This is a genomic window from Bradyrhizobium sp. CCBAU 53421 (genome assembly GCF_015291625.1).
Classification (GTDB): Bacteria; Pseudomonadota; Alphaproteobacteria; order Rhizobiales; family Xanthobacteraceae; genus Bradyrhizobium.
Map to the genome: position 1 here is coordinate 3178324 of NZ_CP030047.1, position 55624 is coordinate 3233947.

Consider the following 55624-nt stretch of genomic DNA (forward strand, 5'->3'; position numbering starts at 1 on the left):
ACCTCCTGATAATCATCACTGCTTTGGTCAGCTGGCTCGATACCTCTTCCATCCTGCACTGGACGTTCAGGCCAGACGTTGGGCATCTGATGAGGATATTGCGCGCCATAGGCGGTATCAATTAGCCGCCACCGCCGGGGGGCCTCAATGCCTGGTGGACGCACTGATCCTCCCGACCACTTCCATGTTCTCTTTGCGCACGGTGACGGAGCGTCCGGTTTCGGAGGCAATCTTCGCGGCCACTCTTAGGGCCGCATCCTCGTCGGTCAACTCCAGCGTGATGATGCTGCCGTTTCCGGAAAATGCGCGAGGGTTTGAAACGTTGACGATGAACAAAGGTCGATTTCGAAGGATCATACGCGACCTCGTAAGCAACCACCCTGGCTCCTAGGGGCGGCTAGGAGCAGGGCCGCGTTTCACGCGAACCGCTCCATGCAGGTTGGGCGCTGTCTGGAGCGGGGAAGGTATTTCTCCTCTGTGCCTAGGTTCCCGCTTTTACCTATGATTATCGTCGCGGTTGACCCTAAGGAAGTGTCGTCCCAACCGGTCCAGATTCGTTCGAAGGGGCTGGCGGCGAGGCGGCTTCACTTTGTTGCGGCGTCGGGGAATGGCGGCTGTTTTGTGGCTCTTCCTGCCGTTTGGTCGGCAGCTTTGGTTTCCCAGCGAGCCGTCGCAGCCTCGCATGCGCCCGCTTGGCGGGGGTATTAAGACGCTCGCCTATGGTCCTCTTCTTCGCCATACCTGCATTCCTCTTGCGGGAAGGGCTCCTGCGTCTTGCGGCCGAGGAAGGTGTCGGGCACCGGCAGCTTTAGTAATTCGAGCGCCCGCTGGACGATCTCGCGAATGAACGCGCTTTCATTGGTTATCCGCGTAGCTTCGTTGTGCACGCGATAGACTGGCTCGAACGGCATGGCCGCGCTCCCTCGCTTGATGCAGGCGGGAGCGCTCTCGGTCTCTCAGCCACCGACGCCTACGGGCAGAGCCTCGGCCGATGATGACGATCCAACGCACCAAAGTAACACAGGTTCCCTGCAGGAACTGAAGGCCAGAGCCTAGCGCTCGGGCTGGCGCCTAGACACTTGTCAAGTTGATGTAACCCGCGACCGCCGATGTCGACCGTTCTTCGCTACAATGACATCGGCGCGTTGGGAGCGCTCGCAATCGGGACGGCTTCGGAGCCCCGCCGCCTAGCCCCGGAAGATGCGCCGACGGCCGTCCTGGTTGCGAAATTGGCGGAGCCGCACAACACAACGCCGACCGCTTGAAATGCTTGCGGTCGACGCTGGCTCTAGCCCCAGGAGGAAATGCAAAATCCTGGCTCGGATACGTCTCACATCCATCGCTAAGGTTCATGGCCCAAACTGGCTATCAAGCGAACAGGTCCTTCCCGGCCTGCTCACGAACGTTCCGCTCTCATGGTACTCAGCCACTTCATCACTTCGGCCGCGTATTTTAACCAGCCCAGTATTCGGCCGGCCTTGCCTTGTCCTCGTCGATCATCGGGCGGTTGATCTTCTCGATGTAGGTCCGCCCATTCTGGATCGGCTCGAAGGCCTTGGCGTGCTCCATGATCTGGCGCGCGGTTTCTCGGGCTCGGAATAGGGGCGGTGGCCGACGTATTTCATTGCTCATCTGGCGGTGGACGGAGCAGGGAAGCGATTCTCCATTCGATATAGTCGTAGAGCCCGGCCCAATGATGAACAAGCGTTCCGCATTGCTCGCAATCAAAAGTCCCAGAAGTATTGCTGTGGTTGCCACCGCGCTTTTGGATCGCCGAATAGACGATGCCGCAGCCGGGACAGGTGAAATAAACGGTGACGAGAGGTGTCATAATGGCTGCACAACAATCAAGTTCGATCAGCGTTCCTCAGACCGACCGAAGCGCCGCCTTGGTCGTTGAGCCGCTGCCGATGCCCTCGGGCAATGCCTGTCGTCCACGCCGCGGACGGACCGGCGGCCAGCGTTGTCGTCCCGGTAAAAGTAGTAGCTCTTGTCCGTTAGCTTCGAAGCTGTGGGACCTTTCAGGTCGCGAGCATGCATTCCGTGACGACATCCTCAATCGGAAGACGCCAGCGGCTCAGCGCAGCTGGACGAAGACGCTACCTGCGTGCCGATGACGTAGCGGTCGATCGTGAGCTCACGAACGAAATGTGCACATATCTGGTGCGGCGGCCAAGCTGCGGGCGAGGGCAACCAGGAGCCTGTAAGATATTGATCTGATTGGTGGGCCGCAGACTCGAACCTGCAACCAGCGTTATGAGCGGCAAGAAAGAGATGTGATCGTTGATTTATCCGCGTTTTTTCTAGTATTCGGCCGCTTTCGTCGCTCTTGGAGAGATGAGGTTGGCCAGGAGTGGAAACGTGGATGAGCCGTTGTAGGCGTCGCGGGGCTTCTCACTCATTGCACGGGCCTGCATCACGAACGCTTTGGATCCCGTCCTCGCACGAAGTAAGCAGCGGTTATCGCAGCTAGAAAAATTCGAACATGAACCGGCGACGGCTGCACAGTGAAAACGACCCCGACCCGTTGCGCGCGCCGAGGTCGCTATTCCAACGCTCTCGGGTCGGGAGGAAATGTTTAACTCGGGAGAAGTTGGCTCAGTCGAGTGGTGAAAGCATCGAGGCCGGCACCTTGTTACCCTGCGGGCACTCTGTTCGCTCGGTGGGCCGGAACCGGATTGAGGCATCTGCGGCCAGCCCACCCCGTCTCATGAATTGGGCCAAATTAGCGTCCGATGACCATTCCACGTAGCGAACGCCCGCAAAGGCAAGCGCTGCCACGACGAGAATCCCGGCCACCGAAGTGGCGATTGTTCCCGTCCAGTTCTCGCTGCTGAATAGTGGCATCGCGATTCTCCCGACACCGAAGTCACACCGTCCTTAGGCCGGCTCGCGATTTTAGAATGTGAACGGCCTCACATCTCACGCGCACGTGATGCTTAGGACAGGGCCAGGACTGAAGGGCCCACCTTGGCATGGGCTCTGCGTTTAGTTTGATGGGGGATTTCAGCGTCCCAGTTCAGGAAGAAAACGCCGCGGGCCGTGTATTTTTGAGACCGGCGGCGCATTTTCTTGGGACTATGCACGCGGAGTCTTTAAGCGATTCCAGCACAGCCCGAGCCCGAGCAGGCAAGGGATCCTCGTCGAAAACAGCATGTAGGCGCGCCGCCCGACGGCCGATTAGCGAATCTTCTCAAACTGCTGGTGGTGTTCGTTTGCTTGGGCGCCATTGTGCAACGCCTGCTCGTATGACTTATTGAGCGGTGCCAATATTGAAAAACTTTCCTCCCGGAAGCCAGCTAGGCCGAATTGAGTGGCTCGGGATATTGGAGAGGTAAACCTGTCATCGATAGCGAAAACTTATCCAGCATTTTGATTTCCGCTGGTTGGATGTTGCCATCTGCCTCCATCACTCGAGCGCATGCAGCCAACGTTCCTAGATCGCCACCGGCTGATGCTGGTGATTTCTGCCGGCGGGCGGTTTGCATGCGGTCGTCCCAGCGCTCGGCCGGGGCCTTGTTATCTTGGCTTTGGGACCCGCGGCGCGGTGGCAAAGCGCAGACCTAGAACTGCGGCTCTCAGCCGCGCCGCTGCTTCGCTGCGGCTCATTTCAACGGCCCGGCGACAGTGTAGCAGCCCTTCGCAATGAGCATCTGCAGAGTGTCATCTTCCGCGGGATTCCACGGTCGATTCATTGACCTCGTGATTCAGATCAGGTCTTTGAGGCCAATTGATACTGGTGAGCTTTCTCCGGCAGCGCGTCTCCGACTGGACCAGGCGGAAGAAGAGCAGCCTGCCTTCGCGCTTCCCGTGCACATTCAGTGCTCATTTCTTGTTTTCTCGTCATGGTTCGCCTCCAGCTCCTTGCGGACGACCGCGGCAGAATTCCCGACTTTATCGACGACCTTACGAAGCTCTTCCTTTGAGACACCTAGCGCATGAGCCCAGCATTTCATTTGGTCGCGCGCATCCAGATTGATCTTTGAGCGCTCGAACTGATCTTTCTTCGTGAGTCTGTGCATTTCTCAAACAACACGAGCCTGAGCGCTACGTTCCTAACCAAGAATTGCAGGCCCGATGCGTATGTCAGGATGTGTCTAAATAACAAAGGCGGCATGGAAACGACCGGTTCACGAAAAGCCGACGCCAAGTATAAAACGCCGTTTGCGCCACCCTGGACCGATACGGAAGTCAAGCAGCTTCGGTCGCTGGCGGGGGCCAACACTCCCAAAGGTGTTACCAGCCTTAAGTTGGAGAGACCGAAAGGGTCGATCGCGAGCAAATGCGCAGCGTGAGGGCATCTCGCTGCGACCGATCAACCGCTCACCTATAACCAACGCAGGGAGATTGCGCGGCGCTAGTTCTTGGTTTCGAGGTCGTCGGTCTGTTCGCAGAGATGTCCACCGGGCCTGATCAGAAGCAACTACGGAACGGCCTTCGGCGGGCTTTTTTCCCGCGCTGCCCGCCATTTCTTGCGCCAGCGCCACTCTGATCGAGAAGCACGAAATCCACCGCAAGCGTAAGGCTGGGCTGTCAGGCGAGCGTCGCGGACAAATGGCAGCCGCACTCGACTCCGCCGGCGCCGCGTTAGGATCGGTCGGAAAGATGGCGTTTGCCGGCGTGTTCTGGCTGACGGTGGAGAAGAGCGTGCCCGGCGCTTTCGTCGCCGCCTCGCTTGCTTGGCTGGTTGTCTCGGTTGCGGCCTGGCACGCGTGGCGCGAGATGAGGTCGGTTCGCAGATCAATCACTTGCAAACAACAAGGCGGCCCGCCGTGGTGGAGGCCTTGGCGTTGACTCCTTTGCGTAGCGCCACTCTGTTGAGCTTGATATTCGCGGCCTTCTCCTCGTTCAAGTTTGTCGCGAGGAAGCGCACGATGTTGTCGTGGCCCAGTTCCTCAGCCCGGGCAATCAGCGTCCCGGAGCGGCACATCCCGCCTCGTCAATTTGCTTGGAAAAGCCGGCATGGAGGCCTGGGGAGACATTCCGCGCGATATCCAGGAGGCGCTGTTCGAGAGGGCGAGCGCAGTGGCGGGCGCGAGGAACTTGCGCGATTGCTGCACGATCGTCATCCGTGAGCGGGCATCCGGCGGAGCGCTACGAACGGGGCGGTCCCGCCGGACGTCAACCGGTGGGGCGTGTCAACGATCGGGACGAGTTTGGGCCGCCTGCTTCACCGATCCCGACCGCAAAAGCGAAAAGAAGCCGGCTTGGCTACTAAGGAGACGCTAGGCCTCCATCCGTCAGCTTTCTCACGGCATTGATGAGCTCGTCCGGGTGATAAGGCTTCTGCAACACAAGGCTCCCCGGAACCGGACGCGGCGACACAGGTGAGAAACCGGTCGCGTAGACTACTGGTAGTTGAGGGTCAAGTTCCCGACAGAGTTCGGCAACCTGCCATCCATCGAAGGGGCCGGAAAGTTTGACGTCGGTGATCAGCAGGTTGGCGATCCGCTGGCGGCACCACTTCAGGGCTTCTTCGCCGTCGGCGGCCGGGATTACGTGATAGCTTTCCTCGCGCAATGTCTCGACGACGAATTCACGGACCAACGGATCGTCTTCCACGACCAGAATGATCACTTGCGGCATAGTTCGAGCTCGTTGATTTAATACGATTCTCGAACCGCCCAGGCGTTAGGCAGTTCCGAACTTTGACTCGGAAAATCCTTCAACCTCGATACCGGTAGCATCTCCTCAGCCGAGGTCGTCCCGCAGGCCTTTGAAAAGCGCTCGAACTAGCCTTTGCCGTTGCGGTTGGCGAATCTGGCTTTTCCGAAGCCCGTGCCGATCGTTGACGCGCCCCAGCGTTTCACGTCCTTGATGAAGGGGACTTGCGAGAGGCCCTGCACGACGCCGTCACTATGCATGACGATGACGGTGTCATGCTTGCCGATATTCGGAATGGCCACCATGAGGCTGGCTGGCAGGTTGAACTTGTGGCTTTCCCAGTCGCCAGGCGAGTTCTGGGCGCCTTTCTCGAGCGACCCGTGGCGCGCGACGCCCTGGGTGGATAGGGCGGCGCTTCATCGACTATGCGGACGCGCTAGAGGGGATCTTGGTTTATTGGCGGCTGTGAGTTTTGTACAAAGGTCGCCTAGCCACAGGCGATCGCGGAAGATCCCCAAATTCGGATGAGGCGTAGTCTCGACCTTCCGGTGTTACGATGTGAATGTCGTAACACGATCCCGAAAGCTCCTTGGCCTTCCTCAGAGCTGCCTCGGGAGTAGCTCGTCGGTAGACGATCTCACCGAACTTGCACCTAGCCTTTACGGTGAAGCTCATCTTTCTTCTTCTTCTTATTCCGTTTGACGACTTCTGCCTGCGCTCTGAAGGCTTCAGCCAGAGTTTTCATTTGATTTGCCGCGAACTCGTCGACCGTCCGCCCCGCCGCTCGCTCAGCAGTCTCGGCCTGCTTCTTGAGGTCCTTGGCAACACCCATAACCACTAACTTTCGAGGCTATGACGGAGTTCCTTCCGGACTTTTCATTCCCGGTTTTGCTATAAATATCGTCACGATTTTCGCGGCTGAGAGATGCGGGACATCGGATTGTCCGGGTGAGATCGAGCGCATGTGCGTCCAGGTCAGGCGGCAGACGAAGGAGATCCTGACGCTGCAGCGGGCAGCGATCTTGATCGCTTCGGACGAAGCACTGCTCCAGCGCATGCTCAGCTAAGTGGACGTGCTCTGCGCTGCTCGGGATGAGACGGCGTTGCCCAAGCCCAAGGGGGGTGCTCGGTGGGAAAACGTGTCGACAGAGCCGCTTCGGTACTTCCAGGCGCAGACGATCAATGGACAAAGGCTCTGGCCGAAGTCTGCGCCAGGGCGTATCGAGGGCGGTACTATCACCATCCAGGTGCTAATCGGGAATTCTTCTCGAACCTGCCGCAGAGCGATCAGAAGGGACGATGTCCCCTGATTCTGGCTCCCTCGTCACGAGCAACTGCTTTTGAATTCTCCAGTCGGAATAGCTGTAGAGTCCCGCCCAATGGTGAAGGGGCTTGCCGCATCCCTCGCATCGGAAGGTACCAGAGTCGAGCGCAGGAGCAGGGCCACGCTCTTGGGCAACAGCATAAACGGTGACGCACTCGGGACAAGAAAAGTAGACGATCATCGAACTCCCTTCGAGCATCCGATCCGATCTAGCGCGTTAGCCGTGGGATTCAGGAACTCGCTGCTCTTCGATGTCGCCGGCGATGACGGTGGGTGCAAAAGAAGTCTATCTCTCCGATGCGACCGCGGGATGTTGAAAGCAGGTTAAAGCGAATGCCCACCGGGCGGTCCCGGCGGGCATCGTTTCACATCGTCGTGTGCTTGCGGTGCTTATGGGACCGGCCTGATGTCCTCATGCCGGATCCGCCGCGTTCCTTGGTGTCGTTGAGAGTGGCGCCAGGATTCGCGGATCTTGAACTACTGCTCGCGCCTTGGCCGCTCTTGGCTGCCGGAGAATCGCCGCCTCCACCACCGGCGCCGCCACCACCGCCTCCGCCCTGCGCGGATGCCGCTGCAATCGATCCAAAAACAAAAGCTGAAGCCAAAACGACTTTCGCGATTTTCATCGAGCGCTCCTCCGATTAAGCCCCGAAGGCAAACCGGCCGCCACAGAGTCGTTCCTAAAGGGCCTTTCGAAAAGACTCCGGTCCGCAACGTTGAGGTATTCGTTTCGGAGGATGGCGAGCCAGGCGCGTGTTGAGAGGAGCAACAAGAAGGAGGAGAGGCGAACGAGAACCTAACTGGTGACGTGCCCCACGGCGATGAACGTGCCCCGGCTCTTGCCCCCGCAAGACCCGGGCACTTTCGCGATCAGTGCTGGAATTCCGGATGACGCGTGATGAGATCCGACATCTGATCGGATTCACGACCTTGACCTTCGGCACGACCGCGGCTCTCGTCTGGGGCGCCGGCTAGACTTTCGGTCTGCGGCGCCTCGCTCTAGAACGCGACGAAGAAGAAGCCCAAAAGCAGGAGGGTAAGCAAAACAGATACCCCTGCTGCCATCTTCAGTACGGCACTTGGCTCCGCTGGTTGGTTCATGTTGGAGGCTGTATCCCGGGAGACCGAAGCCGCTCACTCATGTGGGCGCCGGTCTCGGCTTGGCGCGCTAGCTTTAGCCGCGTTTCCTTTTCGACAGCCGGCGGCATCGTCTTGGCCCGCTGGCGCATCTCTTCTGCTCGGTGAGCGAGCCGCTGTTCTAGCTTCTCCGTCTGCTTGATCCCGCATCTGATGGATCCCACGCGTTTCCCTCGTTAGTCCCTGCCCGGAACGAGGAAGCCAATATATTGGCCGGTGCAAGGTTCCTTATTTTCGCGACAGAGGCGGAAAAAGCGCCATCTATGCCGTAGAACTAACGTGGGTTATTTTCGAAACCGGACGACTTTTGGGATAATCCGCGCAACGGGCAGGTGATTTTCATTACTTGTTTTTTCAGCCCTAGTAACGGCGACCCGCTGCTGCTCGGTGGATAGCGGTTCGGTGATCCAGCTTTGGCCCCAGCATGATCCGGATGCTGGGGCCCTTTTTTTGGTCTGGAACAGTCGGCACGGAGCCGGATTGGTCCACTCCGCGAGGATTTGTCGAAGCGCATCTCAAAATCTCGGGCGACGTCATTGCGCACCTTCCCACCAGCAAAGCTGCCCGGAATTGCACGATAGCGCTCCGCCGAACCCTTGCGCCCCGGCAGAGCTTATTTCTCGGATGAATGCCAAAGCAAAAAGACCCATAGGACCGCTGTCCCAAGTCCGTGACGGCTTCGTCCGCGTCAGAGGGGCGCGCGAGCACAATCTCAAGGATGTCTCGCTCGACATTCCCCGCAACGAACTCGTGGTGTTTACCGGTGTCTCCGGATCCGGCAAGTCCTCGCTGGCGTTCGGAACTTTATATGCGGAGGCGCAGCGGCGGTATCTTGAATCCGTGTCCCCATATGCGCGTAGGCTGTTTCACCAAATGCAGGTTCCCGACGTCGACGTCGTCGAAGGATTGCCGCCGGCCGTCGCGCTGCAGCAGCAGCGCGGATCGCCGACCACCAGGTCCTCGGTTGGCAGCGTCACCACATTGTCCAACTTGCTGAGGATGCTGTACTCACGCGCCGGCGATTATCCGCGCGGCCAACCATTGCTCTACGCGGAATCATTCTCGCCCAACACGCCGGAAGGCGCCTGTCCAAATTGCCACGGCATCGGGCGTGTCCATCGGGTCGACGAACAGACGTTGGTGCCCGACGACGCATTGAGCGTTCGGGAGCGGGCGATCGCAGCGTGGCCGACGGCATGGCAGGGCCAGAACCTCAGGGACATCCTGGTGACGCTCGGCTATGACGTCGACAGGCCGTGGCGCGAGTTGCCGAAGAAGGACCGTGACTGGATTCTGTTCACAGAGGAGCAGCCGACGGTTCCGGTCTACGCAGGATACACACCTGCCGAAACGCGCAGAGCTCTGAAGAGAAAAGAGGAACCAAGCTACATGGGCACCTTCACCGGCGCCCGCAAATACGTCCTGCAGACGTATGCCACGACGCAAAGTGCGATGATGAAGCGGCGCGTGGCGCAGTTTCTGTCGAGCGGCGACTGCCCGGTCTGCAAGGGAAAACGGCTTAAGCCGGAAGCGCTCACCGTCAAGTTTGCCGGACTGGATATTGCCGAGATGTCGCGCCTGCCGTTGAAGAAGCTGTACGCGCTCGTCAAGCCGTATATCGGTCGTGCCGATCAGGAGGAGGCGCATCCCGAGAAGGCGCTTGTCGTGCGAAGAATCGTCGAAGACCTCGCGGGACGTCTCGAGGTCCTGCTGGACCTCGGCCTTGGGTATCTCACGCTCGAGCGAAGCACGCCGACCTTGTCTCCGGGCGAACTGCAGCGCCTTCGGCTCGCGACGCAGGTCAGGTCGAACCTGTTCGGCGTCGTCTACGTGCTGGATGAGCCGTCGGCCGGCTTGCACCCGGCGGACACCGAAGCGTTGCTGCGGGCGCTGGATCGTCTAAAAGCCTCGGGTAACTCGCTCTTCGTCGTCGAACACGATCTCGACGTGGTGCGCAAGGCCGACTGGATCGTCGATGTCGGGCCCGCCGCGGGTGAGCGGGGCGGCGAGATACTCTATAGCGGACGACTTGCGGGACTAGCCGAAGTGGAATCATCGCAGACGCGGCGCTTCCTTTTCGGCGAAACGGCCGAGCCGACACGAAAGGTTCGTGAGCCGACCGGCTGGCTCAAGCTGCGGGGGGTCACGCGCAACAACCTCGATGGCCTGGATGCCGATCTCCCTCTCGGCCTCCTCGCCTGCGTGACTGGCGTCTCGGGCTCAGGCAAGTCCACCCTGGTCAGCCAGTTTCTCGTCGAGGCCGTCGCCGAGCGGCTTGGCCAACGCCGGGAGGCGGATCCGGACGAAGGCGAACTCGAGGAGACGGTGCGCACGCTAGGCGGCGAGATCGTCGGAGGTCTCGATCGGGTCAAGCGACTCGTCGTCGTCGATCAGAAACCGATCGGGCGAACGCCCCGATCCAATCTGGCGACCTACACCGGACTGCTCGATCACGTGCGCAAGCTTTTCGCCGCGACGAAGCAGGCGCGCGTCCGGCGATACGACGCCGGCCGGTTCTCGTTCAACACTGCCAAGGGCCGCTGCGAGACGTGCGAGGGTGAGGGATACGTGTGCGTCGAGCTTCTTTTCCTTCCCAGCGTCTACACGCCGTGCCCCACCTGCAAGGGCGCTCGCTACAACGCGAAGACGCTCGAGATCAAAATCCGCGACAAGTCGATCGCGGACGTGTTGGCGATGACGGTCGACGCGGCATTTGGGTTCTTCGGAGATGACGATACGCTTTCCCGGTCGCTGGGCGTTCTGCGTGAGGTAGGGCTCGGCTACATCAGGCTCGGTCAGTCGGCGACCGAACTCTCCGGCGGTGAAGCGCAGCGGGTCAAGCTCGCGACCGAACTCCAACGAGCGCAGCGCGGCGGGACTCTCTACGTTCTCGATGAACCGACGACCGGACTGCACCCGTCCGACGTCCGGAAGCTCAGCGGGCAACTTCAAGGCCTCGTCGATGCCGGTAATACGGTCATACTGGTCGAACACGACATGTCGCTTGCGGCCCACAGCGATTGGATCGTCGATGTCGGCCCCGGAGCAGGTGACGAAGGCGGCCGCATCGTGGCGACCGGGTCACCGAAGCGGGTTGCTGCATCCGGAAGCCGGACGGCGACCTATTTGACGAAGGCACTCTAACGTCGGCGGAGACGGAGATGAAGCCGATCGGCCTCGAAGAACATTTCTCGGCGGAACCCGACAGCGATTAGCCTGCGGCGCAAATCTCGGTGATCCCGCGAGAAGCGCATAGCCAAGCCCGTGGTCAGCATTCGAGCACGTGCGAGTAGCCGAACAAGCCGGCCGGAAAGTGTCCGCAGATCTTCACGGCCATTCTGGCGCTCGGGTTTGGCCGATGACCCGCGAGATTACCACATGAAGGGATGATCAGATCGACGTCCGACTTCAATAGGCATCGCTGGCGCCGGATCAGCCGATCGAAGCAAGCCACCAGTCACAGATCGCTTGGGTCAGATCGCTCCAAAGACTCGAGGGAAGATCCGGAACGGCTACGCGGACGCTATAGCGATCGACCGTCAAGTCGCGAAACCACTCCGTTGCCGCAAAATCGAATCCGAAGCTTCCGGCATGACGAATGGGAAATCCGATTTCGCCCAGCTCCTGGCTCATGCCGGCGGCCGCTTGGCGCGCTGCCGCCTCGTCGAGAGGTACGCCCCAAGGTGACGTATAGTCCGTGGACCGATTGCAACTGCGACGCCAAGCCCTGCAGCGCCGCCGCGAAATATCGGGAGGCAAAGCGACCGTTACACAGAATTGATGCCGCACGCCTCCTTGTCAAACGGTGGTAAGACAATGTGCCAACATAAGGCGGAAAGTGTGCCGGCAAGGCCGCGTTGCCCAACAGCCTTATAGCGTTGCTCGTCTCATTGATAAGCTCTTCGAAGCAAGACTCGGAAAACCCATCCGTCGCGAATTCATTTCGCATGAACGTAACAGAGCCAAGCCGCCCGTACTCCGCACCCAACGAATCCAGCTTGTTGTGACTTCTGACCAAAATCAAGGGGATCCCCCAGCGACGCGACCACCGGACGACCTGCTCAATGCGTCCTGAACTGCTGGTAAAGCAGGTCGTATCGAAGATGATGAGGTCGAAAAGCGGCTTTATGCAATTGACGGTATCGTGGAAATCGCGGGATCCGATGCACGAATCCAGCAGCAGGATCCTGCGATAGTCACCCTTGATGCAGAAATCGTCGATCGAGCCGACGACGAGTTGCAGTTGACGAGCATAGCCGTCGATCAGCTCCAGTGTCTCCCCGTAGGATCCCTTTAGCGCAATGACCTCCGCGCTTCCGATCGAGTTGCAGAATGCAAACAGGAGCGAAGCAATCGCCGCCATGCCAGACGCCGTATAAATCGATTGCCGAATAAGCCGCTCATCGAGCGCATAGAATGATGGTCCTTCTACGGAGAGGTCCGCGCGTTGATAGTCGTACTGAAATCTGAAGGGCCCGCTGGTTGGACGGGCGCTACCGGACCAGGCGGTCTCTGTAGCGTTCCAGTCTTGGATTTCATGAGCGGCTCTAAGAGCCGCGGTCAGTTCGAATTTGTTGCGGATGACGTCGGCGACCGAATCCGGGCGATCGATGGATAACGGATCGGCCAGACAACTGTTCAAAAGCTTCAGTTCCTCAAATTTTCGATCGAAATACGCTTCTGCGCTCTCCATTGTAATCTTGCTCAGATAGCCGCGAGTCGTCAGGCTCCGAAGGACTTCATGCCCCTGATGCAACCGTCCTTCTTGTCCCGGAAAGTCTTGTAAGGCTCCCGTCCCTCCTCGAGCGTTGCGCGATGAGTGATGACGAAGGACGCATCAATCTGGCCCCTTCTGAATGCGCTCCACCGGCTTCGGCATGTAGTGCTGAACCGGGGGGCCGGGCCGTAACTGCGGTCCCTGCTTATCGCTGCCGATCAAGTTGCCGGCTTCCTTAGCTTCGAGTGACACGACCGTCCTCCGTCTAAGAATACGAGGGCCCAATTATTGTGACCGAGGAACGTTCCTATCCGAGAGCGCGCGCTTCAATGTCAACCCGCAACCGGGAAAAAGTAGAAACCTTTCGCCGTGACAGGGAATTAGAAGATCATGATGCCTCCGCTCGGAGTTTGCGAATGGCAGATGCAATCACATTGCGGACAGCGATCGATACCGCATGGTGCGTATTCAGCGCTACTCACTCGAGGGCTGACGTTTCGGATAGGCGTCGTTGCCTGCTTGAGCGTCATCTGCACGGAAGATGGGAAAATCGCGAAGCCGATGCCGAAGTGCTGGCGAGCTTCGGATTAGCCTATCTCAGGCGGCTTTCCGAAGACGAATGTTGACCGGAGCGAAAAAGTTGCTAGAGCGCGTCGTCGCCGGCGGCGCGCGACCTGCATGGACGCGCCTGGCCGTTTCATATTTGGTGTCTGGGATCGTCGTGATGGCGATGCGATCGGCGCTAGGGGCGGGGCAATAGGCTATGCGAATTGCCCAGCTTGCTCCTCTGGCTGAAAGCGTGCCTCCGAAGCTGTACGGCGGTACTGAACGGGTCGTTGCCTGGTTGGTGGACGAATTGGTCCACTTTGGACATCACGTCACGCTGTTCGCAAGCGGTGATTCCCGAACCGGGGGCCATCTGCATCCGGTATGGCCTCGCGCATTGCGTCTTGGTCGAAAGGCGGTGGATCCGAGCGCAGCTTGTTCGCTCCTGCTTGAAGCTATCGCGGCGCGAGCTACCGACTTCGACGTCATCCACTCGCATGTCGATTGGCTGCCGCTTCCGTTGCTCAGCAGGATCGGCGTACCATTTCTCACTACCATGCACGGTAGGCTCGACTTGCCGGGACTTTCCGATGTTGTTCGGGTGTTTCCGAGCGCGCCGTTTGTTTCGATCTCCGATAGTCAACGCCTGCCGCTTCCGCAGGCGAATTGGATCAAGACAATTCATCACGGGCTACCCTTGGATTTGTTTCAGCCGAGGCTTGGGCAAGGCAGCTATCTTGCGTTTCTCGGTCGCTTTGCGGCGGAGAAGGGACCGGATGAGGCCATTCACATCGCGCGCGCAGCTGGATTGCCGTTGCGCATCGCAGCTAAGCTGCCGAGAGGGGAGACTGTCTACTTCAAACGCAACATCGAACCGCACATCGATGGGGGTGCGGTCCGACTCGTGGGGGAGGTGGACGACTCGAGAAAGCAGTCCTTTCTGGGTGAGGCCGCCGCTCTGCTGTTTCCGATCAACTGGCCGGAGCCATTCGGCCTCGTCATGATCGAGGCGCTCGCCTGCGGAACGCCTGTGATCGCATATGGCGCGGGGGCGGTTCCCGAGGTGATCGAGGATGGTGTCACAGGCTTTATCGTGAAGAATGTGGAAGAAGCTGTTTGTGCGGTACGGAATCTACCACATCTACACAGGGGCGAAATCCGCGCGCGGTTCGAGGAACGCTTTTCGGCGGGACGGATGTCGAAAGACTACCAGAACTGTTACCAAATGTTGTTGACGGGTGCGCAGCGCTCTCGTCAAGCACCCGGCATTTAATTGGCGTGAGGTCTGGCGTCCGCAGACACGGTAGCCACGTTGCCTGCGGCTGCATCTGACCAACAGCTATCCGGCGCCGTGGCACGCTGGGCGCGCATTGACGCATGCGGGCCGCGGCGAGAAGGCTGCCACCCGAATTGTTCATCGACTTGCCGCCGGATACTTGAAGGCGGAGTTCCGGTGGATCGGCGCTGACCAGAAGTGTCTTCGGCCGGAAACAGCATGAAACGTTATCGGCGAGATGCAAGAGACGGATTTGGTGCCGCCGGTTGATCGATTCGACCACCGTGCAGGACTGCTCGCCTTTCGGCAATTGCATGATCGAAGAGTTCAAGCGCCAGTCCGAATGCGGTCAAATCCTCCTGCTCGATTGTCCCGTCATCGTAACACGAAAGCGTCTCGTCGATGATCGCGTCGACTTCGCGCTGCGAAGCTAACAATTCCTCTTCGGATTGAGCTGCGCGAATCTGGGAAGCCACGGCAATTATGCGGTTGCGATGGCTCGTGGTCTCATGCCGCTCGTCACGGTTGACATAACGGCGTAGCCAAGCGGCGGCAGATCCGACCCCGGAGAGGAGGAGAAGGGCGAACCAGAAGTAGTCGCCGTATTTGTCCAGAAACGTTCGCTCGGTGCCGTTGATGACGGCCGCTGCGCCCCGATGTACGGACGGCTCAGTCTCCTTTTCGGTTTCTGGCTTAGCGATGTGCGCTGCGCCGGCTACGCGCTGCCTAATTGTATCGCGGACAGCGAAGAGTTGTCGGTAAAAGGCTGCCACCTTGGACTCGGACAACGCTTTTTTGGCCAAGATGAGATGGTTGACGCTGATCGTGTCGACCTTGTCCTCCGGCCAGGCTGGGTTCGCGCTGAAAACACTTGCCGGGATCTCCTCGGCCTCGTAGCGCGGGTGCTTCAAAGCAATGGCCTCTGACGCTTCGACGGGAAGAAATTTCGGCGGGCCGCGCGATCGGGCGGTAGCGGCGATAGCATTAGCGGTAATCTTGCTGTCGAGCGGGCCGACGGATAGATATGCGTCGAGGGTCGGGTCCTGCGCAAGCTTCTCGATCTCCTCGGTGCCGAACTGTGCCATCGCAACTCTGTCCGGGTTGACGCCAGAACCGTTAAGGATCGCCCGTAACAGCGCCGCGTTGGCTCCCGTCCTGCCGATGATGCCGACCTTGCGCCCGTCCAGATTGGCAACTTCTCGAATTTTGGCCGGCGCCTTCTTTCCGGAGCCCTTTAATGTGCGACCCGACGGCGCCCATAGAACCGTATAGTTTTTTCGCAGAATAGCGAGGGTCTGCGCGTCGGCAGGCGTGCTCAGGTCGGCGCGACCAACGGCGAGATCAGTTTCGTTGAGATCCAGTAGCGCGAGCGATTCTGCCGCTCCAGCTGTTGCGATCGGTGAGAGCCTCACGGTCCTGCTTTCGTTATCGAAAGCCTCGGCCATGGCTCGAACCACCCCTTCGTCTTCACTGCCCGGTGGTCCCACCGCGATCCGGAGAGTCGACGGCTCCAGAACGTAATAGAGGGTGCCCGTGGCCGCACAGAAGGCAGCAAATCCCAAGGCCAAGACGATCAGCAATGATCTTCGTCCACGGAGCCGATCGGGGCTTCCCTTGCCTTTGGATGGGAACATGCTCGATCCATGTGAGTAAAAGGTCGTGCTGTATCGGCGCGACGAAACATGAATGTGTGCCTTGCGGAACTTGTCTGCGCTCGTCCCGCCCGGCGTTCTCCAGAGTATGTGAGCAGACTCGCGGCGCGACCAGAATAATTCATGCGCTGGATCAGGCGCTCCCGCAGCGAAGACACCGCGTTGCCGAGAACGGCGAAGATGCGGATGATCGGCGAAATCGGCTCAGTTTTCGCCGTTAGCTCCGCGAGAGACACGCCGGCCAGCGAGCATATTCGGATTGAGCGACCGCATTGATCGCGGGTTTCTCAACTCCCATAGTGGCAGAATTCATCGCCGTTTTCGTACTCCCTGCAAATCTTTACGCGAACGCGTGGACGATCATCGTCGTAGTACGGTCTTTCATCGTCGCCTTGCATTGGGTAGTTGCGACCGACCGTATAGTGGCTCCGGTCACCTTGGTCTTCGGTCCGTCCCATACGTCTCTAGCCCCATGCGATCAATTGCGCTCGACGCACGGCAGCGGGTGTTAAACTGGCTGGGCCATGGCATGCGAAGGCGCTCGCAAGTCTGCGCAACGCGATATTGGGGCATGTCGCCCCATGGGGAGACCGCAATTCCCCAAGTTCGGCAATCTGGTCATCGCACAAAGGTTCCTATTGGCGCTTTGTCAAAGATCACCCGGATCATCGATGTGACGCTGCGGTTGTCGAACCTACCCAGTACCGCGACCGCTTTCCTGGCGGGTGTCTCGCTTTCCGACGACGCGGGCAGTCAATGCTCTAGACGCGGGCGGGACCTTAGCTGCCTTGCGGCGCGACTTGGCAACGGCCGCTTTCTTCGACTTCGTCTTGGCCGGCGGCTCCGCCTTGCTCGACCCCTTGATGCTCTGTTTCAGCGCTTTCATAAGATTGAAGACATTGCTCGGGGCCGCCCTGCGCGGTGCGGAAATTGGTTGGCCCTTTGCTTTTTGTCGAGCAGCTCTTGCAAGGCCTGCTCGTAGTGATCTTCGAACTTGTCCGGTTCCAAGTGCCCGGACTTCTGCTCGACGATATGCGTTGCGAAGGTGATCTTCACGTCCTGAATATCGTCGAAATAGTCGGCCGGATCGCGCACCTCATAGGGATAGCGAAGCAGCATGCCCATTACCCCCTTGTCGCGGGTTTCCAGCGCGATGACGTGCTCGCGATTGGTCAGCACCACGCGGGCGCGAGCAACCTCGTCGCTGAGCCAGCACTTATGCCGGCTATGCAGGTTAGGAACCGACGCGGGTGAGAGGTTATTCCGATCTTGCCGCCAGGCGTCGCGGAGTGAGTGGGGGCCTGAATGGCAAGAAATCGAAGAAGCAAACCGCGCGTGGGCGCAGCCAGGACCGGGCGCGCATCGCCGGCGGGGAGACTTACGAGCTGAGCCACGAGTCGGGGAAAACGGGCAAGTCAGCCTCTGAGGCTGTCAAAAAGGTCGGTACCAGCCGAAAGCGAGTCGAGCGTCGGCTCGGAGCGGCAAAAGTCGTTAGGAATACGCTCGCGGTGAGGCCTGCGTGGCCGGGTTGCCGAAAACTCTAAAATAGGAACAAGTCGTAAGGTGGGCCGGTTATCGGCTGCCTAGCGCCCTCCGGCGCTGGGACGATCGAAGGGAAATAAACTTGGCCTCAGCTGATGCCTCACTGAGGCCAATTCTCTTAGCATCAATCTCGTCCGGTGATCTCGCGCGCCATCAACGTCAGCCGCAGAAGGTGAGATTGGCTTCTGAGAGGCAGCCTCAACTCACCATGAAATTGTTCGACACGATCAACGACACTGCCTAATGGTCATGGCGTTGCTCCCGGCCGGTGTTAGGCGGGAGCGCGGTGCGCTCTCATTACCGATAGATACCAATGGCCGGGCGATGATGATGCCTAAACTACCCGAACCCGAAGGTTCTTGCGTCGGGTCCGCCATTATGCCCAGCCCGATGGACGGCCGGGCGGCCCCGAGGAATAAGCCTATCGGTACGTCAGTTGACGTACCGCCTGGAGCTGCACGGCGCTGCGATGACAATGCGGTCAATTGGCCTCAACCTCCCCTCTCGCTGAGGTCATTGCTTTGAGTAAGTTGCGGGCAATCGTTATCTAAGTATCGAACGAGGCGGCCTCAATCGTCCCATGTTCGTTCGCCGCAGGCGCGGCACTCAAACATGCGAACATGTTTGCCGGTTCTAATATTCAACATGGTCCGAACCAGATCAAGCGGTTTGCCGCACCGACAGATCTTGATCGGTAGGTCTTCGATCTCTTGGATTTCTTGATTGGCCGCGCTCATCGATTTCACCCCTGGGAGGCGAGTCCTTAAGTTACAAAGTGAGCACTCGTTCCTGCGCCGCAGCAGTAATTCGTAATAGGCATGGAACATTTTCAAGAAGAACCGATCCCCCGACCTCCCCGCCTGGGGTGATCGGTCTCGAAAATGAAGGCGGCCTTAAACACCAGGCCACGCTCGGTCCGTACTTCAATTGCGACATCCGGCCAGGTGACTTGCGTCGTCAAGTCTCTTGCCAGTTCGCCCAAGGTGCGAGCTGCCTTTGCTTCCGCTGTCCGAAGATCGGGAAAATCCAGACCCTCTTCATCCTGGTAGAGGCCCGTTCCGTCTCTGATGTCGAAAAAATAATGCGGCATCGATTGCCTCCACACCGCGTGGCGGTAATGAGAAAAAACAGAATTGAGGAGGAGTTCGTTCCTAGTCCGGGTGGCGAAGCCGCCTGAAAGGGTGTGCTAACGGTCTACGCTCGTCGTCGGATGGCGCTTGGAAACGAGGGCCGAAACCTTCAGCCGATCCGGGTCGGACGGAAGTCAGCGGGCTGGGGCGTGGTCATTGCGGTAGCGGCAGGCTCACCGAGCCTGTGTAAGGCCTTTGGGCCAATCGATCAGCTGAGGATACCTGTGTCATACTGGAGGGTATCTGTGTTATTACCGCTCACGCGGCCCGCTCCAGCTTGGCAGGCGTCCCAGCGAAGGCCATCCAGACGGGTTTCGCGCGTTCCCCGGTGCAAATCTGATTGCCTGAAGGAGATAGGGCATCGTTCGCAAACTTGAAGGCGATTTTCCGTCAGGTGGGAGCGACATCGCCGCATTAATTCGCGGGTTCGATTGGTCCGCCACCAGCTTGGGGCCAATCATGGAGTGGCCTGCGCACCTCAAGAGCGCAGTGAGCCTTATGCTGCCGGCCAAAGCACAGATCGTGCTGTTCTGGGGGCCGGAGTTTGTGGCGCTATACAATGACGCCTATGCACCGACCATAGGTCAAAAGCATCCAAGGGCCCTTGGACGACCGGCCCGCGAGAACTGGGCTGAGCTGTGGGACGATTTGGAACCCCTGCTTCAACGCGTCCTTGATACTGGCGAAACAGTTTTCGCCAAGGATCGTCCCTTCTACATCGAGCGCCATGGCTACCCCGAGACAGTTTATTTCGACATCTCCTATTCTCCTGTTCAAAACGAAGCGGGTGAAATTGGCGGTGTTCTTTGCATCGTCAGTGAGACGACCGAACGTGTAGTTGCGCAAGAGCGCCAACGGTTGCTCGCGCGCGAGGCGAACCACCGCGCAAGAATATGTTTGCCGTCTTCCACGGCATCATCAATCTGAGTGCTCGGTCAGCTCGAACGCCTCAGGAAATGGCTCAATCGCTGCGAGGTCGTCTGAACGCTCTCATGCAGGCCAAGGATCTAATCCGTCCTGGGATCATGGGTACGGAAGCGCATGCCGAACGAACAACGGTGGGAGACGTAGTGCGAACGGTGTTGCGGCCGTACGAAGACGACACGTCTCGCGAACGGATCATGTTAAGGGCACCTACTGTGCCCGTAGGTGCGATGGCCGTGACAAGTCTCGCTCTAGCCCTGCATGAAACAACGACGAATGCGGCCAAATACGGCGCGCTATCGGAGCCGACTGGTTCGGTCAGCATCACATGGGAGACGCATGGTGGGGATTTCCATCTTGAATGGGAGGAGGCAGGCGGACCCGTGATTGTCGCCCGACCGTCAGCTAAAGGCTTTGGTAGCGTGCTTGCAGAGCGCAGCATTGCTGACCAACTCGGCGGCAAGGTTGAGCATGATTGGCCTCGCCGACCTACATCATCCTTGGCAAGACCACGGTGCTGATAGCCCGTATGGCGCCGACGGCGTCGGGATCATGGGCGATGTAACTGCCTATCAATCGAACGGCAACGCGGCGACCGGGTTCGGCGCCGGCGGCAAGCAGCGGTCTCTCCGCCCAGTCGGCCGCGTCCAAATATCGCCGGTGGCGCGGCTTCGGTTGGCTGAATCAACATCTGGGAGTTTCGCAGCGAAGCATCGTCATCGCTCTAGCGGCGATTGCCGTGATTTGCTGCGCGCGTGCGAAATGAAAGACGAACTTGGCGAAGGCGACGACAATTGGTTAAGTTTCGGAAATCGTGCGCGCCATCGACACCGCACGTCAATTGTGAGTAGCTGCGCGATGCCTGCATGTAGTACTCGGCATAGAAGGCAACAACAATTGCGGCCGCTATCGCGAAAATTGTCACGAGGGGACCGTAAAGCGAGAGCCATGATGCCTGCCGGTGCAGCACACGATCGCGGTCGCCGGCCTTTCCGACGAGCAGTCGACCGACTGCTGATACGTGCAACCACCCTTTGGCTCGCAGTACCAGAGACTAATTTGGCGGAAGTGCCTTGATTTACTCACCGCATCAATATGATTGACACGCTTGGCTCCGAAGCGCGAAACTTCCTATGATGGCTTGAGTGAGGCTGATTTTAGTCATGAAGATGCTTACAGAATATTTGGAGCGCGCGGTTGAGTTTGAGAAGTTAGCGGCCTCCGAGCTGAATGAAGCGTTCAAAACAGAGCTATTAAAGCAGGCTGCGGCGTACCGACATCTGGCAGAGAAGCGCGCCGAGCAATATGGTATGCCGAAGCCCAGTCCGCCGGAAATCTGAAGCAAACTCGTTTGCGGCGCGTTGCTCTGGTCGCCGCTAAGGATGAAGAAGGAATAGCAGACGCTGCCGCTCTTGTTCACGCTGGCGCTGGTAGCTGCGCAACGTCTCGAGTTCGGCTTGCGCAGCGTCCGTATCCTGATTCTGTCGCTTCAATTCAATGAGACGCGCCTCGCATTCCGCCAACTGACGCTCTCCTTCAACTACCTGACGTTCGATCTCCCTTAGTTGATCAGAGATGCCTTCTCTATACATCGACGGTTCACGCTGCCATAGGTGCGCCCCTGAAACGATATGCATGCAGCAGATCAAAAGTTCCTAGCGCCCGCTAGACCACGCGACTGATCCGACGTGACCGGGGTTGTCGTCTCGTTTCACTCGCAGGTCGACCAAATTCCCATTCGCGCAAAGGCCGTTCTGCGAGCACTATCGATTTGCATGGGATCTCGCGTACGACCTTCGATTTGATCGTCGCCGCCGAGGTCACAAGCGAAGCCTGGTATTCAAGCATCTGCGCTGGCCGACCTGACCGGAAGAACGGTCCGGCGTCACGATCGGCTGTGGCTATGACGTCGGCCAGACGATCCGGCAGCGGTTTGTGGCCGATTGGTCCGGCAAGATCCCGGATGCGATGCTCAAGGCGCTGATGAAGTGCTGCGGCGTCATGGGCCAGGCCGCGGCTCCGTTGGGTAGCAAGCTGCGCGGCTGGCCCAGCGCAGCCTTGGCGCAGACGGGACGACCTATAGTAATCGCCCCGCCGAGCGCAGGGCCGCCTCGACGCGCTGCATCAGCCGCTCCCGCATGTCAGGCATGGCCTTGCCGAGCAGCAGGAAGACGCGGACGATCGGCAAATAGGGCTGCATCGCAGCCGTCGGCGGCGCAGGGGCTATGCCAGCCAGCCGCGCATACTCCGCCTACAGATCCGAATTGACCGTAGCCCGCTCCGGATCGTCGGCGTGTTCCGGGTCAAGCTCGGCAATCAGGACATGGCACTGTGCAATCGCGTAGGCGGCGGGCGCACGAGCCGCGCCGAGCTAGTCGATCAGTCCAGGACCCTGCGCCGTCATGATCACGTTGCCGGAGTGAAGATCGGAATGGCATAGCACGTCGTCGGGCGCGAGGTGCTCGATCAGCGCAGGACACCGGTGGTGATCCGCTCCGGAAGCACGCTGCTGCCGCCGAACCGCAATCAGGCGTCCATCGCCTCGCGCGGCGAGAGTGCGCCCGGCGGCGGTCGCGTCTTGTAAACGCAAGGCAGAGCGTCGCAAGAATTGCGACCGCTTGTTTCACGCGTGATCGCGCCGGTGCGCGTAGCCTGCGGTCGGCCCATCGAACCGCGGCAACAAGATGCCATAGCGGCCGTCCAGGGTCACTTCGCCGAGCACCTCCGGCGCTGGGCCGCCTGCGGCGAAGACTGCGCGGGTCATTTGCGCCTCGTGCTGGATGACCCACGGCGGGATACCTGGCTTGACAACTTGACGACCTGACCGGGCGCCCAGGCGTGGACATCAGCGAAGACGCCCTTGGCCAATCTTTTCTCCCAGCGATCCCTGCATACCCGCTTTCCGCCGTGCAGAGCAAACACCGGGACGGGGAAAACGAAACCCCCTCCGTCGCGGAGCCGCCGGACACTTTGATCACCCTTCGTCCACTCCGCTAATGGGCGGGAGCGGGCTTGTCATCAGCTAGGACGGCAAGCCTGCTGCCGCCCGAGCTGAAGCCGAGCGGCAACCTTGGCAACGAAGCCGAACCAAGCAGCTCATCCAAATGCTCGCCAAATTCGCAGAGAGAGAGATGGCCGGCTCGCAAGGGCTCCTTCATCTAGATTGGCGGCCTAAAGCCACGGCCTCAGCGCCGTGGAGACCAGGGGCCGGGAAGCACCGAAAATAGGCTCATGCCAAATGGCACGAGGATTCCGTTCCCGAGCGCGATTTCTGTTAAGCGAGTTGGAACGCCCCGCCAAGCAATTGATTGAGCGAAAATGGTTGAAGGGCTCAGACCGTATGTTGCTTTCGCCGTCGATGCCTTAGGCGTTGCTCGGGCTACCTACGAGTTCACTAGCTACAGTGACGACGAGGCGAAGAAGCGGGCTGAGGGATTTCTGGATGCCCACGAATTCATAGAGCTTTGGACCGACCATCGGTTAGTCATTCGCATGAAACGTGGATCCGAGTAAACTAAACGGCCGAGATCCTTGGTCTGGTTGGCTCTTGGACTTTGGCGGAGGCAATCCCATTGCCCAAGCCGCTCGCCGCGAGCTCCTAGTGGGCCTCGGCTGTCGTTCAAAATATCAGCCTTCAGCTTGGGATTACTCTCGTGCGTGGCCATGCGCTTACTCAGCAGTCATCTTCATTTGACGGCATCCTTGCGAGCCGCAAACGCCGAAGTAGCGCCTTCCCATTCGTGAGGCATTGGAAATTGCAAGGACGTGACCACCGGCAAGCCAATTGGCGGGACTGCCTGGCGGAGACCGACCGAACCATTTCATGCAGCGTTGGGGCATCGCCGGATGGTCGCGCCGATTGCGAGGGAAGTGAAGCCGCCTGGACTTAGAATGCGGTACGCGGCAAATCACACCAATTCGAGCGCATTAGTTCGGATCGCATCCGAAATGAAGGCCAGGACGGACTGTGGGGTGGTCTCGTCCGGCAACAAGGCTCTCAACGAACTATTTTGGCGGCTCGACCGTCGTTTTGGTCGACCCGTCTGGCGCTGCCTGCATTCCGGGCGGACTTTGCCCTTGGGGGCTTTCCGAAGGTGCGCCACCTGAACCCGTATTAATCGGTCCAGTCCAACCTTGCGGTTGCAACTGACCTTTTTCTTCGGGGACCGAACGACCTTCTGACGTCTTGATATCATCCTTTGGCTGCGCTGCTGCCAATCCGCAGGAGATTACAAAGCAAATGGACGCTAGTCCGGCTCGCATATTTGAACCTTCCATTTGGCTCGTGGACTGGGGTTGCGATGATCTGCCAAGGATTGGCATCGGTGATTAACGGAAATAGGTGAGCCCTCCCGCCACGATCGCTAAGACGAACGCCAAAGTGGCGGCCGCAATAATCCAGGGCATATCTCGGCGTTCTCTGGGCGTCATGGGCTGTACGCGAACCAAATCAATGTCCGAAGAACAACCACAGTAGGATGATCACAGGAATCGGCACGCCCAAAAGCCAAAGCAAAACTCCTCGTCCCATCTTCTTTCCTCCGTCGTTTATTTCGCCAACGGCAACGTCGGAGGACTTGCCGATGTTCCTCGCCCGCTAGTCGCGTCCTCACTGCCGCGGCGGAATGGTGGAGGGCGGACAGCTGAAAGTCATCCCTTAATGACGAGGCGACCAAGGAACGCATTGCACGCTCGTTCGGCTTCAGCGAACGTACTGAAGGGAGATCCGGACACATGAGCTGCGGGCATATTCAGAAAGTTGGGGCGATATGACGCAACAAAGCCCGGCTCTCCATGCAATCCAGGTCCACTCCGGCTCTCGTTACTGATGACGAATGAATAGTCGTCGCCGCTCGCGATCCATATCTCCAGTTCGGTATCGACTCGGCGGAAGTGCAGGGCCATATCACCCTCCACAAACTTTAGGCCTCCGTGATCATCCAGATGGGACGCATATCATGCCTTTGTGCGGTTGGCAGCTTCAGCCTCCCGCGCGTTCGGCCTTAACGAGGTGAGGCCGCCGGTTCGCTGCTAATAGCACGTATATTCCTGCTGACTGGCTGTTGCGACGCAGTAGCCATAACTTGCACGGTACGGATAGCCGTAGCCATAGGGGTAACCGTAGCCATAGCCGTAGTCGGAACCATATCCGTAGGGGTAGCCGTATCCGTAGGGGTAGGCGGCGTAGGCACCTGCCAAGCCGAGGCCTATTCCAAGTCCAACGGCGGCTGCTCCAAACCCGCCTCCACGCCAGCCGCCGCCGCCAAACCCGCCGTGGAAACCGCCGCCATGAAAGCCACCGCCAAAGCCTGCGCGCGCCGAAGCAGCAGTCCGCGCAAACGCCACGGTGATAACCGCGATTAGCGTGACTAGGGTTTTCCTAAGCATCGGACTCTCCCAGCTCTTAGAAAGTCGCCCGATTTGGAAAACACCTCATGTCCGTTTTAGTTGCTGACTAAGCGGCTTCCCGGCGCACCCGCCATGGTCCATGACCTCATTTCTTGGCTTTTTGCTCGATCGCGACCAGCCGACTTGCCTCGGGCCGGATGAATTCACCTCCTTGTTCCTCGCGGTAGCCGCCGGGCAACCCTGGCTAGCGCGCCGCGGATCGCCTGTAGCAGATCGCGCTCGCGTCGGTAGCGATCAGATATTTGGAATCTCCATTCCACCAAGGTCATCGCCCAAGCGCATGCCTGCGCCGGACGTTAAACGTTACCGCCAGAAGGCTGCTGAGAACGAGGAGGCTGCGACTGCGAGCGCGAAGGCGGCTTGGCTGCAGGCGGTTGAGGAATAGAGGAACTCGCGCAAGCGGCAGAGGAAAAGCCGGACGGTCCTGGAAGCCACGTCGAAGTCTCCTGTGCAAAGCACATTAATCGCGAACCGTATTCTGCTCGCCGCGCCGCATATTTTTGCTTGCGTTCGCCGGGCCGAGTTTGACGGGGGCGCCCGCCAGACCGACGATATGTGCCGCCGGTCTAGGCAAGCCGCCAAAATCCAAATCGTCTTTTACGCTTAGGTGCTTTGCTTGCGGGGACGCCCTCCAACGCGGCAAACCTAACTAACAATTTTCGCAAATGCGGTGGAACCGGAGTGATATTGCGGGCGAGATGCTGGCGGAGTCGATCCCCGATCTCGTCGCAAATCGCGCGGGAATGGTTCGGTTCCAATGGAGTTGGATCGGACGCGTTGGCGCGGCGAGGTTCGGCCATGGCTGCCACCATTAGCTGATGTGCACAGCTTCTTTGCGTGTGCACGGCTTCCCCTGCCGCCACCGATAGCAACGCGGACCAGGCTTGCTTCGATCCACCGGAACCGAGCTTTTTATCATATGTGAATTGCAATGGACTTCGCAAATGCGGGGCGCAGAATTACAAATCTGTCTGCCTGCGACGTATTTCTGACGGTCACCACCATGAGAGTCGCTTTCCTGCCCGAAGTCGCTGGTTTCTCCCTTGTTGGGCTGTTCTAAATCGATCCGGTCAAGGCTGCGGAGCGTCCAACTCCTCGCGCTCCGCATCCGGTCCGCCGACAGCGAGTTCTTCAACACCAAATACACCGACGTGTTCGCCAACGCCGCGATGGGCTGGCCCGCGATCATCTCGCTTGATCTGCCGAGCGTGCGGACCATCGCCGCCGCGATGGGAGCCCGGCTTCTCGTCAACCTCACCGACCAGTTGTTTGTTCTTGGGGGCATCTTCGACGGCGACCAGCCGGGGCCCGGCCCCGGCTGCCGCAAGAGCGCAATCGCTATGGAGTTAACTTCCGCGTCAATGATCCGTCCCTGCTGCTCGGCTTGGCCCACACGAAGTTTCGAAGGGCTCCCGACAGCTGTGATCGATATCAGATTAGGGAAGGTTGGACCCTGCACTCCAATTTTCAGTACATCATCCATCCGGGCGGAGGTGCCACCAGCCCGTCGAGCGCTACGCCTCATAATGCAACCGTGGTTGGCCTACGATCGACTTTGAAGTTCTAGCTTGAGTTGCGACACAAGAGCCCAACTCAGCGTGCCAGCCGTTTGATGGTCTTGGTCGCACGGTTGGGGCCATGCCATCCGAGGAATTTTAGCTCCTTGTTCTCCAGCGCATTCGTCGCCCGAAAGAACTGTTCGAGATCATCGCGCGCATGGGAAGGGAGATTACGGATATCCTTCAGGTTCGTTTCGAGCGGTGACCGGTCAGGCACTGCAAAAATGCGGTCGTTTCGCTCACTCTTGCCCTTTGTCTTCTGCTCGACTTCGAGAATGCCGACCGGCCGACAGCGTAGCACGACACCTGGATAGGTTTGCGCGTCATGCAGTATCAGCACGTCCAGCGGATCGCCATCCTCAGCCTTGGTGGAGGGAATGAAGCCCCAATCGTAAGGATAGGTCAGGCCCGCCATCAGTGGCTTTGCCAGAGCGAAGACGCGGAGCTTGGGATCGAAATCGAGCTTGCACGAACTGCCGCGCGGCGTCTCGACGACAGCAAAGATATTGTCGTCGTCAGCCCAGCTTGGCAGCTTTGTCAGATTGGTCATGGCGGAGGTCGATACGCATTTTGCAACGAAAAGTGGGTCTAGCGGAATCATCCGCCGGCCCCCGAGGTGGCAATCAAGCGGCGGTGGAGGCCTTCCTGTTGATGCCCTTGCGCAGTGCAACGGAATTGAGTTTGGTGTTCGCGGCCTTCTCTTCGTTCAGGTTCGTGTTCAGGAAACGCACGATATCGTCATGGCCGAGCTCCTCGGCCCAGGCGATTAGCGCGCCATAGCGGCAGATCTCGTAATGCTCGACGGCTTGCGCGTTGGCCACGATCGCTGCATCGAGCACGGCCTTGTCTTCGATCTCGCCAGCAGTCTCGTCCGCTTCCTTGATGATGCCATCGATGGCCGGACACTGCGTGCCGCTCGGCGACTGGGCCAGTTTCTCAAAAGCCTTTTCGAGGCGCTCGACCTGCTTGTTCGTCTCTTCGAGATGGTTCTTCAGGCCCGTGACTAGATCCCGGTTGGTGGCCTTGTCGATCATCTTTGGCAACGCTTTGAGGATTTGCTGTTCGGCATAATAGATGTCCTGCAACCCATGTAGCAGCAGATCATCCATCGTCTTGATGTCTTTTGTGAATAGTCCCATGACGTCACTCCCTGATCCTAAAGCGATGGAACGACACGGGTCAGGCTTTGTTCCTCGCCCTTTTTGCCGCAGCCGGCCGCGTAGGTCGGCTCGCCGAGCGACCCTCCATCCGAAAAAAGGCGCGCGGAGACTCGCTTTCCGTCGGAGGAACTGCGGTGCCGAGCGGGCGGTTCGCCTTTTTGCGCGGAGTTCAGGATGATCAGCGCCGGAGCTTTTGCCGGAGGCGGGGGAGTTCAAAGGCGGTGCGCATTGCGACACCTACACCTTCGACGTCCACCTGCAGGGCGACAACGAGACGGTGTTCTTCGACGTCTAGCAGCAATCGTTCGTGGAGACGCGAAACCATTGCGTTGTCTCTCGCGCTGATCGTTCGCGGCCACGAAAGCGCAGGTTTTTTAGTGACAATTCGCGGATAGACGTTGCACCGATCATCGCCGCCATCCATCATCACGTCGGCAGCCGGAGCCGTCCGAATAATGCGGATGATTGCCGCAGTGATCGAACGGTTCTGCAAAGAGCAGAATGCGCTTCAATCTATGGCGACAAGGAGCAGGGTCGGGGTCGATGCCGCTGATGCAGTTGCCATCGGTGATACGCCGTATGATGCGGAAGCTGCACAGAAGGCGGCTGTTTGCACCATCGGCGTGCTGTCAACCGGATTCTGGAAAAGCTGGGCTGGCCGAACTGGGTGTGTCGAAGTCTGTCCGGGATCGGCCGCTTTGTTCGCTTGGCCGGGCTATGGGACGAGAGCAGGGCGCCGATCCGCTTGCAACTTGCGGAGCTGAAGCCGGGTCCGGTTCTTGACGGAGGCGAATTCATCGTCGGCTGCTTCCCCGTCCACCATCCCGACACCGACAGCTACGCGTTCGTCTTCGACAGTCCTGCTCGTCGCCATATTCGTCCTGATCGCCTGGCAGCACTCAAGGTGCCTGACGGGCCGATCCGAAGGGACTTGGCCGAGGGCCGCCCGATTAGTTTGGCCGATGGTCGAGTCATCGTTCCCGAGAACGTTCTTGGGCCGCCCGAAGGAGGCACGAAGCTGGTCGTCATTGGCGATGCCGAGACGACCGATGGGTTGGCGGAGCACGTACGCGCTGCCGACCTGCTGGTCATGGAAGCCACTTTCCTTGCACGTGACACTGCCATGGCGCGCGACTCTGGGCATCTCACCGCGACGGAGGCGGCGTCGCTGGCCGCAGCAAGTGGCGTGAAGCAGCTGGTCCTCACGCACATCTCGGGCCGTTATCCAGACAAAGAAATCCTGGAGGAGGCGACGAGAATCTTCCCGAACAGCCGGGTAGCCATCGACCTCGACCGTATTGCACTTTAGGCGCTACCAGCCTCCATGATCGCGGCGGCGCACCATTGGCGGCCAGGCGTCTCTGAACGAGGGCTACAATCTCTCATATGCCAACGTGGGAACCAGCTCTCGAATTGCCCTTGGGAAACCCATCCGGCGCAAAAACGTTAATTCCGCAATCATCCGCGAAGATCAACTAGCAGGGTTACTGGTATGCATACGATCTTGATCGTGGAGGACGAGTATTTCATTGCAGACGACTGTGCCGCGCTGGCACGGCAGGCCGGTTATCACGTTGTCGGCCCGTTTGCCTCAGTCGATGAAGCGCGACCGCACGCGTCGGGTGCCTGCGGCGCGTTGATCGACATCAACGTCAATGGAACCGCGTCCTACAAGTTGGTCGATGCCCTCCTCGAGATGGGCATACCTGTCACGCTATATACTGGATACGACGCAAGCAATCTGCCCGAGAAGTATGCGCACGTTCCGCTGGTGACCAAGCCACGCGGCTGTGCTGAGGCCCTCGGGATCCTGCGCAAGCAGATGGGCGCCATAGGATGGGACCGGTCGGCGGCAGCACAGGGTCAATCCTGTTCGGATGGCGGCGCCGTTCAGGGCTGCCCTGATCCGCCAGCGGATCCGTAAACCTGACCCGTGGCGTAGCTGGCATCGGCAGCGGCAAGCTGAACATAGATCGATGCGAGCTCGGCGGGCTGGCCGGGTCGGCCAAGCGGCGTCTGGCTGCCGAACTTCTCGAGCTTTTCCATCGACGCGCCGCCGGAGACTTGCAGGGGGGTCCAGATCGGGCCCGGCGCGACGCCGTTGACCCGTATACCTTTCGGGCCGAGCTGTTTGGCCAGCGACTTCACGTAGTTCATGGTCGCAGCCTTGGTCTGGGCATAGTCGTAGAGCTCGGGCGAAGGATCGTAGGCTTGCTCCGAGGTCGTCCCGATGATGCATGCGCCGGGCTTGAGATGCGGCAGTGCGGCCTTGATGATCCAGAACGGCGCGTACACGTTGGTCTTCATCGTCGCATCGAAGTCGTCCGATGAGACGTCGAGGATGGACTCCCGCGACTGCTGGCGCGCAGCGTTACAGACGACAATGTCGAGACCGCCCAAGCCCTCCACGGCGCGCGCAACCAGCTCCCGGCAGAATGCCTCGCTTCTGAGGTCACCGGGGATCGCGAGACCGCGGTGGCCCGCCGCCTTGATCAGCGCGATCACGTCCTGCGCGTCCGGTTCCTCAGACGGAAAGTAGTTGATCACAACGTCGGCGCCTTCGCGCGCAAACGCGATGGCGGCCGCGCGGCCCATGCCGGAATCGCCGCCCGTAATGAGCGCCCTTCGGCCCGCCAGCCGGCCGGATCCCTTGTAGCTCGTTTCACCGTGGTCAGGAGGCGGCTGCATCTGGCCCGCAAGGCCGGGCCACGGTTGTGACTGCTTCTTGAATGGCGGTTTCGGGTGGAGGCTGGTCGGATCGGTCAAGCTTTCCGGCTTCATCTGTTCGCTTTCCTCCATGCTCGTCGAGACGATCCTTCGAAATCCCTTGGTGATCGTCGGTCTAGACAACATGTAGCGACGGGATTCGTTGCTGCGTCGATGGGGCCTCGAAGGCGGTGCCGTCGGATCAATGCGTCATGATGGCTCGGCGTTCACGTGCTCGGGCAATCGCAGATAGGCCGGATTGAATCCGGCCAAACGAACCAGGCCATTCCAGTCCGTAATCGTGATTGTCCTTGAATGCCATTGCAGCAGGTTGCTGCGGCACAGTTCCTGGATGGTGCGATTGGCATGCATCGCGGACAGGCTGCAGGCCGAGGCAAGGTCGGATTCCGTGAATGGGGAGGGCATTCTGAAATCTTTTGCCAGGCCGACGGCACGAAGGCGCGTGGCGATCTCGCATATCAGATGAGCGACGCGTTCCAACGGATTCCGGCTGCTCAGATTCACAATCCAGTTTCGCGAACCGGCGGCGTCGCCCAGGATCAGAAGCATGAACGCACGCGTGAGCGACGATGACAGGCCGCACAGGTCCCGGAACACCTCGTGAGGAACCGAAGCGATAACGGCCGGTCCAACCGAGACAAGATTATAGTCGAGGCGGGCATCGTGGATCATATGCAAATCCGGCACATCACCGGGGACATGGATCGAAATGATCTTGCCGTCGTGGATCTCAGGATCGAGCCAGCAAAGGTATCCTTGCAGCAGCAAATGACAATGCGTTGATGTCTCTCCGTGCCGCAGGACGTGATCCCGGGAGGCGTAGCAGTCGATACTGCTCGGCAGTCCTGCCAGGAGGTCGAGGTCATTGGACGACAAATCGACAAGATTTGCGAGGCGACCGGCAAATTTCGAGAAGGCGAATTCGGCTTGCATGGCGTCGCCCGCGATTGCCCCAGCGCTGTACGGTAGTGACGACGGACGGGTCATGTCATTAACTTATGACATGTGATGCTAGCGAGCGATGCGGACCGGAAAAGCGAGTTGATTGGTCCCGTAACGGTGGGTTTCCGGTCGCAGTGATCGCCGGCGCGATCGTTGGCGCAGGAACGATCGCCGTCCGCATGCCTTGATTGACCAGCGAAACCGGCTCCAGCGAACTTTCGCGGCAACATGCGCTTGTCGCTGCCGGTGCCAGCCGGAGGACAATGATGGCCAACAAGCGCAGATTGAGTGGCGATCTCGAAGTCGAGCCCTATGACGGACCGTCGGGCGGCTGGGGATCGGTCCGATCGCTGGCAAGGAGCCTGACCCGCGAGCATGTTCCATTCAAGGGCGGTCGTGCTCTGCTCAGTCAGAACAAGACCGGCGGGTTCATGTGCGTCAGCTGCGCCTGGGCAAAGCCGGCCGATCCCCGTGTGTTCGAGTTCTGCGAGAACGGCGCCAAGGCGACGACATGGGAGATCACGCACAAGCGCGTCACGCCCGAGTTCTTTGCAGCGAGGACCGTGACCGAGCTCGAAAGCTGGGATGACCATCATCTGGAGGCCGCCGGCCGCTTGACCCACCCGATGCGCTGGGACGCGGGAATCGACAAATATGTGCCGGTCAGCTGGGAAGCAGCCTTCGCCGAGATCGGTCGTGAGCTGCGGGCGCTGCAGCCGGACAGCGCGGTGTTCTATACATCCGGCCGCGCCTCGCTCGAAGCGTCTTTCATGTATGGGTTGTTCGCGCGCGCCTACGGCACCAACAATCTGCCCGACAGCTCCAACATGTGTCACGAGACCAGCTCGGTTGCGCTGCCCGAAAGCATCGGTGTGCCGGTCGGTACCTGCACGCTCGACGATTTCGACAGGACCGATTGCATCTTCTTCTTTGGCCAGAATGTCGGAACGTCAAGCCCGCGCATGCTGCACCAGCTTCAGGACGCTGCCCGGCGTGGCGTGCCGATCGTCACCTTCAATCCCTTGCGCGAGCGCGGTCTGGAGGAATTCGTCAATCCGCAGGCGCCCGGTGAGATGCTAGCCGATATGCCAACCCGCATCAGCTCGCAATATCATCAAGTAAGAAGCGGCGGCGACACGGCCGCCATCATGGGCATTGTGAAGGCCTTGGTGGCGCACGAGGATCGCGCCGACCCGAAGGATCCGGTGATCGATTGGGCCTTCGTCAACGAACATACGCACGGCTGGGACGATTTCGCTGAAGCCATCAATCTGTGCGAATGGTCCGAGATCGAAAGACGATCCGGTCTGCAGCGTGATGCGCTCGAAGCCGCGGCCGCGGTCTACGCACGGTCCAAGGCGGTGATGTTCATCTACGGCATGGGGCTGACGCAGCACGAGCGGGGCGTCGAGACCGTGCAGACCCTGATCAACCTCGCGCTGATGCGCGGCAATATCGGACGGGCCGGCGCCGGCATCTGTCCGGTGCGCGGGCACTCCAATGTGCAGGGACAGCGAACCGTCGGGATCACCGAGAAGCCCGCGATGGTGCCTGCCGATAAGATCAGGCAGCAGTTCGGCATCGACGTGCCTGAGAAAAAGGGCCTGACGACGGTCGAGGCCTGCGCGAAGATCATCGAGGGTTCAGTCCGGGCGATGGTGCTGCTCGGCGGCAACCTGGTCCGCGCCGTTCCGGAGCATCGGCTGGTCGAACCGGCCTGGCGAAAGCTCCGGCTGACCGTCAACATCCTGACCAAGCTCAACCGCTCGGCGTTGATTCATGGAGAGGTGTCCTACATCCTGCCGTGCCTTGGCCGCATCGAGTTCGACGAGCAGGCGAGCGGACGTCAGGCGGTCGCGATGGAGGATTCGACCGGCTGCATGCACGGCTCCCGGGCGCAGGTGACCCCGGCCAGTCAGCATCTGCTGTCCGAGCCGAAGATCATCGCCGAGCTGGCCAAGGCGGCGGCGCCGGGGCGCTCGACCATTCCGTGGGATGATTGGGTCGCGGACTACAGCCGGATCCGCGATGCGATCGCAGCGACCTATCCGGACATCTTTCATGACTTCAATGCACGGCTCTGGCAGCCCGGCGGTTTCCACCGGCCGCTCGCCGCGCGCAAGCGGCAATGGAAGACGAAGACCGGGAAGGCCAATTTCATCGCGCCGGCCTCCCTTGCCAGCCACCCCAAGACGGAAACGCGCGACCCCGACGTGGTGCAGCTCATCACGTTGCGCAGCAATGGCCAGTTCAACACGACGATCTACAGCTATGATGACCGGTTCCGCGGTGTTTACGGCTCGCGCCATGTGGTACTGATGCATCCGGGGGACATCGCCCGTTTCGCGCTGAAGGAAGGCGCCATGGTGACGCTGGCCACAGCCGCCAGCGACGGCGTCACGCGCGAGGTCGGCGGTCTGCGCATCGTGGCCTATGACATCCCCCAGGGATGCATCGCGGGGTACTATCCCGAGTGCAATCCGCTGCTGCCACTGTGGCATCACGAGATGAAGGCAAAGACGCCGGCGGCCAAGTCGATCCCGGTACGGGTGAGGGCAGAGACGTAGCTTGCCACGCGCCATCCTGCGTACCTGATCTCGGTGTCATGCCCGGCTTGACCGGGCGATGACAGTTGTGGGTTGAGGCACAGCTTCGCCTTCTCGCGACATAATTAGCCCAAACTGTGCTCTTCGTTTCGCGCTCGGCTGAACAGAGGACGGGAAAGCCAGGTGCCGATCGCACCCGTGCGCCCGAGCAACGGGTGGACCGGCGCCCGGGCCTCAAGTCCCGGCACAGCAATTGTACCGGGAGGTTTCCCGAATGAGGTTTACTGTCCCCTTTGTCACCGGCCGAGGCTCTGTAGGTAGGCGTCGGTGGCTGAGAGACCATGCGTGCTCCCGCCCGCAAAGCCGAGGGAGCGCGCCATGGCGCAAGCCAATCCGATTTCTACCGTCAGCAATTTGGCCGCGCGCGATGCGGCTATCGTCGATCACGCCCGACTCGTCCTCGCCCGATCGTTGGAAATCCTCAGAGAGTGCAGCCCGGAATATTCCTTGACGGCCAACGGCGCAACGGGATCTCTTGGGCGAGGCGCAACCTCCGGACCCAGCGGAATTCAAGCCGTGTCCTAACTTGGATTAAATGCACGGACGGCCTCGGCCTCACGGCGCTCTCGACCCGACTCCTGGGCCAGCCTGGCGAGCGTTCTGGTCCCATGGGCGCCATTCGTTCTTGTCATTTAGCGCGTGGTTCTCGGTCAGGCGACGGTGACGAAACCATCAATTAGGAACGGTTGTTCCGTTCACCGGTTGAGGCACATCATCTACACCGAAACGGACCAGCGCATGAACAAGCGCCGCCGGGTCAAGCAGACCCATTCCCTTGAAGAACGTCTTACCGAAGAGGCAAATATACTCCGCGATCAAGCAAGGACGCTTCCGCAGGGCATCGACAGAGAGGCTTTGTTGAAGAAGGCTCGCCAGAACGAAGAGGCGGCGCACATCGCGGCATGGTTGGGCTCACCGACAGCTTAGGTACTCGGCAATGGCAAGCACCCGAGGCCGCAACCACGACACCGCGACCAAGCGAGCGCGAGCGAGGTTACGCCAACTGTTGGCGAAAGCGGAGCGCATCAAGCTGCATCCGCTCCCAAAGAAGAGGCCTGGCGGCGAAGCGCCCAAACAGCAGGACGATCAAGAGAAAGAGTAGGACCGGCCTCACTTCGCTTCCACGCGTATTGCGCGATGGCCCGGAAGGCGAAAGCGGCAGCGATCAAAAGAGACGGCCCCAGCGCGGGGGGACTCAGGCTGAGGCCGATCGTCCAAGTGTCCAAGGGCCACCGAAAGGGACAGTGCTCAATCCGATAACTGGCGCGGCGTATGGCAATTCCTAACCGATAAAGAGGCAGCTCACGCCAACAACGAGCGCGACGAAAGACATTACTGCGACGCTAAGGAAACCGTAATCGATCCCGTCCATCTGATCCAACCTGAACATGCCGCAAGTTTCACTGCGGCTGCGAGCGACCGCATTCAAGTATGCATGTCAGTGTGGGTGCCCTAATCCTTCGGCAACGAAAAGCAACGAAGGAGCGGCCCCGGCGAGCGGGACCGTCCTTCATTCCTATGTTGTGGTCGCACCGCCCGTGCTGATAATCAGGCGGACCCACTGGGCCTTAAAAAATATTGCTAATGAAAAATCCTGCCCAGTCTTTGGATAATCGGAGCGAAACCGAGTTCCCGGAATCACAAGTGTGAATCGAGTCGGAATATATTGCCGTTTTGTCCCGAATCTATCCGTGGCTCTATTTCCAGCCGCGTATGCCTACCGCCCACGAATCCGTGAGAGCAATGTTGTGAAGGGAAGAGGCCACGGCCAAGCCGCCGCCGACAGGGACTGCAGGTCGAGGCCTTTGCTATCGCATCAGCACCATTTGGGGCGAGTTATTCTGCTCTGCCGCTGCGTCGCCCGATCGGACCTGAGGAAGCGCTCGAGATGTGATGAGAACTGGTAGCTCAGCGCCAGTCGTTGCCAGGACTGCGCCAGCAGTTCGTAATCCTTGCGCGCCGTCTCGTGGCCCGACGTCGAGGCCCGCCGGTCGGCTTCATCGGCCAGCTCCCGACACATTGCGATCTGGTCAGTTGAATCGTGCGGCATCTCTGCCCTTCATTGCGAGCACCCGTACAGACGCCGGTTGACGGAGCATCAGCCACCAGCGTTGGGCCTCACCGTCCTGAGCTGCGCGACGACAAGGCGCAATTCGTCCGCCAATTGTGCATTGCGGATCCGGGTTTCGGTGACGGTCGAGAGGTCGGCGATCAGTGCGCGTTCCGCAGCCGTCTGTTCGAGTTGCTCGATGCGCCTTTCGATCTCGGTCATGACGTCCCCCCGTCCGATATCGTGACGGAAGCATCGTGAGCCACCTTGCGACCGCCCGCCTTAACATTTGCGAATCGTTTGGCGGATTATCGATTAGCAGTTCGCGTGGCCGCTCAGGTCTGCAAATTAACCCGCGTCACGATTGGGGTCCGACGCCAATTGCCTTGCGAGCGAGGTCGGGCGGAGGTGGCGTGCGTGGCCGTGTATCGGGTGTACGTGTTAGACATAGACGGGAGCACGTTGAGGCTCCGCATATCCAGGATCGCGCCGACGACGGCAAACGGGCGCAGCAAGGGCGACAATGTGCATGGAAGCGTGGTCGAAGGCCTGGCGGGCTGTGGGCTGGTATCTGTGCCTAAACCGGGCAGCGAGGCTCCGGGATCGAAACCCGGCGTGCGCCCGCAGTGTTCTTACTTGCGCAGGATCATGCCGGCGAGGCCCCGCGCCATCGCGCGATGGTCGAGTGGCTTTTCCCACAGCGGGACGTCCGCAAATTCGGTGCTGATCACGACCTTGTCGTATCCCGAGGTGAACAAGATGGGCACGCCGCGCGCCTTCAGTTCCCGCGCGACAGGATAGATCATCTGCTTACGGATATTCACGTCAAGCACAGCGCCGTCGATCAGACCGCCATCGTTGACGATGCGAAGCGCATCGTCGATGTCGCCGGCGGGACCGGCGATGTCGGCACCGAGTGACCGCAGCGCATTGCCCATGTCGTCTGCAAGGAAATATTCGTCCTCAACGATCAGGACGCGACGTCCGGTCAGAAGCGAACGCTCGTGCAAACTGGCAACCAAATCAGACATATCGACTCCGGCCACGCTCCAGCGTGCAACCACAGCAAAATTGGAACATAGGACGAAAGCCTGCCTTGTTGCAAACAACGTTGGAAGGGCCGGTTCCATCGCCAATCGCGACATCATCGTCATCGGGGGCTCGGCGGGAGCGACGGCACCGTTGAAGGCCATTCTCGGCCGGCTCCCGCGGGATCTGCCGGCCGCGATCTTCATCGTCTTGCACATACCGGCCCGGGGCATCGGCATTCTCTCGACCGTCGCGAGCGCGGCCGGCAAGCTGCCGGTCCAGCAGGCGGAAAGCGGCATGGTGATCGAGAACGGTCACATCTACCTGGCTGCGCCGGACAACCATCTCCTGATCCAGTACGGCCATCTGATGCTCGGCCGCGGTCCGCGCGAAAACCTCGCGCGGCCTGCTATCGACCCGTTATTTCGCTCGGCCGCTCTGCACTATGGACCTCGTGTGATCGGCGTGGTGCTGAGCGGGCTATTGTCAGACGGGGCGGCTGGCCTGAATGCGGTCAAGCGCTGCGGCGGGATCGCGCTGGTTCAGGACCCGCAGGACGTCATTTCCGACGAGATGCCGCTCCGGGCTCTGGCAGCGACCACGGTCGATCTCTGCATTCCGGGAGCGCGGCTTGGCGACGTGCTGTCGGATCTGGTCCGGGAGCGGCCGGGCGCGGTACTGCCAATCCCGCCGAAGATCGTGCCAGAGGTGAAAATTGCGGCGGGCGAACGCACGACACGCTGGCCGACATGGCGGATCCCGCGCCGCTGACCTGTCCGGGATGCGGTTGCGTCCTTTCGGTCCTGAGGATGGGACATCCTCTGCGGTTTCGCTGTCAGGTCGGCCATGCTGATACCGCCGATGGGCTGGCCAAGGAGCAGGAAAGCCGGGTCCACGAGGCGCTTAGGGTTGCCCTGCGCATCATCGAGGAGCGTGCCGAGCTGGTGCACCGGATGGCCGAGGATGGCCGCCAAAGCGGGCGCCTCGCGGTTGCGCAGATATACGACGCGCGCGCCGTCGAATATCGCGAATACGTCGATATGATCCGCCAGGTCGTGCTACAATCGCTCAATCCGAAGCGACCGGCGCAGAAGGAACGGTGATGGCCAGCGCTGAGCATGCGAGCTGGGCCAAGCAGTTGCAGTCCGAGCGCGCGCTCTTGGCGAAAGCGGAGATCGACATCGAAGAGGGGTGGAGACGCGTCCGCACCCAGCAGGAGCTGCTGGATTGGCTCCAGCGGGCAGGTCACGACACCGAGCAGGCCGAACGCCTGGTCAACTTGCTCAAGCGAACCCTGGTCGAGTGGGAGCGGCATCGGACGCTGATCGTGCAGCGGGTCGCCTATCTCGAGGGGCAGTTGACGTCCCACTAGCCGATTTGGACGCAGGGCTGGGCTACGCAAACCGCCCGAGCCGCTCAAGGAACCGTTGTCGCCAAGGATCATTTTCGTTGCCGAGCCGACGTGCGTCGGGGTCGCGCGTTCAGTCCCCGGATCGCGGTTACCGGAGGCGTCCGATCGTCGAAGTTCCCGAGATATTGGAGAATTCCCACTTATTCCATTGGGATAGCAGCAAACTCTGCTATCTACGGGAACTGGCGAGGCGCCAGCGAGAGAGTGAGAGCCGCTGCAATCATGGATGACGTTGGCCAACCCAAGAGCGGAGACGAAGAGCGCCAGTCCAAGCCGCCGATGATCATCGGTGTGGGCGCGTCCGCAGGCGCCCTGGATAGCATCGAGCGGTTTTTCTCCAGGCTTAGGCTCACCCCGGACCAAGCCATCGTTCTTATCATGCAGTATCGGGACGCCATCGAGGACACGCGGTTGCGTGCCGCGCTGCAGCGATCCGAAGGCGCCAAACTGCTCGAGATCACGGACGGTCAGAGCGTCGAGGGCGGCGCGATCCATATTTGCCCCGCCGACATGATCACCACGATCCACGGCGACCGTCTCGCCGTCCGGCGTGCCGAACAGGCGCTGGGCGAGCGGGCGACCATCGACAGCTTCCTGGTGACCCTGGCGGAAGAGCATGCCGAGCAATCGATCGGCGTCGTGCTGGCCGGCACGGGCGGCGACGGTACGCTTGGTGTCGCGACCTTGAAGGACCACGGCGGCCTGGCGATTGCCGAGCGCATCGGGGACGGCCAGTCCGACCCGCATCAGGAAGGCAATTCGGCCGTCGCAATCGCGGACTTTGTGCTGTCGCCCGAGGACATTCCGGAGCATATCGACGTTTATGCCCGCCACCTGCGTCGGCTCGAGGAGAAGCAGGGGTTCGACGAGGTACTGGCAGCGGCCGCCAACTCGCTCGCCCGCATCGCCGACATCCTGCGCAACAAGACCGGCAATGACTTCCACGGCTACAAGCAGAACACCTTCCTGCGCCGCGTCCAGCGCCGGATGCAGGTGGTGCAGATCGACGACATCTCCGCCTATGTCGATTTCCTGAGGAACGACAAGGACGAGGCCCAACATCTCTTCAACGACCTCCTGATCGGCGTCACCGAATTTTTCCGGGACAAGAAGGAGTTCGATGTCCTGGAAACGCAGATCGTCCCGAAGATCTTCGAAGGGAAGGCCGCGGGCCAGCAGGTGCGCGTCTGGGTGCTCGGTTGCGCCACAGGCGAGGAGGCTTATTCGATCGGCATCCTGCTGCGCGAGCACATGGCGAGCCTTGACTCCGTGCCGCAGGTGCAGATCTTCGCGACCGATATCGACGGGCGGGCCCTCGCCACCGCGCGGGTCGGGCGTTATCGCACCAGTATCGAAAACGACATGACGCCGGAACGGTTGGCGCGCTGGTTTGTACGCGAGGGCGACACCTATTGCGTGGTCAAGGAGCTGCGCGAAATGTGCATCTTCTCGCAGCATAACGTGATCAAGGACGCACCGTTCTCCAAGCTCGACCTGGTGTCGTGCCGCAATCTCCTGATCTATCTCAATGCCGAGCTGCAGAATCGCGTCATTCCGCTATTTCATTTTGCGCTGCTGCCGGATCGCTTCCTGTTTCTCGGCAACTCCGAGAACGTCACACGGCATCCGAAGCTGTTCGCGCCGGTCGACCGCCGAGCGCGCATCTTCAAGAAACTTGAGACTGGGACGCGGCTGCCGCCGGAATTTCCGATCACGACGTCGTCCGGGCGAGCTGCGATCGACATTCCGCCGGCGCGCTCCATGGGTCCCGATGTCGGCCTCGAGCGTCGCGCGCAACGGCTCGCCGAGCGCTATGCGCCAGCCTACGTCATCACCGACGAGAATTTCCACATCCTGCATTTCTCCGGCCGCACCGGCCGCTACATCGAGCCGACGGCGGGCGCGGCGACGCTCGACCTGTTGCACTTGTGCATCGCGACCTCAGGCTTGAGCTGCGCACCGCACTGAGCCGAGCTGCGGAAATTAACGAGGCCGCGCATGCCGAGCAGGTCCAGCTCGGCATCAATGGGCATCGCGTGCTGGTCGACATCACGGTCGAGCCGATTCCGGACGCGCCCGCGGGGCATCGCAATTTCGTGGTTCTGTTCAAGGATGGCCCGGTCCGCGCGGTGGACGATCCCGAGAACAATCCCAACGTACTGGTCCGGACGGAGCATGTCGATCGGCTGGAGAGCGAACTGCGGGCCACCCGTGAGCGCCTGCAAGCCACCATCGAGGAACTCGAAAGCACCAATGAGGAGCTGAAGTCCTCCAACGAGGAATACCAGTCGCTCAATGAGGAGCTGCAATCCGCTAACGAGGAGTTGGAGACCTCGCGCGAGGAATTGCAATCGGTCAACGAGGAACTGACTACCGTCAATGGCGAGTTGGCGCACCGCGTGCAGGAACTGACCCGCGCCACCAGCGATCTCAAGAACTTCCTCGAGAGCACCCAGATCGCCACGGTATTTTTGGACAATGATCTAAAGGTGATGAACTTCACCCCGGCCATCACGCAATTGCTACATCTGGTCGAGACCGATGTCGGCCGACCGATCGCGCATATCAAAGCGCGCATACCGATCGAAGAACTCTATGATGATGTCCGGCGGGTGCTGCGAACACTGGCGAGCGCCGAACGCGAGCTGACCGCGCCCGACAGCGGCACCCGCTACATCGTGCGCATCCTGCCTTACCGGAGCATCGACAATTTCATCGCCGGGGTCGTGATCACCTTCATCGACGTCACCGCCATCACGCGGGCCGAGGAGCGGCAGCGGCTGCTGCTTGCCGAACTGCAGCACCGTGTCCGCAACACGCTCGGCGTGGTCCGCTCGATCGCCCGCCGCTCGGCAGAGACCAGCGCGAGCGTCGAGGACTACGCATCCCATCTCGATGGCCGTCTCAACGCCTTTGCGCGAACGCAGTCGCTGGTGACGCGCGATCCGGAAGGCGGCGTCGACCTGGAATTCCTCGTGGTCGAGGAATTGCTGGCCTATAACGCTCGGGAGGGCGAGCAACTGAGGGTCTCGGGCCGCAAGATCCGGCTGCAGCCCAAGGCGGCGGAGACGTTCGCGCTGGCGATTCACGAGCTTGCGACCAACGCCCTGAAATATGGCGCGCTGAGCCAGATGGCGGGACGGATCGAGGTGTCCTGGCGCATCGATGATGCGGCCGACCCGCGGCAGCTGGTGTTCGATTGGCGCGAGCGGGGCGGACCCGCGGTGACGCCGCCGAGCCGCAGGGGATTTGGATCAGAGCTGCTGGAGCGGACGCTGGCGTTCGAGTTCAAGGGCAAGAGCACACTCGATTTCAATCCGTCGGGACTTCACTGCATGATCGCGATACCGATGAGCCCGCAGGCCATCCATACGCCGAGCGTGGGGAGTTGAGATGCATTCCCCGATGCTCGAGGGGAATCTGGCGCAACCGGTGATCCGGCGGCTCAATGCCTTGCGCCAATTGTCCGAGCGAGGGATCGCCCTCCTGCAGCAGGCAATCCAGGAAGGGTTGCAGCGTGCCCGCCCGGGCGAAGACCTCGTCAGCGAGGGCGATCCGATCGACGGCGTCAGGATCATCCTGTCGGGCTGGCTCGCCCGCTACAAGACGCTGGAGGACGGCCGCCGCCAGATCGTCAATTTTGTTTTGCCTGGCGATTGCTGCGATGCCTGCGTCTATCTGTTGTCGGTGATGGATCACTCGATCGGCGCTCTGACCTCCGTAACCTATGCCGCGATCGGACGCGCCGCGTTCGAACAGCTCCTGGCGAGCGATCGCTCGCTGGAGGAAGCCATGTGGTGCGAAACCATGGTGAACAGCGCGATCCAGCGGGAATGGACCGTCAATATCGGCCGGCGCGTGGCGCTTGAGCGGGTCGCACACCTCTTATGCGAGCTCTACGAGCGGCTGCTTCCGGTCGGAATGATCGACGACGATTCCTGTGTGTTCCCGGTCACGCAAATGGATCTGGCCGATGCGACCGGCCTGTCGGTGGTCCACGTCAACAGGACGTTGCAGGAGCTCCGCAGCTCGGGCCTCATCGTGCTGCGCGATCGCACATTGACGATTACTGATCTGAAAGTCCTCAAGGATACCGCGCTGTTCTCGGCCGACTATTTGCACACCAAACGGCGCTGCTAGGCGCTTGCTGCTGCGAATTCCGCGTCCCGCCTTAACATGTTTGAAGTCGCGCCAGGCTCCCTCCCGTTACAGTGCCCGTCCAAGACGAGGTAGGGGAAAGCACGCCATGCTCGACGGTGCGACGGCGGCAGTGCTTCGCGCGGTGCTCGACGAGGTCTGCGGCGATGTTCCACCTTCCGACACGGCGCGGCGGACTGATGTGGCATCGGGCCTGCTACGGGCAGTTCGCGAGGGACATTCGTCGATTGAAGAACTCAGACGGGCCGGCCGCGCCGCGTTGTGCGCCATCCCGGGCATGTGGCCCCGAAGGGACATCGGCTGAACTACGAGAACTCCACTCGTGGGTTCGACCAATAAAGCTTGATCGGTAAAAAGGCCTCCCGAAGCGAGATCCTCGTCGCTGGAAAGCTGCTGATCCGCGTAGGAACCTTGCCTCCTCGGACAGATTGTCAGCACGAAGTGAGCGGAGGAAGCTTGCATGAACCAGCTGATTTATCTGGTGGGACTGATCGTGGTCATTCTCGCGATATTGTCGTTCTTCGGGCTGCGGTAGGCGCGCCATGGATAGCGAGCAAGGGGTTGCCGTATCTGCCGCCAACAGGACCGGCCTTCGGCTGCAGTGGAGCCCGGTGATTGCCGGCGCGCTCACCGCGGCGGCGCTGACGGCGATTTTGATCGGCTTTGGTGCTGCAGTCGGCCTGGGCGTGAGCTCGAGTTCGCCATCATGGCGTGACGCATCGGCCGCGCTTGCGCTGCTGTCCGGGCTGTACTTGATCCTGCAGGCGCTGGTCAGCTTTGGCGCCGGCGGCTACATCGCCGGCCGGGCGCAACGCGTGATCGGCGCGACACCGGCCGATATGATCGAAAGCCGTGACGGGCTTCATGGCCTGACAGCTTGGGCTCTCGCTGTCATCCTGGGAGCAGCAATGGTCGCGCTAGTGGGCATGTCGACCGCGCGCCCGGTGCTGCAGACGCGACCAACAGCGACGGCCGCCGAGCCGCTCTTAAGCGCCGAGCTCGACCGTCTGTATCGCTCCACACGACGCCCTGCCAACATCGATCTTGGTTACGAGCGGGCGGAAGCCGGCCGCATCCTGCTGACCACCTCGAGCCACAGCGGTATCAGCCCCGAGGATCACAGCTATCTGATCCAGCAGGTCGGCGCCGCCACCGGTCTGGCTGCTGCCGAGGCGGAGAAGCGCGTCGACAGTGTGATCAGCGATGCCAGGACCGCCGTCCAGCGCTCGCGGCGCAGCGCGGTGATCCTGGCGTTCTCGGTTGCGGCAGCGTTGTTGTTCGGCGCGGTCGCTGCGTGGGCCGCGGCCTGTGCGGGTGGCCGCCATCGCGACGGTGCCACGCTGCCGGAGTGGATGGGTGGCAGACCGACGACCGCCGTGCCGATCGTCTGAAGCAGTTGAGCGTCCTTCAAGGAGACAATGATGGCCACGATCTTGGTGATGGATTACACCGGCGACACGAGGCAGCAGTTCGACCCGAATGATAGCGAGCAGCTCGCTTGGGCCAATGCACGTTTCGCTGAACTGACGGCGGACGGGTATACCGCCGCTGTGCGGAGGTCCTCCGGCGAAGCCGCACTGGTTCGCGCGCTTGATCCGGCCGCCGAGGAAACCCTGTTCTATCCCAGGCTGGTCGGCGGTTGACGCCGTGACGGCCCTGCCCGAGGTGTCGCTGTCGTCTGTGTTTCGGCGCGCCGGCAGCGCGCTATGGGCGACCGCGGTCGCGATCTGGGAGCGCTGGCAGGCCTATGAGCGGATCGAGGCGCGTGGAATTGCGCTGTTGTCCGCATGGCTCTCACCGGAGCAGCGATCGCAATTCGAGAGGTACAGGCGCTTCGACGTCGTCGGCTCGGACTCGGGCAAGCGCTACCGGATTTGCTACGGGACATCGACCAACGTCTACGAGATGGATGGCCGGGATCGCGTTGTGCTCGGTTGGTGTTTCCGCCCTGTCGGTTCTCTGGTGCCCGGCGACGTGATGCTGGCCCAGAAGATCGCGCTGGAAACCAACGAGCGCGCGACGCTCATGGTGGCGCAGCCATTCCCGAGCACCCTTCCACCCCGCGCAAGTCATCGTCCGGTCCGGTAGAGCATTCGTCCTGTCGCACAAGCGATCGGGAACGCGATTGTCCCTGCGGCCGCTTGGCCCGAGCCGTCGCGCTGGCGGGTAGGGAACGTCGCTGATCCTGCCGGGTTGTCGGTTGCCGACTTGCAATGAATACCACCAAGGATATCGCCATGGGCGCTCCGACCCGATCGCCGTCGCTGAGCCAGATAGTCCACTCCTATCTCGGGGACTTGCGGCGGTGGATCGGGCATCTGGTGACCGGCTACGCGGTGGCGTGTGGGGTCATGCTGGTCGGTGCGATCTCGCTGCTGATTGCGATCGGGATCGGGGTCGGCGCGGCTTTTTACGCCCTTGAGGTGCGTTACGACATCTGGATTGCGTACGCCGTGGTCGGCGGTACGTTTCTTCTCCTCGGGCTCGCGGGACTGGTGGCGGGTCGTGTGCTGCTCACGCGTCCAGCACCGGAAGTGCCGCGCCCAACCCGGCAGGCCGACATGCTCAAGCGATCGATCGCAGTGCCGGTCGCGGCGCGGCTAATCGCGGTTTCCCGGTCGGGAGCGGCGGCGGGCGTCGATCCCAAAACCCAGGCACTGGCCGCAGGCGCTGCCGTCCTGCTGATCGGCTGGTTCGCCGCATCGCGTTTGGGACGTCGGCCGGACGCCGTTCAGGACTAGCGATGGCTCCGCGCTCCAATTGGCCGAACGACCTGATGCTCGCCGGTGCAACGGTGTTGGCGACCCTGGCCGCTTATCGGCATGTGTCTCGATCGGAGACACCGGTCGAAGCTAGGATCGATGCCGAGCCTACGCTAGCCGAAGCGGAGGATCGCGGGCGGCTGGCTGACACACCGCTGCAGATCCCGGCTGCGGGCTGGAAGGACATTCTGCTGCGCACCTATCAGCAGATCGACGAGGACCGGCTGCTGGCAACCGCCGCCGGCGTCGTGTTCTACGGCCTGCTGGCGATCTTTCCAGCCATCACTGCACTGGTTTCGAGCTACGGCCTGTTCGCCGATCCGTCCACGATATCATCCAATCTGCAAAGCCTGGCACTGATGCTGCCGGAAGGCTCGTTTGCCGTCGTCCAGGACCAGATCGGCCGGGTGCTGGCGAAGGGCACCTCGTCACTGGGACTGACCTTTGCCGTCGGTCTGCTGATTGCGATCTGGAGCGCCAATGCCGGCATGAAGGCGATCTTCGATGCGCTCAACGTCGTCTATGAGGAGAAGGAAAAGCGCGGCTTCGTCAAGCTCAACCTGATGTCGCTCGCTTTCACAATCGCAGCCCTCATTTCGATCATGCTGATGGTGGGCGCGGTCGTCGTTGTTCCGTTCCTGCTGCAGCAGGTTGGACTGGGTACACGGGCCGAACTCATTGTCCGGTTCGGGCGGTGGCCGATCCTGTTGCTCCTGCTCCTCACTGCGCTTGCGGTGCTTTACCGCTATGGTCCCAGCCGAACCAAGCCGCGTTGGCAATGGCTCAGCGTCGGTGCCATAGCAGCAGCCACTCTGTGGCTGATCGGTTCCTCGCTGCTATCCTGGTATCTGGCGAATTTCGGCAATTACAACGCGACCTACGGCTCGCTGGGGGCCGCCATCGGCCTGATGACCTGGATGTGGATGTCCGCCATCATCGTGCTGTGCGGAGCCGAACTGAACTCGGAGATCGAGCATCAGACCGTGATCGATTCGACGGAGGGGCGCCGCAAGCCGCTCGGAGCGCGCGGCGCGAGAATGGCGGATACGGTCGGCAAGGTATCATAGCTCGATCTATGCCGCGCAAGTCACCTCAGTACTGCTGCACCGTCGGCCGGAAGACAATCCAGATTGCGACCGACAGCAAGCCCAGTCCGCCGAGCACCAGGAAGGCCGGGCCATAGCCGAGCCATTGCGCGACCCAGCCGCCGAGCGCAGGGCTGAGCGAAGCGCCGATGCCCTGGATCGTAATGACCGCGCCTTGCCCAAGATTGATGCGGCCGGTTCCGTTCAGCGATCGCGCCACCATTCCCGGGACCGCGACGCTTTGCAGTCCGGCTCCGACGCCGTCGAGGATTTGCACCGGCACCACGCCCCACCAGCCGGAAAGAAAGAAGGCAAGCACGCCGCGCGCCGGCAGGGCCAGAAACGACAGCAGCAGGACGATCCAGTAGTTGCGGCGCTCGGCAGCGTGCATGCCGGCGATCGACGCCAGGATCATCACCGCCTGGGCGATCACGATGGTTGTTGCGACGAAGCTCGGACCGTCGGCAAGCCCGCCGGCGACCGCAGCAAGGCCGTAGAGCGGCACGATGGCCGCATTGCCGAGATGGAACGCGGCAAGTGCAAAGGCAAGCACCAGCAGCGGCCTGTGCTTGACCAGCACCGTGAAGCCGCTGGGCTGGCTTTCCGGGTCTTCCTCCTTACCGCGGGCCGCGTGGTAGTCGATGCTGTCGGGCGCGATCATTAGGACGCAGGCGATCGTGATTGCGCCAAACAGCGCGGCGAGCAGGAATACCGCCACGTAGCCGTAGTGCCGCCGAGATAGCCGGATGCCGCCGCGCCGATCATGTTACCGGCATGGTTGAAAGCCTGGTTGCGGCCGTTCTGCCGGTTGAAGCCGCGCTGCTTGACGATGCCGAGGGTGATGCCGGTGACCGCCGGAACGATGGCCGCACCCGCGATCGACGTCGCAACCTGGGACAAGGCCACAGCCCAGAATGTCTGCGACAGCAGGATGATGCTTGATGCCACGACGACCGCGATGCCGGGCGCGATCACCCATGCTCGCTTGTGGTTGGTGGTGTCGATACAGCCGCCGATCGGGGTCGTGATCAGCATGCCGGCGACATTGCCGAGGGTCATCGCAGTCCCGATCAGCCCGCTGCTCCAGCCATGCAGCTGCAGGAATATCCCGACGAACGGTCCGATCCCGGACTGCATGTCCGCCATGAAGAAGTTGACGGCAAGCAGCGGCCACAGGCGTGCCGAAGGAGTGGAAGTTCGGGCTTTGCGGCGGTGCATGTTCCATGAACGCGCGTAGCCGCCGAATGACACACTGCGGATTGATAATTTCCGCAACCGAACATGCGGCAACTTGCGTAGGAACCAACGACAGCACGCACACTTGAGCCAAATGGTTCAGATCACCGTGCTGGAAACACCGATCGCGCGCATCAAGGAAACCTGCGAGCTGACGGGCATCGCAGACAAGTTCGATCGTGCGCTTCCCGAACTCGAGACGTTTCTCGAGGTACAGGTCGCGAAAGGCGAGGTCAGAGAGACCAGGCTGACCTTTGACGGGCTATGCTACTTGCGGCGGTTGCTGACCGGGGCAGTGCTCCAGTCACCAGAGAACGCTGAGTAGCTGCGGCGCGCTTGATCATGAACTGGCAGAAAATCTCAACGGAGCAGCTTATGGATTTGAACGGCAAGAAGATCGCCATCCTCGCAACGCATGGCTTTGAACAGTCGGAGCTCGAAGTGCCGCGGGATCGTCTGATCAAGGCCGGCGCAACGGTCGAAATCGTGTCTATCGCCGCGGGCGAGATCAGGGGATGGGACAAGAAGGATTGGGGGCGTCCGGTCAAGGTCAACAAGACACTCGATCAAGCCGTGGCCGCCGATTACGAGGCGATCGTCCTGCCGGGCGGACAGATCAATCCAGACCTCCTGCGTGTCGAACCCAAGGCGCTGAAGTTCATCAAGGATATCTTCGATGCCAAGAAGATTGTCGCCGCGGTCTGTCACGCCCCTTGGCTGCTGATCGAGACCGGAATCGCCGACGGGCGCAAGATGACCTCCTACAAATCGATCAAGACCGACGTCGTGAATGCCGGCGCGACCTGGCAGGATGCCGAGGTCGTGGTGGATCAAGGCGTCGTGACCTCCCGAAATCCAGGAGATCTCGAGGCCTTCAGCGCCAAGATCATCGAGGAGGTGAAGGAGGGGCGTCATACCCGGCGCAGCGCGGCGTGAGGTGATCATGGCATTCTCGCAGGAAATGAACCGATGCATCGAGAGCTGCTTGTCCTGTTACAAGACCTGTCTCGCCACCGCGATGAACCATTGCCTCGTTAGCGGAGGCAAGCATGTCGAGCCTGCACATTTCCGCCTGATGATGGCGTGCGCGGAGATGTGCCGGACGGCAGCTCACTTCATGCTGATCAACACGCCGCACCACAAGCATACGTGCCGCGAATGCGCCGAGATATGCAGTGAATGTGCCGCGGATTGTGAGCGCCTCGGCGGCATGGACGAATGCGTTGCCACGTGCCGGGCGTGCGCAGAATCCTGCCGGAAAATGGCGGCTTGACCACCGGCCGTTCCTGCCTGGAATCCTGGCAGCTGTCGTCTATCTCATCAGAACGCAGACGAGGGTAACGATCGCCAGCGCGATGATAATCGAGGTGACGATCATGCCGTATGGACGTGCCTGTCTTGCTTGCGTCGTCTCGGCGATGCTCGGCGGCGCCGATTCAGCGGGACCTTCTCTGACCACGTTGGTGTCCTGCGCGGAGAAGCTCTATCCCGACGCTGCCGATGCTGGTTGGTTCCTATAGCAGCCCGGGGGCAGTGCGGCGTACTTAGGAACCTCGTTCCGAACGTGCCGTTGGACCTCTTTCGGAGCTGCGCAAATGCAAGACGTCACAGTGGTCACCGCGCATTCGGTCAATCCGGCCTCGACGGCAAGAATAGGCACCCACCCCATCCATCCGATGCTGGTGCCGTTTCCGATCGCCTGCTTTGTCGGCGCGCTGGTGACCGACATTGCGTACTGGCAAACAGCTGAGATGCAGTGGGCCAACTTTTCGGCGTGGCTGTTGTTCGCGGGGCTGATCATGGGTGGCCTCGCCGCGATCGCCGGCCTGATCGATTTCCTGAGCAATCGGTTGATCCGCCGACTAACCTATGCCTGGTTTCACATGGTCGGCAACGTGGTCGTGATGCTGCTCGCGCTGTTCAACGCGTTCGTCCACAGCCGTGACGCCTGGACCTCGGTGGTGCCGACCGGGCTGGTGCTGTCGGCGCTGACCGTCCTCGTGATGCTGTTCACGGGCTGGCTCGGTTGGGCCATGGTTTATTTTTATCGGGTCGGAGTGGCGGACTGATGCGGATCGATCTGAGGCGGACCACTCACACTAGAATTGCGATGACGCTAATAGCGGGGGCGTGCCTTGCAGGCTGCAGTAAAGAGGCAGCGCCTGACCCGAAGACACAGATCGGCGCGCGTCCGGACCTGCCGGCGCTGGAGCAGTATCTGATGCCACCTATGCACGTGGCATCCGTAGTGGGGTGGAAGCAGGGCGAGAAGCCAAGGGTACCGGACACGTTACAGATCAATGCGCTCGCTACCGGCCTCCAGCATCCGCGTTCGCTCTATGTGCTTCCGAATGGCGACATTCTGGTCGTCGAATCCAAGGCGCCGGGGACCGAGCCGATCAAGCGGCCGAAGGACTTCATCATGAAATGGGTGGAGTCGTGGGCAACGTCCGGCGGCGATACCGGCGAAAGCAATCGCATCACGTTGCTGCGCGGCGCGAGAGGCGATGGCAAGCCGGAGATGCAGAGCGTCTTCCTCGACCACCTTCATTCGCCATTCGGCGTCGCGCTAGTCGGTAACGATCTGTACGTCGCAAATACCGATGCGATCGTCCGGTATCCGTATCACGAAGGCGATACCAAGATCACCGAGCCGGGGCAGATCCTGACACAGCTTCCGGGCGGGCCGATCGATCACCACTGGACCAAGAGCCTGGTGGCAAGCCCGGACGGCGCGTTGCTCTATGTCGGTGTCGGCTCCAACAGCAATGTCACCGAGAACGGGATGGAGGCGGAGAAGAACCGGGCGGCAATCCTCGAGGTCGAGCGTTCAACCGGCCGCTGGCGGATTTTTGCCAGCGGGCTACGCAATCCCAATGGGCTGACCTTCGAACCGCAGAGCCACGCGCTATGGACCGTCGTCAATGAACGCGACGAGATTGGTCCGAATCTCGTGCCCGACTATCTGACGTCGGTGAAGGAGGGCGGCTTCTACGGCTGGCCGTACAGCTATTTCGGTCAGAATGTCGATCCGCGGGTGCAGCCGCAACGGCCGGACCTTGTCGCGAAGGCCACCGTTCCGGACTATGCATTGAGCTCGCACGTCGCGCCGCTGGGGCTTGCCTTCTATACCGGCGACAAGTTGCCGTCGTCCTATCGGGGCGGCGCCTTCATCGGCGAGCACGGTAGCTGGAATCGACCGCAGCTCAACGGCTACAAGGTTGTGTACGTGCCGTTTGCCGACGGCCATCCGAGCGGACCGGCGCAGGATGTCGTGACCGGCTTCCTGAGCGAGGACGAGAAATCCCGCGGCCGGCCGGTGGGTTTGGCGATCGACAAGTCCGGCGGCCTGCTGATTGCCGACGATGTCGGCAACACCGTGTGGCGGGTCAGCGCTTCGGGCAGGCTCTGACGTCCCGCTTGGTCGTGAGGTGGCTGCCGCTGGCACAGGTTCATGGCCGCGACGAGACTCGATCGTGGAGGTTACGGTGTCGAATATGCTCGAGGAAAAGCTGAGAGAAGCGATCATCGGCGAGATGAAGCGGCAAGCCGCCAACCGTCCGGAGTTGCTACGGGTGCATGATGCGGAAGATCTCACCGTGCACGGCAGCATCGATCTCGACGCGCTGGTGATGGTGATCGCGGGCTCGGTCGCGGGTGGGCCGTGATGAACCGTCGGTTTAGGAACTCCTCGCCATATCGGCGCTTCTGGTCTTGAGGAGATCGACATGAACAGAAAACCCGTGACGCCGGATTCCGGCCGCTCCAGCGACTGGGGCTCCCATGCGCAAACCGACAAGCCTTGGAAGGGCAACCCCGAAAAGGAGCAGCGCACCGGACACGAGAAGCGCTCTGGAGGCAACAAGCACTCCGGGGATGAGGAGCTGGATCTGGAAAACTGGCATGAATCGAACACGCACTGATCGGCGGGTATGACAATGCCGGCCTTTCACTGCGCAATCGTCGGCGATCAGCGGGTCATCGACTCGCTGGGGCAGCGGGTCGAGGATCGCGACCAGGAGCGAGACTGATGGATATGGGTCTGGATATCATTTACGGCGTCGGAGCGCTCGTGCTGCTGACCGCCCTGATCTTCGCAGTGCTGCAACATCACTTCCGCAACCGGCGGTCAATTCAGGCCGGCGACAAGGTCGTCCGGGAGAGATACGAGCGGAATGAGACGTAACACAGCGGTTTGACTAAGGAGGGCATCATGGGCTTGGCACAATATGCGGTGATTGCGGCCGGCGAGGAATGGGGCGTTCTGCACGACGGCAATGTCAATGGCGGATACGCAACCAAGGAGGCCGCATTCGAATCTGCGGCTGCCGCTGCGGCACTGGCGATCAGAATGGGACATGAAGTCCATGTCAGCGTGCCAGGACGCGAGGAGGGCGAGGCTGCCCTCACCAAGCGCGCGAGCTGAACGTTGCTTTAGCTCGAGCCCTGTGTGCCCTCGCGCGATCCAGGTCGCATATATGCCGTTAGTCCGAGCTGACATAGTTGGCGCGCCAAAGCAGCGCCATGGCAATCATGGCCACGAATCCCCCGGCGATCAAAATCCACGGAATATAGTCGGCCATTGACCCATCCTGACGGGCTCCGCTCCGCGAGCGAGGGCGCGCGGAGCGGAGCCACGAACATTCAGAGCTGCGCGTGCTGGGTGGTCGGGCGTGAGATCTGGCTCAGCGCCATGCCAACGCCGTCATTCGCTTGCACCTGTGCGATATCGCCGAGCGCAATAATGCCGACGAGGCGCTTGTCCCGGCTCAGTACGGGCAGGCGGCGGACCTGGATCGCTCCCATGTTCTGAGCGATGTCCTCGACCTCCTGATCCTCGAAGCAGTATTTCACCTCTGCGGTCATGATGTCGCCGACCCGCGACTCCGGGCCACGCCCCATCCCGATGCCGCGAACCGCGATGTCGCGATCCGTGATCATGCCAACCAGGCGTTCATTGTCGGCAACAGGCAGCATACCAACGCCCAGCGTGCCCATGGCTTCGGCGACGTCGCGCAGCGTATCGTCGGGGGTACACAGCTGGACCTCAGGTGTCATCGCGTCGCAAATCTTCATGAGCGCCTCTCCATTTGGCTGTTTGCTCGACGGCTCAACGAGGCGGCCCAGAGCGGCGTTCCTAACTTTGCCGGAGGACCATTGCCGGACACGAGGAACGGCGGTCATCGAAGGATAACGGTGGGACGGCGCACTACTTGCCATTCTCGGTGGTCAGCTCGAAAGACTTGATGACGAAATGTTTCTCGACCACTCGCAGAAGGTCGACCGGCGGAGGGGACGTTTCGGGCCGCCGCCACGAGATCTCAAAAAGATAGTCGACGTTAGCGATGCCGTCATGGTGTCGCTGCTCCTGAAATCGGCCGCTGTAGTGCAGCGGCTCGATCAGTTTTGGGAGCGCATCGATCACGCCAAAATCGGCTTCAGAGGTCACGGTCAGGGCCGCGCGGTGGCGCCGCGGGATCGTCTGGTCGACCCACTTGAGGACCGAGAGGGTGACGACCCCAATGACGGTCGCGATGCAGCCCAGCGCAAGCTGACCGCCGCCGAGGCAAAGGCCGATCACCGTTGTCAGCCAGAGTGTCGCCGCCGTCGTCACGCCGGTGACAAGATCACCTTTCTTGAGGATCGTGCCGCCGCCGATGAAGCCGACGCCCGTTAAAATGCCGAGCGGGAGCCGCATCAAGTCCATGACCGCGAATGAGCCCGAGGCCTTTCCATCAAGGCCAAGCAGGAGATTGGCCTGGATCATCGACAGCGAGGCGGCCAGGCCGACCAGAATTGTGGTCCTAAGTCCGGCGGCATGCCCGCGCGCACCGCGGTCAAAGCCGATGATAGCGCTCGCCAGAACGGTCAAGGCGAGGCGGATGGCTATGTCGGTCCAGGTGGGGTGAAGCGGCATATCCCGCTCCGTACCTAGGATACGCCGGGGTAGGAGGTCGACTTCAGCAGGCGTGCGACATGCGCCGCGTTGGCGGCAAGCATATTGGTGGTCTGCACGGTCTTGTCGTAAGGCTTTTCCAGATCCTTGTAGTCGGTGGATCCCATCGCCTCGCCGACCCAATAGGTGCCGCCGCCGGCCGGAATGGTGAAGCCGACATCGTTCAGCGCCTGGAATAGCTCGGCGTGGCAATGATGGGCGCCGTCCTCATTGCCGACCACGGCGATGATTGCGACCTTGCCGAAAGATGGCATGCGGTTCTTGTCGTCGGTCTCCTCCAGGAATGCGTCCATTCGCTCCAGCACCCGCTTGGCGACGCTGGATGGCTGTCCGAGCCAGATCGGGGTGCCTACGATCAGAATGTCGGACGCCAGGATCCTTCTGCGCAGGTCCGGCCAGTCGTCGCCCGCGCCCTCGTCCGAGGCCACGCCTGGCTTGATGTTGAGGTCGACGACGCGAACCAGTTCGCCGGAGACGCTGTACTGACTGAGAGAATCGAGCAGTTCGCGAAGTAGCTTGTCGGTAGAGGAGGACTCCTTGTCGCGCTTGAGTGTGCAATTGAGGGCGATGGCTTTCAGCGTGTCGGAGGGCATCGCATCTGTTCCTTTGCTTTGGGAGCCAATGCAAGGCAGAATTGTTGGTTCCTATGGCGAGGCGGTCGAGGAACGGCGGAGCCAAGCAGTTCGCAAAGCCTCCGGGCGTCGGCCGGCGCCGCGCTTTTCTGATCGTTGTCGAAATAGACGTAGACGTCGCATCCCTGCCGCTTCCAGCCCTGGATGCGCTTTGCCCAGTCGGCGAGCTGGGTTGGCTTGTAATGGCCCCTGTAGCGTCCGCCCGGACCATGGCCGCGCACATAGACGAAATCGGCGGTCCGTTTCCACGGGGCCGGGGCGTCGTGGTGGTCGGAAATGCAGAGCGCGATGTTGCGGGCCGTCAGCAGCTTCAGGATGCGCGGCTCGTACCAGCTGGAATGCCGGAATTCGAACGCGTATCGCCGCTGCCGTTTCAAGAGCCTAAGGAACGAGGCCAGACGATCGGCGTCGATCGTAAAGTTCGGTGGGAGCTGGAACAGGATCGGACCGGCCTTGCCACGCAGCAGCGACAGACGGTCCTCGAGCAGTTCGAGACTGTTCGCCGAGTTGCCGGAGAGACGCTTCCAGTGCGTGATGAATTTCGACGCCTTCCAGGCGAAGACGAAATCCTTGTTGGTCGCATCCCGCCAGCCAGCCACGGCCTTTTCCGTCGGCGTGCGATAGAACACGCCATTCAGCTCCGTGGTCGTGAACTGGGTTGCGTAGTAGCCGAGCTGCCGCTTGAGCGGCAGTTCCTTCGGAAAGAACGGACCGCGCCAGGACGGATAGTGCCAGCCGGACGTGCCAATCAGGATGCGTGCCATGCGATGGTCCGTGCGTCGGTGCGGCAGTGGCGCTCGCCTCACTCCTTGCCCGGAAGGATGGTCTCCAGCACTTGCCGAGCAGCACCGCGGATCACGCCAACCTCGTTGGGATCGCCCTTGGCGAGCGCAATGGAGAAGTTCTTGGCCTGCTCCAGCGTGATGTGCGGCGGAAGCGGAGGCACCTCCGGATCGGTCTTCACTTCCAGCACCACGGGCACATCGCTCGCCAACGCCTGCTCCCAGGCTGGTCCAACCAGATCGGGCCGATCGACATAGATGCCGCGCA

Annotated in this window: 56 protein-coding genes and 11 pseudogenes (1 of these 67 cut by a window edge); 34 read left to right on the forward strand and 33 right to left on the reverse strand. The window is 60.8% G+C overall.

Features of this window, described 5'->3' with window-relative positions; translation table 11 throughout:
* Positions 1–144: 144 nt before the first annotated feature.
* The 5 genes from XH92_RS14975 to XH92_RS14995 all read right to left on the reverse strand — a co-directional run bounded on the left by XH92_RS14975 (position 145) and on the right by XH92_RS14995 (position 4022).
* The gene (locus tag XH92_RS14975) at positions 145–357 is read right to left on the reverse strand and encodes a hypothetical protein (protein ID WP_246788431.1); all 213 of its coding nucleotides are present in this window, start codon (positions 355–357) and stop codon (positions 145–147) included.
* Positions 358–704: 347 nt separating this feature from the next.
* Positions 705–911: a hypothetical protein gene (locus XH92_RS14980; protein WP_194459880.1), complete on the reverse strand. Its 207-nt coding sequence runs from the start codon at positions 909–911 to the stop codon at positions 705–707.
* 710 nt (positions 912–1621) lie between these two features.
* Entirely contained in the window at positions 1622–1831 is a 210-nt protein-coding gene (locus XH92_RS14985; RefSeq protein WP_194459881.1) for a hypothetical protein, read from the reverse strand.
* Between the two features lie 1468 nt (positions 1832–3299).
* The gene (locus XH92_RS14990) at positions 3300–3488 is read right to left on the reverse strand and encodes a hypothetical protein (protein ID WP_194459882.1); all 189 of its coding nucleotides are present in this window, start codon (positions 3486–3488) and stop codon (positions 3300–3302) included.
* A 330-nt stretch (positions 3489–3818) separates the two neighbouring features.
* On the reverse strand, positions 3819–4022 hold the full coding sequence (locus XH92_RS14995) for a DUF3606 domain-containing protein (RefSeq protein WP_194459883.1): 204 nt from the start codon (positions 4020–4022) through the stop codon (positions 3819–3821).
* Between the two features lie 384 nt (positions 4023–4406).
* Here XH92_RS14995 and XH92_RS43000 point away from each other — a divergent pair.
* A pseudogene (locus tag XH92_RS43000) lies at positions 4407–4794 on the forward strand (hypothetical protein); the annotation flags it as partial.
* Here the strand turns inward: XH92_RS43000 and XH92_RS15000 are convergent.
* The 5 genes and pseudogenes from XH92_RS15000 to XH92_RS15020 all read right to left on the reverse strand — a co-directional run.
* Positions 4745–4930: pseudogene (locus XH92_RS15000) on the reverse strand (DUF892 family protein); the annotation flags it as partial. The pseudogenes XH92_RS43000 and XH92_RS15000 overlap by 50 nt on opposite strands.
* Positions 4931–5214: 284 nt before the next feature.
* Complete coding sequence (locus XH92_RS15005) at positions 5215–5586, reverse strand: response regulator (protein WP_194459884.1); 372 nt, start codon at positions 5584–5586, stop codon at positions 5215–5217.
* A 146-nt stretch (positions 5587–5732) separates the two neighbouring features.
* Positions 5733–5984, reverse strand: a pseudogene (locus XH92_RS15010) (ROK family protein); the annotation flags it as partial.
* Positions 5985–6256: 272 nt separating this feature from the next.
* Positions 6257–6436 carry a hypothetical protein gene (locus tag XH92_RS15015; protein ID WP_194459885.1) on the reverse strand — a complete coding sequence of 60 codons (180 nt, stop codon included), beginning with the start codon at positions 6434–6436 and terminating at the stop codon, positions 6257–6259.
* Between the two features lie 857 nt (positions 6437–7293).
* A complete protein-coding gene (locus XH92_RS15020) occupies positions 7294–7554 on the reverse strand; it encodes a hypothetical protein (protein ID WP_194459886.1) in 261 nt (86 codons plus the stop codon).
* Positions 7555–8689: 1135 nt separating this feature from the next.
* Between XH92_RS15020 and XH92_RS15025 the strand changes: the two genes are divergently transcribed.
* Positions 8690–11209, forward strand: a complete 2520-nt coding sequence (locus tag XH92_RS15025; RefSeq protein ID WP_194459887.1) for an excinuclease ABC subunit UvrA — start codon at positions 8690–8692, stop codon at positions 11207–11209.
* A 379-nt stretch (positions 11210–11588) separates the two neighbouring features.
* Here XH92_RS15025 and XH92_RS15030 read toward each other — a convergent pair whose 3' ends face one another.
* Complete coding sequence (locus XH92_RS15030; RefSeq protein WP_371818022.1) at positions 11589–12758, reverse strand: hypothetical protein; 1170 nt, start codon at positions 12756–12758, stop codon at positions 11589–11591.
* 29 nt (positions 12759–12787) lie between these two features.
* Positions 12788–12959, reverse strand: a pseudogene (locus tag XH92_RS43010) (glutathione-dependent formaldehyde dehydrogenase); the annotation flags it as partial.
* Between the two features lie 586 nt (positions 12960–13545).
* On the opposite strand from XH92_RS43010, the gene XH92_RS15035 reads away from it, so the two are divergent.
* Positions 13546–14601, forward strand: a complete 1056-nt coding sequence (locus XH92_RS15035) for a glycosyltransferase family 4 protein (RefSeq protein ID WP_194459888.1) — start codon at positions 13546–13548, stop codon at positions 14599–14601.
* Positions 14602–14831: 230 nt separating this feature from the next.
* Here XH92_RS15035 and XH92_RS15040 read toward each other — a convergent pair whose 3' ends face one another.
* Both XH92_RS15040 and XH92_RS43850 read right to left on the reverse strand, forming a co-directional pair.
* Positions 14832–16238: a TAXI family TRAP transporter solute-binding subunit gene (locus tag XH92_RS15040; RefSeq protein ID WP_194459889.1), complete on the reverse strand. Its 1407-nt coding sequence runs from the start codon at positions 16236–16238 to the stop codon at positions 14832–14834.
* 900 nt (positions 16239–17138) lie between these two features.
* Positions 17139–17438, reverse strand: coding sequence for a hypothetical protein (locus tag XH92_RS43850; RefSeq protein ID WP_371818023.1), 300 nt, complete (start codon positions 17436–17438; stop codon positions 17139–17141).
* A 119-nt stretch (positions 17439–17557) separates the two neighbouring features.
* Here XH92_RS43850 and XH92_RS15050 point away from each other — a divergent pair.
* Positions 17558–17734, forward strand: a pseudogene (locus XH92_RS15050) (DUF3606 domain-containing protein); the annotation flags it as partial.
* Between the two features lie 893 nt (positions 17735–18627).
* Here the strand turns inward: XH92_RS15050 and XH92_RS15055 are convergent.
* Positions 18628–18888, reverse strand: a complete 261-nt coding sequence (locus tag XH92_RS15055; protein ID WP_194459890.1) for a hypothetical protein — start codon at positions 18886–18888, stop codon at positions 18628–18630.
* A 499-nt stretch (positions 18889–19387) separates the two neighbouring features.
* Here XH92_RS15055 and XH92_RS15060 point away from each other — a divergent pair.
* From XH92_RS15060 to XH92_RS15070, 3 genes and pseudogenes are all read left to right on the forward strand, one after another.
* Positions 19388–19852: pseudogene (locus tag XH92_RS15060) on the forward strand (PAS domain-containing protein); the annotation flags it as partial.
* Positions 19822–20373, forward strand: coding sequence for an HWE histidine kinase domain-containing protein (locus XH92_RS43855; RefSeq protein ID WP_194459892.1), 552 nt, complete (start codon positions 19822–19824; stop codon positions 20371–20373). The pseudogene XH92_RS15060 and the gene XH92_RS43855, both read left to right, overlap by 31 nt.
* A gap of 642 nt (positions 20374–21015) precedes the next feature.
* Positions 21016–21192 carry a hypothetical protein gene (locus tag XH92_RS15070; RefSeq protein ID WP_194459893.1) on the forward strand — a complete coding sequence of 59 codons (177 nt, stop codon included), beginning with the start codon at positions 21016–21018 and terminating at the stop codon, positions 21190–21192.
* 36 nt (positions 21193–21228) lie between these two features.
* Here the strand turns inward: XH92_RS15070 and XH92_RS15075 are convergent, their stop codons facing one another.
* The 5 genes from XH92_RS15075 to XH92_RS15090 form a co-directional block, all read right to left on the reverse strand.
* Positions 21229–21489 (reverse strand): hypothetical protein, encoded by a 261-nt coding sequence (locus XH92_RS15075; protein ID WP_246788432.1) that lies wholly within the window; start codon positions 21487–21489, stop codon positions 21229–21231.
* Positions 21490–21929: 440 nt separating this feature from the next.
* Entirely contained in the window at positions 21930–22052 is a 123-nt protein-coding gene (locus XH92_RS43600) for a hypothetical protein (RefSeq protein WP_256437658.1), read from the reverse strand.
* Between the two features lie 171 nt (positions 22053–22223).
* Positions 22224–22457 (reverse strand): phosphotransferase, encoded by a 234-nt coding sequence (locus tag XH92_RS43860; protein ID WP_371818025.1) that lies wholly within the window; start codon positions 22455–22457, stop codon positions 22224–22226.
* An 18-nt stretch (positions 22458–22475) separates the two neighbouring features.
* Entirely contained in the window at positions 22476–22616 is a 141-nt protein-coding gene (locus tag XH92_RS15085; RefSeq protein WP_194459895.1) for a hypothetical protein, read from the reverse strand.
* A gap of 2267 nt (positions 22617–24883) precedes the next feature.
* Positions 24884–25240, reverse strand: a complete 357-nt coding sequence (locus XH92_RS15090; protein ID WP_194459896.1) for a hypothetical protein — start codon at positions 25238–25240, stop codon at positions 24884–24886.
* A 1190-nt stretch (positions 25241–26430) separates the two neighbouring features.
* Here XH92_RS15090 and XH92_RS43020 point away from each other — a divergent pair.
* Positions 26431–26526 (forward strand): annotated as a pseudogene (locus tag XH92_RS43020) (hypothetical protein); the annotation flags it as partial.
* A 119-nt stretch (positions 26527–26645) separates the two neighbouring features.
* Complete coding sequence (locus XH92_RS43025) at positions 26646–26828, forward strand: carbohydrate porin (RefSeq protein WP_246788556.1); 183 nt, start codon at positions 26646–26648, stop codon at positions 26826–26828.
* 26 nt (positions 26829–26854) lie between these two features.
* Here the strand turns inward: XH92_RS43025 and XH92_RS15100 are convergent, their stop codons facing one another.
* Positions 26855–27370 (reverse strand): inorganic diphosphatase, encoded by a 516-nt coding sequence (locus XH92_RS15100; RefSeq protein ID WP_194459897.1) that lies wholly within the window; start codon positions 27368–27370, stop codon positions 26855–26857.
* Positions 27371–27443: 73 nt separating this feature from the next.
* Positions 27444–27959, reverse strand: coding sequence for a ferritin-like domain-containing protein (locus XH92_RS15105; protein WP_194459898.1), 516 nt, complete (start codon positions 27957–27959; stop codon positions 27444–27446).
* 727 nt (positions 27960–28686) lie between these two features.
* Between XH92_RS15105 and XH92_RS15110 the strand changes: the two are divergent.
* A pseudogene (locus XH92_RS15110) lies at positions 28687–29289 on the forward strand (MBL fold metallo-hydrolase); the annotation flags it as partial.
* A 183-nt stretch (positions 29290–29472) separates the two neighbouring features.
* Positions 29473–29904, forward strand: coding sequence for a response regulator (locus XH92_RS15115; RefSeq protein ID WP_246788434.1), 432 nt, complete (start codon positions 29473–29475; stop codon positions 29902–29904).
* Here the strand turns inward: XH92_RS15115 and XH92_RS15120 are convergent.
* Together XH92_RS15120 and XH92_RS15125 are read right to left on the reverse strand one after the other, a co-directional pair.
* Positions 29871–30761 (reverse strand): SDR family oxidoreductase, encoded by an 891-nt coding sequence (locus XH92_RS15120; RefSeq protein WP_371818026.1) that lies wholly within the window; start codon positions 30759–30761, stop codon positions 29871–29873. The two genes, XH92_RS15115 and XH92_RS15120, sit on opposite strands and share 34 nt — an antisense overlap.
* 135 nt (positions 30762–30896) lie before the next feature.
* The gene (locus XH92_RS15125) at positions 30897–31640 is read right to left on the reverse strand and encodes a Crp/Fnr family transcriptional regulator (RefSeq protein ID WP_194459901.1); all 744 of its coding nucleotides are present in this window, start codon (positions 31638–31640) and stop codon (positions 30897–30899) included.
* Between the two features lie 275 nt (positions 31641–31915).
* Here XH92_RS15125 and XH92_RS15130 point away from each other — a divergent pair, with 275 nt between their 5' ends.
* The 3 genes from XH92_RS15130 to XH92_RS15140 all read left to right on the forward strand — a co-directional run bounded on the left by XH92_RS15130 (position 31916) and on the right by XH92_RS15140 (position 35182).
* Positions 31916–34216 (forward strand): FdhF/YdeP family oxidoreductase, encoded by a 2301-nt coding sequence (locus XH92_RS15130; RefSeq protein WP_194459902.1) that lies wholly within the window; start codon positions 31916–31918, stop codon positions 34214–34216.
* Between the two features lie 357 nt (positions 34217–34573).
* Entirely contained in the window at positions 34574–34780 is a 207-nt protein-coding gene (locus tag XH92_RS15135; RefSeq protein ID WP_194459903.1) for a hypothetical protein, read from the forward strand.
* A gap of 213 nt (positions 34781–34993) precedes the next feature.
* Positions 34994–35182 (forward strand): hypothetical protein, encoded by a 189-nt coding sequence (locus XH92_RS15140; protein WP_194459904.1) that lies wholly within the window; start codon positions 34994–34996, stop codon positions 35180–35182.
* Positions 35183–36071: 889 nt separating this feature from the next.
* Here the strand turns inward: XH92_RS15140 and XH92_RS15145 are convergent.
* The 3 genes from XH92_RS15145 to XH92_RS15155 all read right to left on the reverse strand — a co-directional run bounded on the left by XH92_RS15145 (position 36072) and on the right by XH92_RS15155 (position 37498).
* Positions 36072–36305, reverse strand: coding sequence for a hypothetical protein (locus XH92_RS15145; protein ID WP_194459905.1), 234 nt, complete (start codon positions 36303–36305; stop codon positions 36072–36074).
* A gap of 48 nt (positions 36306–36353) precedes the next feature.
* A complete protein-coding gene (locus XH92_RS15150) occupies positions 36354–36527 on the reverse strand; it encodes a hypothetical protein (RefSeq protein ID WP_246788435.1) in 174 nt (57 codons plus the stop codon).
* 410 nt (positions 36528–36937) lie between these two features.
* Positions 36938–37498 (reverse strand): hypothetical protein, encoded by a 561-nt coding sequence (locus XH92_RS15155; RefSeq protein ID WP_371818127.1) that lies wholly within the window; start codon positions 37496–37498, stop codon positions 36938–36940.
* Between XH92_RS15155 and XH92_RS15160 the strand changes: the two are divergent.
* From XH92_RS15160 to XH92_RS15205, 10 genes and pseudogenes are all read left to right on the forward strand, one after another.
* Positions 37434–38437, forward strand: a pseudogene (locus tag XH92_RS15160) (chemotaxis protein CheB). The gene XH92_RS15155 and the pseudogene XH92_RS15160 sit on opposite strands and share 65 nt — an antisense overlap.
* Positions 38437–38706, forward strand: coding sequence for a hypothetical protein (locus XH92_RS15165; RefSeq protein WP_194459906.1), 270 nt, complete (start codon positions 38437–38439; stop codon positions 38704–38706). Before XH92_RS15160 ends, XH92_RS15165 begins: the two are co-directional and overlap by 1 nt.
* Before the next feature lie 261 nt (positions 38707–38967).
* Positions 38968–42137 (forward strand): annotated as a pseudogene (locus tag XH92_RS15170) (CheR family methyltransferase).
* 1 nt (position 42138) lies between these two features.
* Positions 42139–42885 (forward strand): Crp/Fnr family transcriptional regulator, encoded by a 747-nt coding sequence (locus XH92_RS15175; RefSeq protein WP_194459907.1) that lies wholly within the window; start codon positions 42139–42141, stop codon positions 42883–42885.
* A gap of 106 nt (positions 42886–42991) precedes the next feature.
* Positions 42992–43207, forward strand: a complete 216-nt coding sequence (locus XH92_RS15180) for a hypothetical protein (protein WP_194459908.1) — start codon at positions 42992–42994, stop codon at positions 43205–43207.
* 238 nt (positions 43208–43445) lie between these two features.
* A complete protein-coding gene (locus XH92_RS15185) occupies positions 43446–44294 on the forward strand; it encodes a hypothetical protein (protein WP_194459909.1) in 849 nt (282 codons plus the stop codon).
* A gap of 30 nt (positions 44295–44324) precedes the next feature.
* Positions 44325–44546, forward strand: a complete 222-nt coding sequence (locus XH92_RS15190) for a hypothetical protein (RefSeq protein WP_194459910.1) — start codon at positions 44325–44327, stop codon at positions 44544–44546.
* A 4-nt stretch (positions 44547–44550) separates the two neighbouring features.
* Positions 44551–44991 carry a hypothetical protein gene (locus XH92_RS15195; protein WP_371818028.1) on the forward strand — a complete coding sequence of 147 codons (441 nt, stop codon included), beginning with the start codon at positions 44551–44553 and terminating at the stop codon, positions 44989–44991.
* Between the two features lie 125 nt (positions 44992–45116).
* Positions 45117–45644 carry a hypothetical protein gene (locus XH92_RS15200; protein ID WP_246788436.1) on the forward strand — a complete coding sequence of 176 codons (528 nt, stop codon included), beginning with the start codon at positions 45117–45119 and terminating at the stop codon, positions 45642–45644.
* A gap of 2 nt (positions 45645–45646) precedes the next feature.
* The gene (locus XH92_RS15205) at positions 45647–46732 is read left to right on the forward strand and encodes a YihY/virulence factor BrkB family protein (RefSeq protein ID WP_194459911.1); all 1086 of its coding nucleotides are present in this window, start codon (positions 45647–45649) and stop codon (positions 46730–46732) included.
* Positions 46733–46757: 25 nt separating this feature from the next.
* On the opposite strand, the pseudogene XH92_RS43865 reads toward XH92_RS15205, so the two are convergent.
* Positions 46758–47896, reverse strand: a pseudogene (locus tag XH92_RS43865) (MFS transporter).
* Positions 47897–48080: 184 nt separating this feature from the next.
* On the opposite strand from XH92_RS43865, the gene XH92_RS15215 reads away from it, so the two are divergent.
* The 10 genes from XH92_RS15215 to XH92_RS15255 all read left to right on the forward strand — a co-directional run bounded on the left by XH92_RS15215 (position 48081) and on the right by XH92_RS15255 (position 52412).
* Complete coding sequence (locus XH92_RS15215; RefSeq protein WP_194459912.1) at positions 48081–48311, forward strand: hypothetical protein; 231 nt, start codon at positions 48081–48083, stop codon at positions 48309–48311.
* Between the two features lie 50 nt (positions 48312–48361).
* Positions 48362–48922, forward strand: a complete 561-nt coding sequence (locus XH92_RS15220; protein WP_194459913.1) for a type 1 glutamine amidotransferase domain-containing protein — start codon at positions 48362–48364, stop codon at positions 48920–48922.
* A 7-nt stretch (positions 48923–48929) separates the two neighbouring features.
* Positions 48930–49259 carry a four-helix bundle copper-binding protein gene (locus XH92_RS43040; protein WP_246788439.1) on the forward strand — a complete coding sequence of 110 codons (330 nt, stop codon included), beginning with the start codon at positions 48930–48932 and terminating at the stop codon, positions 49257–49259.
* Positions 49162–49506 (forward strand): hypothetical protein, encoded by a 345-nt coding sequence (locus tag XH92_RS15225; protein ID WP_194459914.1) that lies wholly within the window; start codon positions 49162–49164, stop codon positions 49504–49506. The genes XH92_RS43040 and XH92_RS15225 overlap by 98 nt, the downstream gene beginning before the upstream one ends.
* Positions 49507–49581: 75 nt before the next feature.
* Positions 49582–50055, forward strand: a complete 474-nt coding sequence (locus XH92_RS15230) for a DUF2231 domain-containing protein (protein WP_246788440.1) — start codon at positions 49582–49584, stop codon at positions 50053–50055.
* A gap of 41 nt (positions 50056–50096) precedes the next feature.
* Positions 50097–51398, forward strand: a complete 1302-nt coding sequence (locus XH92_RS15235) for a sorbosone dehydrogenase family protein (RefSeq protein WP_194459915.1) — start codon at positions 50097–50099, stop codon at positions 51396–51398.
* A 76-nt stretch (positions 51399–51474) separates the two neighbouring features.
* Positions 51475–51654 carry a hypothetical protein gene (locus tag XH92_RS15240; RefSeq protein ID WP_194461728.1) on the forward strand — a complete coding sequence of 60 codons (180 nt, stop codon included), beginning with the start codon at positions 51475–51477 and terminating at the stop codon, positions 51652–51654.
* 60 nt (positions 51655–51714) lie between these two features.
* The gene (locus XH92_RS15245) at positions 51715–51909 is read left to right on the forward strand and encodes a hypothetical protein (RefSeq protein WP_194459916.1); all 195 of its coding nucleotides are present in this window, start codon (positions 51715–51717) and stop codon (positions 51907–51909) included.
* 107 nt (positions 51910–52016) lie between these two features.
* Positions 52017–52172: a hypothetical protein gene (locus XH92_RS15250; protein ID WP_194459917.1), complete on the forward strand. Its 156-nt coding sequence runs from the start codon at positions 52017–52019 to the stop codon at positions 52170–52172.
* A gap of 27 nt (positions 52173–52199) precedes the next feature.
* A complete protein-coding gene (locus XH92_RS15255; protein WP_050405321.1) occupies positions 52200–52412 on the forward strand; it encodes a hypothetical protein in 213 nt (70 codons plus the stop codon).
* 218 nt (positions 52413–52630) lie between these two features.
* Here the strand turns inward: XH92_RS15255 and XH92_RS15260 are convergent, their stop codons facing one another.
* The 5 genes from XH92_RS15260 to XH92_RS15280 form a co-directional block, all read right to left on the reverse strand.
* Entirely contained in the window at positions 52631–53062 is a 432-nt protein-coding gene (locus XH92_RS15260; RefSeq protein ID WP_194459918.1) for a CBS domain-containing protein, read from the reverse strand.
* Positions 53063–53195: 133 nt separating this feature from the next.
* Complete coding sequence (locus XH92_RS15265) at positions 53196–53903, reverse strand: MgtC/SapB family protein (RefSeq protein WP_194459919.1); 708 nt, start codon at positions 53901–53903, stop codon at positions 53196–53198.
* 14 nt (positions 53904–53917) lie between these two features.
* Positions 53918–54535 carry a flavodoxin family protein gene (locus tag XH92_RS15270; RefSeq protein ID WP_194459920.1) on the reverse strand — a complete coding sequence of 206 codons (618 nt, stop codon included), beginning with the start codon at positions 54533–54535 and terminating at the stop codon, positions 53918–53920.
* On the reverse strand, positions 54517–55338 hold the full coding sequence (locus XH92_RS15275; RefSeq protein WP_194459921.1) for a DUF72 domain-containing protein: 822 nt from the start codon (positions 55336–55338) through the stop codon (positions 54517–54519). Before XH92_RS15275 ends, XH92_RS15270 begins: the two co-directional genes overlap by 19 nt.
* A 38-nt stretch (positions 55339–55376) precedes the next feature.
* A protein-coding gene (locus XH92_RS15280; protein WP_194459922.1) for a thiamine pyrophosphate-requiring protein crosses the window boundary here: on the reverse strand, positions 55377–55624 show its 3' portion. It continues 1540 nt past the right edge of the window; the window shows 248 of its 1788 coding nt (coding positions 1541–1788); its start codon lies off the right edge, out of view — the gene reads right to left on this strand; its stop codon occupies positions 55377–55379.

Bases quoted from the DNA above. Each gene is read 5' to 3' on its own strand.
- XH92_RS14975 (WP_246788431.1), bottom strand. From the start codon at position 357: ATGATCCTTCGAAATCGACCTTTGTTCATCGTCAACGTTTCAAACCCT.
- XH92_RS14980 (WP_194459880.1), bottom strand. From the start codon at position 911: ATGCCGTTCGAGCCAGTCTATCGCGTGCACAACGAAGCTACGCGGATA.
- XH92_RS14985 (WP_194459881.1), bottom strand. From the start codon at position 1,831: ATGACACCTCTCGTCACCGTTTATTTCACCTGTCCCGGCTGCGGCATC.
- XH92_RS14990 (WP_194459882.1), bottom strand. From the start codon at position 3,488: ATGCAAACCGCCCGCCGGCAGAAATCACCAGCATCAGCCGGTGGCGAT.
- XH92_RS14995 (WP_194459883.1), bottom strand. From the start codon at position 4,022: ATGCACAGACTCACGAAGAAAGATCAGTTCGAGCGCTCAAAGATCAAT.
- XH92_RS15005 (WP_194459884.1), bottom strand. From the start codon at position 5,586: ATGCCGCAAGTGATCATTCTGGTCGTGGAAGACGATCCGTTGGTCCGT.
- XH92_RS15015 (WP_194459885.1), bottom strand. From the start codon at position 6,436: ATGGGTGTTGCCAAGGACCTCAAGAAGCAGGCCGAGACTGCTGAGCGA.
- XH92_RS15020 (WP_194459886.1), bottom strand. From the start codon at position 7,554: ATGAAAATCGCGAAAGTCGTTTTGGCTTCAGCTTTTGTTTTTGGATCG.
- XH92_RS15025 (WP_194459887.1), top strand. From the start codon at position 8,690: ATGAATGCCAAAGCAAAAAGACCCATAGGACCGCTGTCCCAAGTCCGT.
- XH92_RS15030 (WP_371818022.1), bottom strand. From the start codon at position 12,758: ATGGAGAGCGCAGAAGCGTATTTCGATCGAAAATTTGAGGAACTGAAG.
- XH92_RS15035 (WP_194459888.1), top strand. From the start codon at position 13,546: ATGCGAATTGCCCAGCTTGCTCCTCTGGCTGAAAGCGTGCCTCCGAAG.
- XH92_RS15040 (WP_194459889.1), bottom strand. From the start codon at position 16,238: ATGTTCCCATCCAAAGGCAAGGGAAGCCCCGATCGGCTCCGTGGACGA.
- XH92_RS15055 (WP_194459890.1), bottom strand. From the start codon at position 18,888: ATGCCGCATTATTTTTTCGACATCAGAGACGGAACGGGCCTCTACCAG.
- XH92_RS43855 (WP_194459892.1), top strand. From the start codon at position 19,822: ATGTTTGCCGTCTTCCACGGCATCATCAATCTGAGTGCTCGGTCAGCT.
- XH92_RS15070 (WP_194459893.1), top strand. From the start codon at position 21,016: ATGAAGATGCTTACAGAATATTTGGAGCGCGCGGTTGAGTTTGAGAAG.
- XH92_RS15075 (WP_246788432.1), bottom strand. From the start codon at position 21,489: ATGCATATCGTTTCAGGGGCGCACCTATGGCAGCGTGAACCGTCGATG.
- XH92_RS43600 (WP_256437658.1), bottom strand. From the start codon at position 22,052: ATGCAGCCCTATTTGCCGATCGTCCGCGTCTTCCTGCTGCTCGGCAAG.
- XH92_RS15085 (WP_194459895.1), bottom strand. From the start codon at position 22,616: ATGACCCGCGCAGTCTTCGCCGCAGGCGGCCCAGCGCCGGAGGTGCTC.
- XH92_RS15090 (WP_194459896.1), bottom strand. From the start codon at position 25,240: ATGCTTAGGAAAACCCTAGTCACGCTAATCGCGGTTATCACCGTGGCG.
- XH92_RS15100 (WP_194459897.1), bottom strand. From the start codon at position 27,370: ATGACCAATCTGACAAAGCTGCCAAGCTGGGCTGACGACGACAATATC.
- XH92_RS15105 (WP_194459898.1), bottom strand. From the start codon at position 27,959: ATGGGACTATTCACAAAAGACATCAAGACGATGGATGATCTGCTGCTA.
- XH92_RS15115 (WP_246788434.1), top strand. From the start codon at position 29,473: ATGCATACGATCTTGATCGTGGAGGACGAGTATTTCATTGCAGACGAC.
- XH92_RS15120 (WP_371818026.1), bottom strand. From the start codon at position 30,761: ATGAAGCCGGAAAGCTTGACCGATCCGACCAGCCTCCACCCGAAACCG.
- XH92_RS15125 (WP_194459901.1), bottom strand. From the start codon at position 31,640: ATGCAAGCCGAATTCGCCTTCTCGAAATTTGCCGGTCGCCTCGCAAAT.
- XH92_RS15130 (WP_194459902.1), top strand. From the start codon at position 31,916: ATGGCCAACAAGCGCAGATTGAGTGGCGATCTCGAAGTCGAGCCCTAT.
- XH92_RS15135 (WP_194459903.1), top strand. From the start codon at position 34,574: ATGGCGCAAGCCAATCCGATTTCTACCGTCAGCAATTTGGCCGCGCGC.
- XH92_RS15140 (WP_194459904.1), top strand. From the start codon at position 34,994: ATGAACAAGCGCCGCCGGGTCAAGCAGACCCATTCCCTTGAAGAACGT.
- XH92_RS15145 (WP_194459905.1), bottom strand. From the start codon at position 36,305: ATGCCGCACGATTCAACTGACCAGATCGCAATGTGTCGGGAGCTGGCC.
- XH92_RS15150 (WP_246788435.1), bottom strand. From the start codon at position 36,527: ATGACCGAGATCGAAAGGCGCATCGAGCAACTCGAACAGACGGCTGCG.
- XH92_RS15155 (WP_371818127.1), bottom strand. From the start codon at position 37,498: ATGGCCTTCAACGGTGCCGTCGCTCCCGCCGAGCCCCCGATGACGATG.
- XH92_RS15165 (WP_194459906.1), top strand. From the start codon at position 38,437: ATGGCCAGCGCTGAGCATGCGAGCTGGGCCAAGCAGTTGCAGTCCGAG.
- XH92_RS15175 (WP_194459907.1), top strand. From the start codon at position 42,139: ATGCATTCCCCGATGCTCGAGGGGAATCTGGCGCAACCGGTGATCCGG.
- XH92_RS15180 (WP_194459908.1), top strand. From the start codon at position 42,992: ATGCTCGACGGTGCGACGGCGGCAGTGCTTCGCGCGGTGCTCGACGAG.
- XH92_RS15185 (WP_194459909.1), top strand. From the start codon at position 43,446: ATGGATAGCGAGCAAGGGGTTGCCGTATCTGCCGCCAACAGGACCGGC.
- XH92_RS15190 (WP_194459910.1), top strand. From the start codon at position 44,325: ATGGCCACGATCTTGGTGATGGATTACACCGGCGACACGAGGCAGCAG.
- XH92_RS15200 (WP_246788436.1), top strand. From the start codon at position 45,117: ATGAATACCACCAAGGATATCGCCATGGGCGCTCCGACCCGATCGCCG.
- XH92_RS15205 (WP_194459911.1), top strand. From the start codon at position 45,647: ATGGCTCCGCGCTCCAATTGGCCGAACGACCTGATGCTCGCCGGTGCA.
- XH92_RS15215 (WP_194459912.1), top strand. From the start codon at position 48,081: ATGGTTCAGATCACCGTGCTGGAAACACCGATCGCGCGCATCAAGGAA.
- XH92_RS15220 (WP_194459913.1), top strand. From the start codon at position 48,362: ATGGATTTGAACGGCAAGAAGATCGCCATCCTCGCAACGCATGGCTTT.
- XH92_RS43040 (WP_246788439.1), top strand. From the start codon at position 48,930: ATGGCATTCTCGCAGGAAATGAACCGATGCATCGAGAGCTGCTTGTCC.
- XH92_RS15230 (WP_246788440.1), top strand. From the start codon at position 49,582: ATGCAAGACGTCACAGTGGTCACCGCGCATTCGGTCAATCCGGCCTCG.
- XH92_RS15235 (WP_194459915.1), top strand. From the start codon at position 50,097: ATGACGCTAATAGCGGGGGCGTGCCTTGCAGGCTGCAGTAAAGAGGCA.
- XH92_RS15245 (WP_194459916.1), top strand. From the start codon at position 51,715: ATGAACAGAAAACCCGTGACGCCGGATTCCGGCCGCTCCAGCGACTGG.
- XH92_RS15250 (WP_194459917.1), top strand. From the start codon at position 52,017: ATGGATATGGGTCTGGATATCATTTACGGCGTCGGAGCGCTCGTGCTG.
- XH92_RS15255 (WP_050405321.1), top strand. From the start codon at position 52,200: ATGGGCTTGGCACAATATGCGGTGATTGCGGCCGGCGAGGAATGGGGC.
- XH92_RS15260 (WP_194459918.1), bottom strand. From the start codon at position 53,062: ATGAAGATTTGCGACGCGATGACACCTGAGGTCCAGCTGTGTACCCCC.
- XH92_RS15265 (WP_194459919.1), bottom strand. From the start codon at position 53,903: ATGCCGCTTCACCCCACCTGGACCGACATAGCCATCCGCCTCGCCTTG.
- XH92_RS15270 (WP_194459920.1), bottom strand. From the start codon at position 54,535: ATGCCCTCCGACACGCTGAAAGCCATCGCCCTCAATTGCACACTCAAG.
- XH92_RS15275 (WP_194459921.1), bottom strand. From the start codon at position 55,338: ATGGCACGCATCCTGATTGGCACGTCCGGCTGGCACTATCCGTCCTGG.